At 68.2% G+C, this 41,108-nt stretch carries 40 protein-coding genes, 1 tRNA gene and 1 pseudogene; 25 read left to right on the top strand and 17 right to left on the bottom strand.

Annotated features, from left to right (window positions below):
* Positions 1–94: 94 nt before the first annotated feature.
* The gene (locus LO763_RS26790; RefSeq protein WP_230791106.1) at positions 95–916 is read left to right on the top strand and encodes a TrmH family RNA methyltransferase; all 822 of its coding nucleotides are present in this window, start codon (positions 95–97) and stop codon (positions 914–916) included.
* A gap of 6 nt (positions 917–922) precedes the next feature.
* Here LO763_RS26790 and LO763_RS26785 read toward each other — a convergent pair whose 3' ends face one another.
* Positions 923–1,786, bottom strand: coding sequence for an arylamine N-acetyltransferase family protein (locus LO763_RS26785; protein WP_230791105.1), 864 nt, complete (start codon positions 1,784–1,786; stop codon positions 923–925).
* A 182-nt stretch (positions 1,787–1,968) separates the two neighbouring features.
* Between LO763_RS26785 and LO763_RS26780 the strand changes: the two genes are divergently transcribed.
* The 3 genes from LO763_RS26780 to LO763_RS26770 all read left to right on the top strand — a co-directional run bounded on the left by LO763_RS26780 (position 1,969) and on the right by LO763_RS26770 (position 7,621).
* Positions 1,969–2,796 (top strand): metal-dependent hydrolase, encoded by an 828-nt coding sequence (locus tag LO763_RS26780; RefSeq protein WP_230791104.1) that lies wholly within the window; start codon positions 1,969–1,971, stop codon positions 2,794–2,796.
* 160 nt (positions 2,797–2,956) lie between these two features.
* The gene (mfd, locus tag LO763_RS26775; RefSeq protein WP_230791102.1) at positions 2,957–6,565 is read left to right on the top strand and encodes a transcription-repair coupling factor; all 3,609 of its coding nucleotides are present in this window, start codon (positions 2,957–2,959) and stop codon (positions 6,563–6,565) included.
* A 39-nt stretch (positions 6,566–6,604) separates the two neighbouring features.
* Positions 6,605–7,621 (top strand): hypothetical protein, encoded by a 1,017-nt coding sequence (locus tag LO763_RS26770; protein WP_230791101.1) that lies wholly within the window; start codon positions 6,605–6,607, stop codon positions 7,619–7,621.
* Positions 7,622–7,645: 24 nt separating this feature from the next.
* On the opposite strand, the gene LO763_RS26765 is transcribed toward LO763_RS26770, so the two are convergent.
* Both LO763_RS26765 and LO763_RS26760 read right to left on the bottom strand, forming a co-directional pair.
* The gene (locus LO763_RS26765) at positions 7,646–8,368 is read right to left on the bottom strand and encodes an SDR family NAD(P)-dependent oxidoreductase (RefSeq protein ID WP_230791100.1); all 723 of its coding nucleotides are present in this window, start codon (positions 8,366–8,368) and stop codon (positions 7,646–7,648) included.
* A gap of 1,493 nt (positions 8,369–9,861) precedes the next feature.
* On the bottom strand, positions 9,862–10,635 hold the full coding sequence (locus tag LO763_RS26760) for a class I SAM-dependent methyltransferase (RefSeq protein ID WP_230791099.1): 774 nt from the start codon (positions 10,633–10,635) through the stop codon (positions 9,862–9,864).
* A 90-nt stretch (positions 10,636–10,725) separates the two neighbouring features.
* On the opposite strand from LO763_RS26760, the gene LO763_RS26755 reads away from it, so the two are divergent.
* From LO763_RS26755 to LO763_RS26745, 3 genes are all read left to right on the top strand, one after another.
* Complete coding sequence (locus LO763_RS26755) at positions 10,726–11,163, top strand: hypothetical protein (RefSeq protein ID WP_230791098.1); 438 nt, start codon at positions 10,726–10,728, stop codon at positions 11,161–11,163.
* Between the two features lie 38 nt (positions 11,164–11,201).
* Positions 11,202–11,792, top strand: coding sequence for a hypothetical protein (locus LO763_RS26750; protein ID WP_230791097.1), 591 nt, complete (start codon positions 11,202–11,204; stop codon positions 11,790–11,792).
* Between the two features lie 90 nt (positions 11,793–11,882).
* Positions 11,883–12,224, top strand: coding sequence for a YciI family protein (locus LO763_RS26745; RefSeq protein ID WP_230791096.1), 342 nt, complete (start codon positions 11,883–11,885; stop codon positions 12,222–12,224).
* Here LO763_RS26745 and LO763_RS26740 read toward each other — a convergent pair.
* The gene (locus LO763_RS26740; protein ID WP_230791094.1) at positions 12,206–13,699 is read right to left on the bottom strand and encodes a serine hydrolase domain-containing protein; all 1,494 of its coding nucleotides are present in this window, start codon (positions 13,697–13,699) and stop codon (positions 12,206–12,208) included. The two genes, LO763_RS26745 and LO763_RS26740, sit on opposite strands and share 19 nt — an antisense overlap.
* A 236-nt stretch (positions 13,700–13,935) precedes the next feature.
* Here LO763_RS26740 and LO763_RS26735 point away from each other — a divergent pair, with 236 nt between their 5' ends.
* Positions 13,936–15,180 carry a sensor histidine kinase gene (locus tag LO763_RS26735; RefSeq protein ID WP_230791107.1) on the top strand — a complete coding sequence of 415 codons (1,245 nt, stop codon included), beginning with the start codon at positions 13,936–13,938 and terminating at the stop codon, positions 15,178–15,180.
* A gap of 90 nt (positions 15,181–15,270) precedes the next feature.
* On the opposite strand, the gene LO763_RS26730 is transcribed toward LO763_RS26735, so the two are convergent.
* Both LO763_RS26730 and LO763_RS26725 read right to left on the bottom strand, forming a co-directional pair.
* Positions 15,271–15,453 (bottom strand): DUF397 domain-containing protein, encoded by a 183-nt coding sequence (locus LO763_RS26730; protein ID WP_230791092.1) that lies wholly within the window; start codon positions 15,451–15,453, stop codon positions 15,271–15,273.
* The gene (locus tag LO763_RS26725) at positions 15,450–16,259 is read right to left on the bottom strand and encodes a helix-turn-helix domain-containing protein (RefSeq protein ID WP_230791089.1); all 810 of its coding nucleotides are present in this window, start codon (positions 16,257–16,259) and stop codon (positions 15,450–15,452) included. The genes LO763_RS26730 and LO763_RS26725 overlap by 4 nt, the downstream gene beginning before the upstream one ends.
* Positions 16,260–16,476: 217 nt before the next feature.
* Here LO763_RS26725 and LO763_RS26720 point away from each other — a divergent pair, with 217 nt between their 5' ends.
* Both LO763_RS26720 and LO763_RS26715 read left to right on the top strand, forming a co-directional pair.
* The gene (locus LO763_RS26720; RefSeq protein WP_230791087.1) at positions 16,477–16,797 is read left to right on the top strand and encodes a hypothetical protein; all 321 of its coding nucleotides are present in this window, start codon (positions 16,477–16,479) and stop codon (positions 16,795–16,797) included.
* Complete coding sequence (locus LO763_RS26715) at positions 16,790–17,059, top strand: hypothetical protein (RefSeq protein ID WP_230791086.1); 270 nt, start codon at positions 16,790–16,792, stop codon at positions 17,057–17,059. Before LO763_RS26720 ends, LO763_RS26715 begins: the two co-directional genes overlap by 8 nt.
* A 101-nt stretch (positions 17,060–17,160) precedes the next feature.
* Here LO763_RS26715 and LO763_RS26710 read toward each other — a convergent pair whose 3' ends face one another.
* Positions 17,161–17,727, bottom strand: coding sequence for a TetR/AcrR family transcriptional regulator (locus LO763_RS26710; protein WP_230791085.1), 567 nt, complete (start codon positions 17,725–17,727; stop codon positions 17,161–17,163).
* 100 nt (positions 17,728–17,827) lie between these two features.
* Here LO763_RS26710 and LO763_RS26705 point away from each other — a divergent pair, with 100 nt between their 5' ends.
* The 7 genes from LO763_RS26705 to thpD all read left to right on the top strand — a co-directional run bounded on the left by LO763_RS26705 (position 17,828) and on the right by thpD (position 23,993).
* On the top strand, positions 17,828–18,742 hold the full coding sequence (locus LO763_RS26705; protein ID WP_230791083.1) for an NmrA family NAD(P)-binding protein: 915 nt from the start codon (positions 17,828–17,830) through the stop codon (positions 18,740–18,742).
* Positions 18,743–18,980: 238 nt separating this feature from the next.
* Positions 18,981–19,565 carry a hypothetical protein gene (locus LO763_RS26700; RefSeq protein WP_230791081.1) on the top strand — a complete coding sequence of 195 codons (585 nt, stop codon included), beginning with the start codon at positions 18,981–18,983 and terminating at the stop codon, positions 19,563–19,565.
* Positions 19,562–20,500, top strand: a complete 939-nt coding sequence (locus LO763_RS26695; RefSeq protein ID WP_230791079.1) for a nucleoside triphosphate pyrophosphohydrolase — start codon at positions 19,562–19,564, stop codon at positions 20,498–20,500. Before LO763_RS26700 ends, LO763_RS26695 begins: the two co-directional genes overlap by 4 nt.
* A gap of 73 nt (positions 20,501–20,573) precedes the next feature.
* Entirely contained in the window at positions 20,574–21,227 is a 654-nt protein-coding gene (gene ectA / locus LO763_RS26690) for a diaminobutyrate acetyltransferase (RefSeq protein WP_230791077.1), read from the top strand.
* A gap of 109 nt (positions 21,228–21,336) precedes the next feature.
* Positions 21,337–22,611 (top strand): diaminobutyrate--2-oxoglutarate transaminase, encoded by a 1,275-nt coding sequence (ectB, locus tag LO763_RS26685; RefSeq protein ID WP_230791075.1) that lies wholly within the window; start codon positions 21,337–21,339, stop codon positions 22,609–22,611.
* Entirely contained in the window at positions 22,608–23,024 is a 417-nt protein-coding gene (locus LO763_RS26680; protein WP_230791073.1) for an ectoine synthase, read from the top strand. The genes ectB and LO763_RS26680 overlap by 4 nt, the downstream gene beginning before the upstream one ends.
* Before the next feature lie 78 nt (positions 23,025–23,102).
* The gene (gene thpD, locus LO763_RS26675) at positions 23,103–23,993 is read left to right on the top strand and encodes an ectoine hydroxylase (protein ID WP_230791070.1); all 891 of its coding nucleotides are present in this window, start codon (positions 23,103–23,105) and stop codon (positions 23,991–23,993) included.
* A gap of 85 nt (positions 23,994–24,078) precedes the next feature.
* On the opposite strand, the gene LO763_RS26670 is transcribed toward thpD, so the two are convergent.
* The 4 genes from LO763_RS26670 to LO763_RS26655 all read right to left on the bottom strand — a co-directional run bounded on the left by LO763_RS26670 (position 24,079) and on the right by LO763_RS26655 (position 27,247).
* Positions 24,079–25,674, bottom strand: a complete 1,596-nt coding sequence (locus tag LO763_RS26670; RefSeq protein WP_230791068.1) for a hypothetical protein — start codon at positions 25,672–25,674, stop codon at positions 24,079–24,081.
* Positions 25,675–25,693: 19 nt separating this feature from the next.
* Positions 25,694–26,206 carry a SigE family RNA polymerase sigma factor gene (locus tag LO763_RS26665; RefSeq protein ID WP_230791066.1) on the bottom strand — a complete coding sequence of 171 codons (513 nt, stop codon included), beginning with the start codon at positions 26,204–26,206 and terminating at the stop codon, positions 25,694–25,696.
* A gap of 118 nt (positions 26,207–26,324) precedes the next feature.
* Complete coding sequence (locus LO763_RS26660) at positions 26,325–26,933, bottom strand: hypothetical protein (protein ID WP_230791065.1); 609 nt, start codon at positions 26,931–26,933, stop codon at positions 26,325–26,327.
* Positions 26,930–27,247 (bottom strand): PadR family transcriptional regulator, encoded by a 318-nt coding sequence (locus tag LO763_RS26655; RefSeq protein ID WP_230791064.1) that lies wholly within the window; start codon positions 27,245–27,247, stop codon positions 26,930–26,932. The genes LO763_RS26660 and LO763_RS26655 overlap by 4 nt, the downstream gene beginning before the upstream one ends.
* 68 nt (positions 27,248–27,315) lie before the next feature.
* On the opposite strand from LO763_RS26655, the gene LO763_RS26650 reads away from it, so the two are divergent.
* Positions 27,316–27,924 (top strand): hypothetical protein, encoded by a 609-nt coding sequence (locus LO763_RS26650; RefSeq protein WP_230791063.1) that lies wholly within the window; start codon positions 27,316–27,318, stop codon positions 27,922–27,924.
* Between the two features lie 126 nt (positions 27,925–28,050).
* Positions 28,051–28,125, top strand: a tRNA-Gln gene (locus tag LO763_RS26645).
* A gap of 565 nt (positions 28,126–28,690) precedes the next feature.
* Here LO763_RS26645 and LO763_RS30185 read toward each other — a convergent pair.
* Positions 28,691–29,731, bottom strand: a pseudogene (locus tag LO763_RS30185) (recombinase family protein); the annotation flags it as partial.
* A 541-nt stretch (positions 29,732–30,272) separates the two neighbouring features.
* On the opposite strand from LO763_RS30185, the gene LO763_RS26635 reads away from it, so the two are divergent.
* Positions 30,273–31,007 carry a hypothetical protein gene (locus tag LO763_RS26635; protein ID WP_230791061.1) on the top strand — a complete coding sequence of 245 codons (735 nt, stop codon included), beginning with the start codon at positions 30,273–30,275 and terminating at the stop codon, positions 31,005–31,007.
* 32 nt (positions 31,008–31,039) lie between these two features.
* Here the strand turns inward: LO763_RS26635 and LO763_RS26630 are convergent, their stop codons facing one another.
* The 4 genes from LO763_RS26630 to LO763_RS26615 form a co-directional block, all read right to left on the bottom strand.
* Entirely contained in the window at positions 31,040–31,549 is a 510-nt protein-coding gene (locus LO763_RS26630; protein WP_230791060.1) for a hypothetical protein, read from the bottom strand.
* A 52-nt stretch (positions 31,550–31,601) separates the two neighbouring features.
* A complete protein-coding gene (locus LO763_RS26625; protein WP_230791059.1) occupies positions 31,602–32,075 on the bottom strand; it encodes an NUDIX domain-containing protein in 474 nt (157 codons plus the stop codon).
* On the bottom strand, positions 32,072–32,755 hold the full coding sequence (locus LO763_RS26620; protein ID WP_230791058.1) for a TauD/TfdA family dioxygenase: 684 nt from the start codon (positions 32,753–32,755) through the stop codon (positions 32,072–32,074). Before LO763_RS26620 ends, LO763_RS26625 begins: the two co-directional genes overlap by 4 nt.
* Before the next feature lie 75 nt (positions 32,756–32,830).
* Positions 32,831–33,427, bottom strand: coding sequence for a hypothetical protein (locus tag LO763_RS26615; protein WP_230791055.1), 597 nt, complete (start codon positions 33,425–33,427; stop codon positions 32,831–32,833).
* A gap of 199 nt (positions 33,428–33,626) precedes the next feature.
* Here LO763_RS26615 and LO763_RS26610 point away from each other — a divergent pair, with 199 nt between their 5' ends.
* The 5 genes from LO763_RS26610 to LO763_RS26590 all read left to right on the top strand — a co-directional run bounded on the left by LO763_RS26610 (position 33,627) and on the right by LO763_RS26590 (position 39,328).
* On the top strand, positions 33,627–34,838 hold the full coding sequence (locus LO763_RS26610) for an NsdA family TPR-like regulatory protein (protein WP_230791054.1): 1,212 nt from the start codon (positions 33,627–33,629) through the stop codon (positions 34,836–34,838).
* Between the two features lie 17 nt (positions 34,839–34,855).
* Entirely contained in the window at positions 34,856–35,338 is a 483-nt protein-coding gene (locus tag LO763_RS26605; RefSeq protein ID WP_230791053.1) for an SAM-dependent methyltransferase, read from the top strand.
* Between the two features lie 1,151 nt (positions 35,339–36,489).
* A complete protein-coding gene (locus tag LO763_RS26600; protein WP_230791052.1) occupies positions 36,490–36,822 on the top strand; it encodes a hypothetical protein in 333 nt (110 codons plus the stop codon).
* Between the two features lie 492 nt (positions 36,823–37,314).
* Positions 37,315–38,715, top strand: coding sequence for an AAA family ATPase (locus LO763_RS30180; RefSeq protein WP_230791051.1), 1,401 nt, complete (start codon positions 37,315–37,317; stop codon positions 38,713–38,715).
* Positions 38,708–39,328: a PIN domain-containing protein gene (locus LO763_RS26590; protein ID WP_230791050.1), complete on the top strand. Its 621-nt coding sequence runs from the start codon at positions 38,708–38,710 to the stop codon at positions 39,326–39,328. The genes LO763_RS30180 and LO763_RS26590 overlap by 8 nt, the downstream gene beginning before the upstream one ends.
* A gap of 95 nt (positions 39,329–39,423) precedes the next feature.
* Here LO763_RS26590 and LO763_RS30175 read toward each other — a convergent pair whose 3' ends face one another.
* Entirely contained in the window at positions 39,424–40,044 is a 621-nt protein-coding gene (locus tag LO763_RS30175) for a GntR family transcriptional regulator (RefSeq protein WP_369432096.1), read from the bottom strand.
* Positions 40,045–41,108 lie beyond the last annotated feature (1,064 nt).

Raw genomic sequence — 41,108 nt, 5'->3', positions numbered from 1 at the left:
GCACCTGCACCTGCCACGACGCACTTTCACAAAGCAGCCGCTCCGCGCCCGCATGGTAGGTTCGGCCGGTCCGTTCGACGGAAATGCGGAGGCCATGTCCAGAACCCTGCGGGTCAGTGTCCGGAACGCCCGGTTCCAGCAGTGGGAGACGCTGCTGCGCAACCGGACCAAGCGCCACCGGGCGGGGTCCTTCCTCGTCCAGGGGGTCCGCCCGATCACGATGGCCGTCGAGCACGGCTGGACCGTAGAGGCGCTCCTGTACGACGCCGACCGGCCGCGCCTGTCCGACTGGGCCCGCGGGCTCCTCGACTCGCCGCACATCGAGCAGGCCGCCGTGTCCGCCCCGCTCATGGCCGAGCTCGGCGAGAAGGACGGCGACGCCCCCGAGCTGATCGCCCAGGTCGCCGTCCCGCACCCGCGCCTCGCCGGGATCGAGGCCGGGCCCGGCTGGCTCGGCCTCGTGGTCGACCGCCCGACCAGCCCCGGCAACCTCGGCTCGCTCATCCGCTCCGCCGACGCCTTCGGCGCCGACGCGGTGATCGTGACCGGCCGCAACGCCGCCGACCCCTACGACCCCAAGGCCGTGCGCGCCTCCACCGGCAGCCTCTTCGCCCTGCCCGTCGTGTCCGCGGCCTCCGCGCACGAGGTCGCCGAGTGGGCCGGGCGCCAAGGGGACCGGCCCGCGATCGTGGGCACCGACGAGCGCGGCGAGCGGGCCCTGGCCGACCACGACCTGCGGGGCCCGGTGCTGCTCGTCGTCGGCAACGAGACCGAGGGCATGTCCAAGGCCTGGTTCGATCTCGCCGACGCCGTCGCCCGCATCCCGATGTCCCCCAAGGCGGCCTCCTCGCTGAACGCGGCGAACGCCGGCTCGGTGGCCCTCTACGAGGCCGCCCGCCAGCGCTCGGACGGCTGAGGCGGCTCAGACCGCGTTCGCGGCGGTCGCCCGGTCCTCGGCGAGCTTGCGCTCGTGCTGCTCGACCGCCTTGGCCCACAGGGCCTCCAGCTCGCCCTTGTCGAGCGTGAGTCGGAACGGGCCGCGCAGCAGCTCGGCGAAGGCCGCGGCGTCCTCCACGACGCGCACCGCCTTGCCCTCGGGCAGCTTCGGGTCGAAGACCGTCAGGGTCCGGGCCCGCAGCACCCACATGTCGTTCTCGCGGGGGCCCTGCACCGTCAGGGTCTTCACGAACGGCGAGTCCGGCGCGGTCGACAGCTCCCGGCACCGCTCCGCGAACTCCTCGGGCCGCCGCGCGGCGAGCGTGAAGTCGAAGGTCAGGTTGGTCACGCGCGGGTCGATCGAGCAGCGCCACGCCTCGTCGCCGAGGCTCCAGATCCCGAAGTTGAAGGCGCCCACCCGGTAGCTGCCGTCGCGGATCGGGAGCGGGTCGCGGAAGCCGGTGCCGATCCCGGCGTCGGCCAGGTACTCCTCGCCGTTCGCGAAGCGCACCACCAGCGGCATGTGGTTCCACCAGTTGCCGTCGCCCTCGGTCTCGACGGCGACCCCGCCGAGCACGCGGCGCACGTCGAAGCCCAGGCCCTCCAGGGCGTGCGCGAGCGTGCCGTTCTGCTCGTAGCAGTAGCCGCCGCGCCCGCCCTCGACGAGTTTCGCGTGCAGCGCGTCGGCGCCCAGCTCGATCGGCCTGCCGAGTTGGATGTCCAGGTTCTCGTACGGGATCGCGCCCACGTGCGCGCGGTGGATCCGCCGCAGGGCGTGCAGCGTCGGGCGCCTGGGCGCGGTGATGCCGACGCGCTTGAGGTACGCGGCCACTTGGGCGGAGTCGAACACACCACGACCATAGCGCGAGCGGGACCCCGCCACCGCGGTCGTGATCGGACCGGTACGCGAATGATGTTGCGAGGCTGGCGTTTCGTCACGCCTGGGACCGCGGTGGTGGCACCGGTGTGCGATAGTCTCACCATTCTTTCGACCCCGCCCGCCCACCACCCGCCCTTGAAGGAGTCCCCGCTATGGTCATGGGCCCGACCCACGCCATGTCCGGCGCCGCCCTGTGGCTCGCAGGCTCGGCCGTCGCCGACATCGCGTTCGGCATCGACCAGTCCTCCGCCGAACTCGTCGTCGGCACCATCGTCTGCTCAGGCGCCGCCCTCTACCCCGACATCGACTGCGCAGGCAAGGTGACCGAGAACAAGGGAGGGTCCACTGTGGCCCGTTCCTTCGGCGTCGCCTCCCTCATGGTCGCCGAGGTCGTCGAGCGGCTCTGCTACTGGTTCTACCTCCTCACCAAGTCCAAGAAGGACAAGAAGCGGAAGAACGGCCACCGGACCTTCACCCACACCTTCGTGCACGCCGCGCTCGTCGGCGTCGGCACCGGGTTCCTGGCCGCGCAGTTCGGGAAGCCGGCGGTCATCGCGATCCTGTTCGTGCTCACCGGTCTGGCGGTGCGCGGGCTCCTGGCCGAGACCGTCGCGAAGAAGGGCTGGATGGTCACCACCGCCGTCGCCCTGGCCGCCTCCTACGGCATGTACCGGCTCCTGCCCGACGGCCGCGACTACTGGATCCTCGGCCTGGCCATGGGCGTCGGCTGCTTCATCCACATCCTCGGCGACATGATCACGAAGATGGGCTCCCCGCTGTTCTTCCCCCTCCCCATCAAGGGCCGCCGCTGGAAGGACATCGGCCTGCCCAACAAGATCGCCCTGCGCGCGGGCGGCAAGGAGGAGAACCGCATCCTCCTGCCCGTCCTCACCGTCCTCGTCGTCGTCGGCATGTTCTACAACCTGCCCGAGGTCCAGAGCTTCATCTTCGACCAGGGGGGCCAGGGCGCCGCCCAGTAGCGGGCGCCCGACGATCGCGGGCGGGCCGCGTGCCCGCGCGAGGTAGAATCGACCGGTTGCCGGAACGGGCCCACAGGCCCGTTTCCGGCCTATCGTCGTGCTCGCGCACCGCCGTGCCGTCTCCGAGCCGCGACCGAATCACCGCGCAGGGAGCCCGCGAATGTCCGAAGGCAGCCACCAGACCGCCGCACCGAAACCGAAGCTCGAGAGCCTGCTCGCGGCCGCCGCGAAGGCGCCGAAGCTGGCCCGCCTGGCCGAGCTGGCCGCCGCCTCCGACCGCGCCGTCGACGTCGTCGCCGTGCCCGGCGCCAGGCCGCTGGCCCTCGCCCAGGCCGCCCGGCACGCCGCCGGGCCCGTCCTGGCGATCACCGCGACCTCCCGCGAGGCCGAGGAGCTCGCCGAGTCCCTCGCCTCCTTCGTCGCCGAGGACGAGATCGCGTACTACCCGGCCTGGGAGACCCTCCCGCACGAGCGCCTCTCGCCCCGCTCCGACACCGTCGGCGCCCGGCTCGAGCTGCTCCACCGCCTCCACGCGGGCGACATTCCGCGCGTCATCGTCACCCCCGTCCGCGGCGCGCTCCAGCCCCAGCTCAAGGGCCTCGGCTCGCTCGAACCGGTGCATCTGCGCCGCGGCGACGAGACCGACCTCACCGAGCTCGCCGCCCACCTCGTCGGCCTCGCCTACGAGCGCGTCGACCTGGTCGAGAAGCGCGGGGAGTTCGCGGTCCGCGGCGGCATCCTCGACGTCTTCCCGCCCACCGCCCAGCACCCGCTGCGCCTGGAGTTCTTCGGCGACGAGGTCGACTCGATCCGCGAGTTCTCCGTCGCCGACCAGCGCTCCCTCGACGCGGTCGGGGAGCTGCGCGCCGTCGCCTGCCGCGAGCTGCTCCTCACCGAGGAGGTCCGCGAGCGGGCCGCCGAGCTCGGCGAGGCCTACCCGGGCCTGGCCGAGATGTGCGCCAAGCTCGCCCAGGGCATCCCCGTCGAGGGCATGGAGTCCCTGCTCCCGGCCCTCGCCGGGCCCGGCAGCCTGGAGCTGTTCCAGGAGGTCCTGCCCCGGGACGCCCTGATCGTCGCCATCGAGCCCGAGCGCATCCGCACCCGCGCCCTCGACCTCGTCGCCACCTCGAACGAGTTCCTGGAGGCGTCCTGGGCCGCCGCCGCGGCCGGTGGCCAGGCCCCCGTCGACCTGGGCGCGGGCACCTTCCAAGACCTCGCCGAGGCCCGCACCGCCGCGCTCGCGGCCGGGCAGCGCTGGTGGACGGTCTCGCCGTTCGCCGCCGCCCCCGAGGAGGACCACCTCGCCGCCGAGCTCGCCGCGATCACCGGTGAGCCGCTCACCTACGGCGGCGTGGACGACGACGCCCTCACCGTCGACCTCGGCGTGACCGAGTCCCCCCGCTACCACGGCAACACCGAGCAGCTCGTGGCCGACATGCGCGCCTGGACGCGCGAGGGCCGCGCCGTCGCCGTCGTCTACCCGGCCCTCGGGGGCGCCGAGCGCGCCGCCGAGCAGCTGCGCGCCGAAGGGATCGGCGCGCACCTGGAGGCCGCGCCCGAGGCGTTCCGCCCCGGCGAGGTGGTCGCCTGCACCGGCACGCTCGCGCTGGGCTTCGTCGACGAGGCCTCCGGCGTCGTCGCCGTCACCGCCGCCGACATCGCCGGCGGCAAGGCCCTCGCGGCCCAGCGGCCCCGCAAGGGCAAGGCCGCCAAGCGGCGCGGCGTGGTCAACCCGCTCGAGCTCTCCCCGGGCGACTACGTGGTCCACGACGCGCACGGCGTCGGCAAGTACGTCGAGATGGTCCGCCGCGCGATCGGCGGCGCCGACCGCGAGTACCTCGTCATCGAGTACGCCGCCTCCAAGCGCGGCCAGCCCGGCGACCGCCTCTTCGTGCCCACCGACGCGCTCGACCAGCTCACCCGGTACGTGGGCGGGGAGCAGCCCACGGTGCACAAGCTCGGTGGCACCGACTGGCAGAAGACCAAGCGCCGCGCCCGCAAGGCCGTGCGCGAGATCGCGGCCGAGCTCATCCAGCTCTACGCGGCCCGCCAGGCCGCCGAGGGGCACGCGTTCGCCCCCGACACGCCGTGGCAGCGCGAACTCGAGGACGCCTTCCCGTACATCGAGACGCCCGACCAGCTCTCGGCGATCATCGACACGAAGGCCGACATGGAGGCCCGCGTCCCCATGGACCGCCTCGTGATGGGCGACGTGGGCTACGGCAAGACGGAGGTGGCCGTCCGCGCCGCCTTCAAGGCCGTCCAGGACGGCAAGCAGGTCGCGGTGCTCGTCCCGACGACGCTCCTGGCGAGCCAGCACTACGGCACGTTCGTGGAGCGCATGGGCCAGTTCCCGGTGAAGATCAAGCAGCTCTCGCGGTTCCAGTCCACGCGCGAGGCCGCCGAGATCCAGAAGGGCATCGCCACCGGCGAGGTCGACATCCTCGTCGGCACCCACCGGCTCCTCCAGGCCGAGACCCGCTTCAAGGACCTCGGGCTCATCATCGTGGACGAGGAGCAGCGGTTCGGTGTGGAGCACAAGGAGAAGCTGAAGGCGCTGCGCGCCGCCGTCGACGTCCTCACCATGTCCGCCACGCCGATCCCCAGGACCCTGGAGATGGCGGTGACGGGCATCCGCGAGATGTCCACGATCGCGACGCCGCCCGAGGAGCGCCACCCGGTGCTCACCTATGTGGGCGCCTGGGAGGCCAAGCAGGTCGCCGCGGCGATCCGCCGCGAGCTGCTGCGCGACGGCCAGGCCTTCTACCTGCACAACCGGGTCGAGTCGATCGACCGGGCGGCGACGCGCCTGCGGGAGCTCGTCCCCGAGGCGCGGATCGCGGTGGCCCACGGCAAGATGGGCGAGGGCCAGCTCGAGCAGATCATGCAGGGCTTCTGGGAGGGCGAGTACGACGTGCTCGTCTCGACCACGATCATCGAGTCCGGCATCGACATCCCGAACGCCAACACGCTCATCGTCGAGCGCGCGGACCTCCTCGGCCTCTCGCAGCTGCACCAGATCCGCGGCCGCGTGGGCCGCAGCCGCGACCGGGCGTACGCCTACTTCCTGTACCCGCCGGAGCAGCCGCTCTCCGAGACCGCGCACGAGCGCCTGGCGACGATCGCGCAGCATTCCGAGCTGGGCGCGGGCATGTACGTGGCGATGAAGGACCTCGAGATCCGCGGTGCGGGCAACCTCCTGGGCGCCGAGCAGTCGGGGCACATCGCCGACGTCGGCTTCGACCTGTACCTGCGGATGGTCGGGGAGGCCGTGACCTCGTTCAAGGGCGGCGGGGAGGAGCCCCCGGCGCCGGTGAAGGTCGAGCTGCCGCTGGACGCCAACATCCCCTTCGACTACGTCGAGGTCGAAAGGCTGCGCCTGGAGATGTACCGCAAGATCTCCGAGGTGCACGGCGACGCGGAGCTCGAGGAGGTCCGCGAGGAGATCGAGGACCGGTACGGGCCCGCGCCGGACCAGGTCCAGACCCTGTTCCACCTGGCCCGCTTCCGGCTCCTGGCCCGCCGCCACGGTCTGACGGACATCGCCTTGCAGGGCAAGAACCTCAGGTTCTCCACAGTGGAACTCCCGGATTCGCGGCAGCTGCGGCTGGGCCGCCACTACCCGGACGCCCACTACAAGGCCCAGGCGGGCCTCATCAGCGTCCCGCGCCCCACCACGTCCAAGATCGGCGGCAAGCCGCTGGAGGGCCTCGCGCTGCTCCACTGGTGCGCCGACCTCATCGGCGACGTGATCCCCGAGGCGCCCTAGCGGACGCGGCGAGGTGCACGGGGCGCCTATCCTGGCCCCATGAGCGGCAAGGACGATGCGGGGAGCGGGCCCGGGCCCGGGGGGCGGGACTGGCCGCCGGACTCCTTCGCCACCCGCTGGTTCGCGGGCATGATGGCCGCGGCGCACCACCAGAGCGCGCGCTACGGCCCCGCCCCGACCGCCGAGGAGGCGGAGCGCCGCAGGCGCGACCACTGGTGGGAGCTCGGCCCGGTGTTCTCCACGACCGACCGCGGCGCGGGGATCACCTCGCTCGCCCCCGGCCGGGCGCCGGGGCGGTTCACGCCGCCGCTGCTCGCCGCCCTGGCGGGTACCGCGCTGTTGTGGACCGCGGTGTCGTACCTGGGCCTCGCGGAGCTGCCCGGCATGGACGCGAGCCGGCCGGGGCTGCACGACCGTGCGCGCACCTGGTGGTGGATCGGGCTGATCGTGGTGGCGCTCGCCGCCGCGGGGTCCGCCCGCCTGCGGCTGGTCACGTTGACGCGCGTCCAGTTCGGGCGGCAATCGGTCGCGAGGGGGCTCGCCTTCGCCGCCGGGGCCCTCGGGATCACCGCGGGCGCGGCACTGCACTTGGCGGGGTACGCGTCCACGCTCGCCGACGGCGAGCGGTTCTTCGGGGAGCGCGCGCCCGTCCTGCTCATGCTCGTCACGGCGCCGGTGCTGATCGCGCTCGTCGTCGGCATGGTCCATGCGCCGTCCGCGCTCTGGCGGGCCCGGCGGCGGCAGCGGCTGATCCAGCGCCTGCGCGACACCGGGCGGCGGTTCGACGGCGAGGTCGAGTCCACGCGCTTCCGACGCCGATGGGCCGAGCACAAGCCCCTCTTCGACGTCGTGATCCGCTACGAGCACGCCGGTTCGCGGCGGACCTTCTCGACCGCCATGGCCACCAACGCGGACCGGGTGCCGCTGCCGGGGTTCCCGGTGCGGATCATGGTGGACGAGCGGTCGGCGACACTGGTCGAGCCCGACGTCGACCGGCCCGGCCATGCGTTCGAGACCGGCGGGACCGCCTACGTGAAGCCGTCGGACAGCGGCTGAGCCGAGACCGCCGGACGGGCCCGCTCAGGCCTGCTCGAAGTAGAAGGACTTGATGAAGCAGTCGCGGGGCTGCCCGATCGCGAACCGGACGCAATCGACCACCGACCGCGCCGACAGCGCCTCGGCGGCCCCGCGCGGCCGGTCCCACTCCGGCGACAGCGGGTCCACCTCGTCGAAGTCCGGCGGGTACAGCGAGATGACCCGGACCCCTTGGGGCCGCAGGCGCTTCGAGAGCACCTCGGTGAACCCGGCCTGGGCCGACTTCGCGGCGTAGAACGCCTCGTGCGCCGCGGAGCGGTGGTTCCCGTACTCGCCGCACCCCGACACCAGCGTCACGATGTCAGGCCGCCCGCTGCGCAGCAGCAGGGGCAGCAGCGCCTTGGTGGCCAGCACCGTGCCGGCGGCCCCGGCGGCGATGACGGCGGCCACGTCCTCGTCGGCGGCCTCCAGGAAGCCCCCGGCGTCCAGATAGGGCGCCCCGTTGTTGACCAGCACGTCCACAGTCTCGCTCACTTCGCCGAGCGCCTCGGCGAAGTCCCGGATCGACTCCGGCTCCGCCAGGTCGCACTCGAAGGCGTGGGCCCTCCCGCCGACGTGCCGGACCTCCTGGGCGACCTCCTCGGCGGCCTGGAAGGACCGTGCGCTCAGGAACAGCTCGGCGCCGTCGCGCCCCAGCGAGAGCGCCAGCGAGCGGCCGAGCCCGCGCCCGGCCCCGGTGACGGCGACCCGGTACCCCGAGAACTCCATGAGCGCCTCCCGATCGTGCAGGACCCCAGTCTCCCCGAACCCGGGGAGGGGCCGGGTCCCGGCCCCCGGTCGTGTCGAAGAGCGGATGGAGCGCTTCGGCCCGCGTCAGGTGGTGGCGACCGCGTCGTGCATGCGCCGGTGTCGGCGCTGGAGCCGGTGCCGGTAGGGGGTGGGGTCCGGCTTCAGGCGGCGGCGACGGTGGGGAGGGTGGAGGGCTGGGGTCGGTCGGCGGGCCCGGGGTTGGTGGACGGTCAGGGGCCATAAAGGCGGCGGCGACGAAGGGGTGTGTGGAGGGCTGGGGTTGGTTGGCGGGTTCGGGGGCTGGTGTGGGTCGGGCGGGCGGGGCGCCATTGTGGATCTGGTGGTCGGTGTTGTTGCGGTGCAGGGGCACCGGTGGAAACGTGAGGGTTCTCTACCCGTGTGGGTGTTGCCGGGGTGGGGCTATCGGGGGGATGATTGGGGTACGTACAGGGTTACGGAATCAGTGCAAGCGAACGAGATGTGTTCATTTAATGCAGACTACGACAGCCTCTGGCCGCTCGTACCGCCCACTGGTGTCGGGGCCGCCCTCGCAGCTAGGACGGGGGTTGTTTGTCCCGCGTTCCGGTCCTGCGCTGGTACCACCGTCACCGCGGTCTACGGGCATGTGACGGGAGTGCGGCCTCCTTGAGGAGGTACCGCCGGCCAGCACAGTCGGAGTCCCGCACACACCCCCGGGCGTATCCAGCACACCCACCCGACCACCACCACCGACAGGAAGGACAGGAGGAACCGGAGGAACAAGACCGCCAGGCCCGGCAGGCCCGGCAGGACGATAGATCGTCCGGCACGCCAGGCAGGACCGGCAGGCCATGGCCGCACGGCGGCGGCTACTCGACGGCGATGCGAGACCCGGCCGCGAGATGGTGCCGTCAGGCGAGGCGATCACCATCGCGCTCACGACCGCGTATCCGCGAGGACGCGACCATACCCACCGGGAGGAGGTGAACCCACCATGACCACCACGACCACGACGACGATGCCTTGCGCCGCGACACCGGCGGCACGTACCGCGCACCAGGCCGCCGGGCGGCAGGCCGCTGCGACGAACCCCGCAGCCACCGATCCCACCACCGCTACCGCGGTGACGACCGGCCCCGCCGCCACGCCGTCGCTGCCGCCCGAACCTGACCCGAGCACCCGCCCGGCCTCGGCAACGCATCCGCCTCCGGTCTTCTGCTCTTCCGTCGCCGCCCGCCCGAACCTCGACCCAAAAGGCCTGGCTCCGGCGACATCCTCAAGCTCACCCCTCCACCACACCGTCGCCGCCGCCCGAACCCCACGTGAGCACCGACCCGGCCCCGGCCTCCACAGCTCCGTCGCCGCCCGCCCGAACCCCGGCTACCGACCCGACCGGTCTCGGCGACACGCCCGCATCCGGCTCCCCGATCCTCCATCGCCGGGTGCCCGAACACCGACTGAAGATCGACTCCTCTACCTGAACGACATTGTCCCTAGGCCGTGAGCACTGCCAGGTATTCGTGGCGCTCCCGCAGCAGGGCCGCGTTCCCGGCGTGGTCGGCGCCCAGGTCGAGTGTCTCGCCGCCGACGACGACCGCCGACAGCGCCAGCCCGGTCCCCTCCAGCAGCAGCCGCAGGTCGGCGGGGCTGTAGCAGCGCAGCCGCTGGCTGATCTCCCGCTCGGGGTCGGCCGTGTCCGTCCACGTGTCGACCGCGGTGCACGAGACCGGGTCGAACCGGAGCCGCTGCGACAGCTCGTGGCGGTACCCGCGCTCGGGGTCGGCATGGAGCACGTCGACGTCGCCGTCCCAGGCCGCCCACACGAGCGGGTTGAACACGTCGACCATCGCGGTGCCGCCAGGTGCAAGCCATTCGGCGGCGATCCTGGAGAGCAGCCGCCGCTGGTCGGCGTCGGTACCGACACCGAAGCCGTTCCAGTAGGCGACCACGTCGAACCGGTCCTCGAACGCGGTCTCGTAGAAGTCGCCGCGGACGATCCGCAGCCGCTCGGCGCCCAGACGCTCGGCGTGGGCGGCCGCGTACTCGGCCCGGTCGGTGAGCTCGACGGCGGTGACGGTGTGCCCGGCCTCGGCGAACGCCGCGGCGGTGTTCCCGTATCCGCAGCCCAGTTCAAGCACCCGTTTGGGCTCGGATCCCAAGCGGGCGTGGACGGCCTCGACCCGTCTGCGATCGCGGGCGCCGACGCCCGACTCGGCCTCGCCCCACCACTGCCCTGTGCGCGAATAGAAGTCGCCGACCCAGTCCATCGCCCGAGCGTAGGGACCCGCCGCCGGCCGGGCAATCGCTTTTCGCCCCGGACCGTTGCGCCGGGCCGTGCGAGCACGCAGAATATCGGCATGAGCGCGCCCGCCGAGCAACGTCCGCTGACCGTGCGCGCCCTCATGGTGCTGCTGGTCCTGAGCTGGATCGACTTCATGGCCGTGCTGATCCCCGAGTACTACGCGTGCGGTCCGCACGACGTGGACTGCGAGCGGATGGGGTACCACAGCCCCGCGTTCCTGACGTTCCTGGTCGTCGCCGCCACGCTGCTCCTGCTGTACGCCTTCGCGATCTGGCACCGGCGGGCGTGGGCGTGGTTCCTGGCGCTGATCACGACCGGCGTCCCCGCGATGGTCCTCCTCGCCGAGTTCGACGCGTGGCTCTCGGCCCCGCCGCTGGAGAAGCTCGCGGGCGTCCTCGACCTCGCCTGCACCGGCCTCCTGGTGTCGCGCCCGGTGTGGCGCTGGGCCCGGGTGCGTCCCGGTCCCGGCGAGACCAGCGCAAACGGCCGCTGAGCCGTAGACTGGAGGAACCCTCGTTCCTAGGAGCGCCCATGGACAGGCCTCTCGCTCGCGAACCGGAACCGCTGTACGACAAACCGCACGCCGTCGACCTCGCCCAGGTCCTGATGGTGTTCCAGTACTTCATGCTCATGAGCGTCAGCTTCGGCTTCGGGCCCAGGATCTTCAACTGGGTCAAGGGCCAGACGGCCGACGTGCCGGTGCTCTCGGACATCGAGGGCGCCATCGACATCGGCACCGGCTACCCGATCGCGGTCGTGGCCCCGGTGTTCGTGGTCTACACGATCCCGTACGTCGCGGTGGTCCTCAACCTCGGCCACGGCCGCCGCTGGGCCAGGATCGCCGCCCTCCTCGTGGTCCCGCTGAACACCGTGATCGGCATCGTGGGCGTGGGGCGGACCTACGGCGAGATCCTCGGCCTGGTCAGCGCCGTCCTCTGGCTCACCGTGGCCGTGTGCGTCCTCGGCGGCCTCGCGTCCCCCAAAGCGCGGCGGTGGTTCCGGCAGGGCGGCTGGGCCCCCTGGTACCACCGCTACGAGATGGACCAGGCCGCGAGGCGCCGCCCCATCAGCCCCGGCGGCCGCCGCCGCATCCCCGCGGGCGACGAGGACAGCGCCGACTGAGCGCGGGTGCCGCGCTGTGTCGGACCCCGGCTCCATAATCGAGCCGGGCGCCGCAGTGCGGCGCCGCCGCCCGAGCAGAGGAGTCCGCGAATGACGAAGTACCTGATCTCGTTCCCCGGTGAGGCCATGGTGTTCCCCGAGGAGGAGTTCGCGGCGGTGGTCGAGGACTCGCACGCCGTCATCGAGGAGGCCAAGAAGGCGGGCGTGTACGTCTTCGGCGGCGGGATCGACGAGGCGGTGGCCCCGGTGCTCGTGGCAGGCGACGGCACCGTCACCGAGGGCACCCACCCGGGCCACCAGGTGCCCAACGGCGGGTACACCGTTCTCGAGCTGCCCTCGCGGGAGGCGGCGTTCGAGTGGGCCGCGAAGCTCGCCCGGGCCTGCCGCTGCGCCCAGGAGGTCAGGCAGTTCGGCTACGACCCGGCCAGCTGACGGGGACGACCGCGAAAGCGCGGCCGGCGGTCGCCGTTCTCGGTCTTGACCCGGGGCAGGGCCCGCAACCGCACGGCGGCGGTCAGCGCGCCGGCCACGGTGATGATGCCGAGGCTCGCGGGCAGGGTCGGAGTCAAATGCCATAGGAACGTCCAAGTCACATCCCGGCCGCTGAGGAGCGTCGCGAGGACGGGCAGGAGCGCGAGCGTCGATGCGACCGCCAGCGGGGGCGCTGCGATGAGGCCGATGCGCCAGGGCCGCACCTCGGCTCGGCGGGCGGCCCACGGACGGGCCCGCCGCAGCCTCCAGGCCGTCAGGCCGACGGCGATCGCGGCGCTGGCCGTGAGCACCAGGTCCCAGATGAACGCCAGCGGCATCGCGGAGGCGAACTCGCGCCCTTGGGAGAGGGCGACCAGGCCGTCCATGATCGCCTCGGTCTCGGCCTCCAGGGGCTGGCGGCTGTTGGACAGCACCGCGAAGCCGTAGCCGCTGCCGGGAAGGAGCCTGACCTCGCTGGTGTAGGTGAACGACGATCCGGTGTGGACCACCTGGTCGACGCCCGCGTAGTCGAGCGAGTCCCAACCGAGCCCGTAGGACAGGCCCTGACCGGACGGTTCGTGCATCGCCTGGACGGTCCCGGGTGCGGCGAGCCGTTCGCCGGTCAGGGCCCTGCCGCCGTCGTTCTGCACGATCAGCCAGGACGCCAGGTCCTCGGCGGTGGAGACGATCCCGGCCGAGCCCGCGACGAACCGGTCGGACTCGTCGCGCGCCGTGTTCAGTCCGAACCAGCGGTTGTAGCCGTCCGCCAGTCCGGGGACCGGATCGGTCTCGTTGGACACGGAGGACGTGGCCTCCATCCCCGCGGGTGCGAAGATCTGCTCGCGCAGGTAGTCCTCGAACGACCGCCCGCTGACGACTTCGACGATCCGGGCCGCGACCTGGTAGTTGGGGTTGTGGTAGTGGTGGGCCGACCCGGGGTCGTCGGCGAGCCGCACCTCTCGCAGCGCCGCGACCGCCTCGGCGAGGGAATCGGGCTGCTCGATGCCGCTTTCCGGATGGACCGCGTCCGACAGGCCCGAGGTGTGGTTGAGCAGGTGCCGGACGGTGATGTCGGCGTCGCGCCCGTCCGCGGTCGCGAAATCGGGCAGGTAGGTCGCCACGGGCTCGTCCAAGCCGATCTCGCCGGCGTCGACGAGCTGCATGACCGCGAGGGCGGTGAAGGACTTCGACACCGAGCCGATCCGCATGAGCGTGTCCTCGGTGACCGGGCCGCCCTCGGAGGTGTGCCCGTAGCCGCCGGCATGGGTCACCTCGCCCCCGTGCGTGACGGCGACGGCCACCCCTGTCAGGCCGGTCACGCCCAGATGCGCCGACACCAGGTCCTCGATCGAGGCGGCGTCGATCCGAGGCGGCGCGGCCGCGGCGGGCGCCGCGAACCCGAGGCCGGCCACCGCGATCGCGGCACCGGCGGCCAAGGACCGCATACTCCTCGATCGGCGCGCTCGGACGGAACGCGCGGCGACGCGGAGGGAACGGAACGCGGAAAGCGCCGAAAGGCCCAGGGCAGGGCGAACGTTCAGGGGGCTGCTCACGCGCCAAGGTTCGCTCGCGGTGCGGGCATCGACCTCGGCCGGAGGGCCGAATCCGCGTCCCCGGCATCGGCCGTTCGGCCGAGTGAGCGCCGAGACCGATTACCGTTCGTGGCGTGACCATGAAGTCTGACCGCCGCGCTCGTCTGGGTCTGCTCGGGCGGCGCACGATGCTGATCGGCGGCGGAATCGGGCTCGGTCTCATCCTGCTCGCCGAGTCGCTTTCGGCCGGCGCCGGGCAGCCGCCCGCGATCGCATCGCCGTCCACGTGGCCGCAGGCCGCGACCGCTCTCGCCGCGATCCTGACGTGGACGCTCTATCGACCCGGCCGAAAGCGGTGGGTCGCCGCCGTCGCGGTCCTCTCGCTGACCTTGTCGTTCCTGGAGCTCGCCACGACCTCCAGCGCTCCGCGGCTCGCCGGGGTCTCCGTGCTGGGCTGGACGCTCGAGCCGAGCCGCGGCCTGGGCGCCGCTGAAGGCATCGCGCTGCTCCTGCTGATGGTGTCCGCCGTGCGGCATTGGAACGCGCCGCCCGGACGGTGGGTGGCGGTCGTGCTCGGAGCGGCGATCGTGATGATCGGCCCGCGAGTCCTCGCGTACCCCGACTCCGTCGCGGTCGGCACGGTCATCATCGTGCTGGCGCTGACGAGCGCGATCGGGTTCGGGGCCTACCTGCGCGGCATAGACCGCCTGCGGCGCCGGGCGCTGGAGGAGATGCGGCGCGCCGAGCGGCTGGAGCAGGCGCGCGAGATGCACGACTTCGTGGCGCACCACGTCACCGGCATCGTGGTCCTGGCGCAGGCCGCGCAGGCCACGGGCACCGGCCCCGTGAAACCGTTCGCGGACATCGAACGAGCGGGCCTGTCGGCGCTGACATCGATGCGGCGCATGGTGAGAATGCTCCGCGATGACCAGGCAGGGAGCGACGCCGGCGCCGTCGGCCATTTCTCCTTGTTGGAGGAGGCGGTGCGCCGGTTCGCCCGTGAGGGCACCGACGTCTCGAGCTTCATCTCCCCGGAACTGGTCGACGCCGCGTCCCCCGCGATCGCGGCCACGGTGCACCACGTGGTGCGAGAGGCGTTGACGAACGTGCGCAAGCATGCCCAAGCGGTGCACCAGGTGAGGGTGAGCGTCATGCCTGCGGGGGAGAACGGCTTGGAGGTGTCGGTTCGCGACGACGGCAGACCCGCGAAGGGGCGGCTCGCCGCGTCGGGCGCCGGCATGGGCCTGGTCGGCCTGCGCGAACGCGTCGAGGCGGCCGGCGGTCGGCTGCGGTCCGAACCGAGAACCGAGGGCGGCTGGGAAACCGCCGCATGGCTTCCGCTCGAGCCCGATGAAACGCTCGACGACGACACCGGCCTCGACTGACTGCGGCACAAGCCGGCCGGCTGACGAGGCGGTCTGGAGCCGAGCGAAAACGGCCCCGCCGCAGGCGGGGCCGTCTCAGGTTCGACAGGGCTACCGGTCGGCTCGCTGGAGCAGCGCGGTGAAGTCGGCGGTCTTCAGATCGAAGATCGGGGAGTCATCGCCAAGTTTGCTGTCCCGCACCTGGAAGCCGGTACCGACGGTACGAGCTTCCACGCAGTCGCTGTTCGCGGCCCCATCACTGCGGCTCGACTTGCGCCACCCATCCTGGCTCATCGCTTGAACTCCTTCAGAGACTTGGCCTGTCGGAGCCCTCCCTCGATGATCTGGTGGTACGTGCCTACAGCCTCGCTGTTCTCGTAGAACCGACGCTCGTAGGGGCTCTCCAGATAGATGATGCTGGGCTCCTCGGTGTTCCTGAAGGATAGTACGGAGAACGGCACATTCAGCTTCGGATACGGGCCACCTGAAAAAGGCAGGTACTTGACAGTCACGTTCTCGCGTTCATCGAACTCCAACAGTCGGCTGAACTCATGGTCGCCGCAGCCGTTTCGCAACACAGCCTCAGCCAGTAGGAACCGACATGACAGCGAGGCGTTGAGGCGGGCCTCGAATTCGCTTTGTCTTGCCAGTCGGTCCTCGATGAGACGCCCTATCTCCTGGGCCGACAACTCACTTCGCTCGAACAGCATCCGCATGAAACGTTCGGTTTGGGCCAGACCCGGAAGCAAGGTCGTTTCGAACTTGTCGATTCCGACCGCCAAGCGCTCGAACTCCAGGTAGGCGTCCCACCCCGAGTTCTCGACCGCGTGGCTGGGCTGGGCCCAGATCTCTTCGTCCACGAAGCGCCAGATGCGCTGAAGCTCGAATCTCGTCTGCCGCGGCGCTCCGTAGTACTCGGCGAGGCTGCCGATGACCACGAAGGTCAGTCTCACCTTGACACCCGCTTCCAGTCGCTTGAGCGTCCGAGTGGAACCCACGATCGCCGCCGCCTCCTGATCGGTGACCTTGATTCCCGCGAGTTCTCGTTGCGCCGCAAGCTCACGCCCGACCTGCCTGCGAAGTTCAGATGCCGTCGACATCAAATCAGTATCGCAATCACAACGGATTGTGCAACCCGCAACCATGCGCGATTCCGTATGGCAGTTTGGAAGACCAAACTGCCATATCCTTTTGGCCCAACCTGACTCGCTGGTCCGACTGCCAGCCGTCCTACCTGGTGTTTCATCTTGAGTCGCCCGCTCGTCTCTCCCTACTCTCGACCCGTCACTACCGAACTGGATGGGAGGAGCACGAGAGATGCCACAAGAGCCGAGCGCGCGCCGCGTGCCGATAGACCCCTTGTACCGGGGTCGATTCAACGACGGTCAGCGCCATTTCACCGTCCGCGCTTCGAGTGCCGAAGCGCCGGACTCGTTCCAGGTGTACGCGGGGTCCGACCCGGCGGACATCGTGGTCGTGGTCTCCGGCCTGGTGTCCTGGAACCTCAGGGCCACTTGGGGAGACGGTTGGCGTTCGGCGGGCGATGAGTGGAAGGCGTGGCTCAAGGACCAGGCGTTCATGGTCTTCTACAACGGCCGGCCCCCGGAGGCCGGGAAAGTCCGGGTGTGCAATGGCTGAGCCCCGAGGCGAGCAGAACGTCTACCTCGGCGGGTTCCGGCGCGGCCCGGCCTTCTTCACCGTCTTCCAGGCCTCGGCCGACCCGCGCGTCTACCGCGTCGACTGCCGCGACAGCGGCGGCGGCCCGAACCCGTGCGCCACCTTCGCAGAGGGCATCGACCACTCGCCGCACTGGCACGGCGCATGGAACCGCGACGAGTGGTGCCCCTGGATCGTCGCCGAGGCGCGCAAGGTCGTGGCGAACCCGACCCGACAGACCTGACAGGGGTGCGCCCCGGCCCGTGGACTCCCCGGGAACGGGCCGCGTGAGCGCACCGACAGGGCCGACCGATCCAGGTGGGGATCGGTCGGCCCGCTCTGCGTTCAAGCCTGCGGGCTCAGCCCCGCCACGGCCAGGCGGAACAGCCGGTCGGCCTGCGCGGCGGGATCGGGATCGTGCTCCGTGGCCAGGGCGATGCCGACGATCAGGCCCATCAGGTCCGCGAAAGTGACCCCTTCCGCCACCGCGCCGTCGCGCACCGCCCGTCCGAGCAGCGGGTCCGCCGCCGCCTCCAGCTTCCGCGAGCAGCCGTCCAGAGGGGCCGGGTCGAGCCCGGTGCCCTCGGGCGCCAGCACGGGAGCCAGTCCCCGCGCGGAGGCGGAGTAGGCCACCACCTCGCTCAGCCAGTCCAGCAGGGCGCCGCGGCTGTCGGCCTCGCCCGCCAGGTCGCGGGCCCGGTCGCACAGGGCCTCGATCCGGCTCTGCGACACCGCCTCCAGCAGCGCGCGGCGGGTGGGGAAGTGGCGGCGCACGGTCGCCGAGCCGACCCCCGCGACGCGGGCGATCTGCTCCAGGGACGCGTCGGCGCCGTGGGCGGCGACCTCCTCCTCGGCCACGGCGAGGATGCGGGCGTGGTTGCGCCGTGCGTCGGCGCGCTGGCTGGCGGGCATGGCCGCACCTCCGGTTGCTAAATGGCGGGGCCCGCCGTATTGTAGCGTGAAGCTAAACGGCGGGCCCCGCCGTTTTTGATCGGAGCAACCGAGGAGCAGCATGTCCGTCGATTCCGCCCCCGTCCTCGTCACCGGAGCCACCGGCAGGCAGGGCGGCGCCACCGCCCGGGCCCTGCTCGCGGCGGGCGTCCCCATCCGCGCCCTGGTCCGCGACCCCGCCACCGACCGGGCGAAGGCCGTCGAGGCGCTCGGCGCCGAACTCGTCACCGGCGACCTCCACGACCGCGAGTCGGTGATCAAGGCCGCCGAGGGCGCCCGCGCCGTCTTCTCCGTGCAGATGCCCTCGTTCACCGAGGACGGCGTCGATTTCGACGGGGAGGTCGCCCAGGGCGTCAACCTCGTCGAAGGCGCGAAGGCCGCCGGGGTGCCGCAGTTCGTCCACACGTCCGTCGCCGGCGCCGGGCAGCACACCGCGCACCCGCGCTGGGCCGAAGGCGAGTGGGCGGTGGAGGCGTCGTTCAACGCCAAGACCGCGATCCAGGACCGGGTCCGCGCCGCCGGCTTCCCCCGCTGGACGCTGCTCAAGCCGGGATTCTTCATGGAGAACCTCCTCCCGTCCATGGCGTACCTCTTCCCGCGCGGGATCGAGGGCGGCATCGTCGGCGTCCTGAAACCCGCGACCCGGCTGTCCCTCACCGCGGTGCGCGACATCGGCGCCGCGGCCGCGGCCGCCTTCGCTGAACCCGAGCGGTTCAACGGGGTCGAACTGGAACTGGCCAGCGAGCACCTGTCCATGACCGAGATCGCCGAGGTCCTCTCCCGCGTGCTCGGCACGCGGATCGCCGCGCCGGACATGACCCTCGACGAGGCGCTGGCCGCCGGCATGCCGCCGATGGGGGCCTCCCTGGAGTGGATGAACGCGGCCGGGCAGCCGGCCCGCCCGGAGTTCGCGAGGGCCCTGGGCATTCCGCTCACCGGCTTCGAGGAGTGGGCGCGCGACCATATGCGCCCCTGACCGGCTGCGGGGCCTCTGAACTCTGCGTTCAGCGGCCCCGCGGCGGCCTCGCCGCCTGCGGACCGGCGGGCGATCGGGCTCGGACTCCGGCTCGCCGGAGGCCCGCGGACGCCGGGGGCGTCGCCGAACCCCCGGCGTCCGGCCCTCGGCCCGCTCGCCCGTTCGCGGGTGGGCGGATTGTGGAGGAATCTTCGGTGAGGCTAAGGTCACAGGGGCAGTTGAGCGGAAGGGAAGTTCTGTGCGCACACTCAGACTGGCGGCCGTGGCCTCCATCGGTCTCCTCGCGTTGGGGGCCTGCGGGACCGAGCAGGGCGCGGCCCTGTTCGTCGGGGACGAGCGGATTTCGGAGACCACCGTCGACGGCTACGTCGAAGCGGTGGCGGCGGCCAACGAGCAGCCCGAGATCGACACGATGGACTTCGACCTCTCGTCGAACCGCGAGAGCACCGTGCTGTGCCTCATGTTCGCCGAGCTCGGCCGCCAGATGGACCTGGCCGAGCCGGACACGGCCGGGGCGGCCGAAGGGCTCGAGACCGAGTGCGCCGAAGCCAGCGCCTACCTCAACGAGATCCTCGCGAAGGCCGAACCCCGCGAGCTCACCGACGACGAGCTCGCGCACATGACCCGGCTGGGGAGCCCCTTCGAGCAGATGATGCCCCAGGACCAGGCGACCATGATGGTCTACGCCGGGTTCAGCGACGCCCTGATCGGCTACCTGGAGGAGTACGACGTCCGGGTCAACCCGCGCTACGGCGTCGACGCCTTCCCGGTGCTCGCTGAAGGCGCCGAAGGCCTGTTCGAAGTGGAGATCCCACAGCGTTGAGCACCGTCACCTGGCTCTTGACCTCGCCTCGCATCCCCGCCGGGCTTCTCACCGTCGAGGCCTGGGACGCCCTCCAGGAGGCCGAGGCGGTCGCCGCGTTCGACGAGGGACCGACCGTGGCGGCGATCCGCGACGCCGGGATCGAGGTCGACCTGGTCGACGACGCCGCCGGGTTCCTCGAGGAGGGCGGCGTCTGGGTCGTCGGCGAGGAGGGCGACGAGGAGCTGCGCGAGGCCCTGGCCGAGTACGTCGCGGGCGGCGAGATCGAGCTCGAGGTCGTCTACGGCTCCTGGGACCCGCCGGGCGCCCGCCTGCTCGACCTCGTGGAGGCCGTGGCGCGCCTCCACGCCGAGGACGGCTGCCCCTGGCACCGCGCCCAGACCCACGAGACCCTCGGCCCCTACCTGCTCGAGGAGGCCTACGAGGTCCTCGACGCGATCAGCGACGGCGACGGCGACGAGCTCCGCGAAGAGCTGGGGGACCTGCTCTTCCAGCCGCTCTTGCACGCCTCGCTCGCCGAGGACTTCGACATCGACGACGTCGCCGGGGACCTGGTGGAGAAGATCGTCCGCCGCCACCCGCACGTGTGGGGCGACGCCGACCCCGACGACCTCTACCGGCACTGGAACGAGGCCAAGGCCGCCGAGAAGCCCGAGCGCGACCACCCGGCCGACGGCGTCTCCCGGCGCCTCCCGTCGCTCGCGCTGGCGGCCAAGGTCATCGAGCGCTTCCACGACGCCGGGGAGCCGCTCGACGTGCCCGACCACGGGCTCAAGCTCGAACCGGAGGAGGTCGGCGACTTCCTGCTCGCGGCCGTGGCCGCCGCCAGGGCCGCCGGGGTCGACCCCGAGCTGGCCCTGCGCAGGGCCGTGACCGAGCGCGCCGGTCTGGAGCGCACCGGCCTCCCGGACCGCGGCGAGGGCGCCGACGACTGACTTTCAACGACAACTTCACAATATCGTTCGCACGGCCTTAACAATGGCCGCGATCTTTGCTACCGTCGAGCCCATGCCAACCGGAGACGCAAGTGCCGCCGGCCCGCCCGGGCCGCGCACCCAGGTCCGAGGGACGAGCGACCCCGGCCCGGGGGCGCTCGATCTGAAAACACCGACCCCCGCCGACGGCCCGCTCATGTGGGAGCTGGCGATCGAAGCGGGCGGCCTCGACGTCAACAGCAGGTACGCCTACCTGCTGTGGTGCCGCGACTTCGCGGACGCCAGCGTCGTCGCCCGGTCGGGAGACCGCTTGGCAGGCTTCATCACCGGTTACCGGCGCCCGGACTCGCCCGACACGCTGTTCGTATGGCAGGTCGCGGTGGGGCCGGACTTCCGCCGCCGGGGGCTGGCATCGCGCATGCTCGACCACTTGGCCGAGTCCTCGCGTTCCGAGGGGGTCCGCTTCGTCGAAGCGACCGTGACCCCCGACAACAAAGCGTCGATGCACCTGTTCGGGTCGTTCGCGAAGGCGAACGGCGCGGACCTGACGCGCGACGTGCTGTTCTCCGAGCACGAGCTCGGCTCCGACCACGGACCTGAAGTGCTCCACCGGATCGGGCCGCTCCCAGAGCGCCCCGGCCCCGGAGCCGGTCCGTCATCCGGGCCCACCGAACCGTCCGCGTCCGGCCCCTCCGGGCCGGATGAGCGCGGTCCGGCACCGGACTGAGCCCCGCCCTACCCGGGCACCGACGAGCGCCGGCCCGGGTATGCGCCCGGAGTGCGCCACGCGCTCCGGGAAGCGGAGAACCGCTCATCAGGCCGACCAGAAGAGACTCATGCAGGTTTTCGAACAGGTCGAATCACAAGTCCGTTCATACTGCCGCAACTGGCCCACGGTGTTCACCACCGCGAAGGGCAGCCGCATCAGCGACGAGCAGGGGAGGTCGTACCTCGACTTCTTCGCCGGCGCCGGCTCCCTCAACTACGGCCACAACCATCCGGCGATCAAGGAGGCCCTGCTGGGCTACCTCGCCGAGGACAACGTCGTCCACACGCTCGACACCTACTCCAGCGCCAAGCGCCGCTTCCTGGAGACCTTCCGCGACCTGGTGCTCGCGCCCAGGAACCTCGACTACAAGGTCCAGTTCCCCGGGCCCGCCGGGAACAACGCCGTCGAGGCCGCCCTCAAGCTCGCCCGCAAGTACACCGGCCGCGAGACCATCGTGTCGTTCACGAACGGCTTCCACGGCATGACCCTGGGGGCCCTGGCGGTCACCGGGAACTCGATGAAGCGCGGCGGCGCGGGCGTCCCGCTCAACAACGCCGCGACCATGCCCTACGACAACTACATGGACGGGCGCACGCCGGACTTCCTGTGGCTGCGCAGCCTCCTGGAGGACCCCGGCTCCGGGCTCGACCGGCCCGCCGCGGTCATCGTCGAGACCGTCCAGGGCGAGGGCGGCATCAACGTCGCCAGCGACGAGTGGCTGCGCGGGCTCGAGGCCGTGTGCCGCGAGCACGAGCTGCTGCTCATCGTGGACGACATCCAGATGGGCTGCGGCCGCACGGGACCGTTCTTCTCGTTCGAGCGGGCCGGGATCACCCCCGACATCGTGACGCTCTCCAAGTCCCTGTCCGGCATGGGCCTGCCGTTCGCGCTGACGCTCATGAAACCGCACCTGGACGTGTGGGACCCGGGCGAGCACAACGGCACCTTCCGCGGCTTCGCGCCCGCGTTCGTGACTGCGACCGCCGCGCTGGAGACGTTCTGGCGCACGGACGCCTTCACCGTCGACGTGGACGCCAACGCCGGCTGGCTCGACGGCGAGCTGCACGGCGTCGCCGAGTCCTACCCCGAACTCGGGATCACCACGCGGGGCCGCGGGCTCGCGCGCGGGCTGGTCTTCGAGAAGCCCGAGCACGCCGCCGCGGTGTGCCAGGAGGCCTTCGCGAACGGCCTGCTCATGGAGACCTCCGGCGCCGAGGACGAGGTGGTCAAGTTCCTGCCGCCGCTGACGACGACCCGGCAGGAGTTCGAAGAGGGCGTCTCGATCGTGCGCGAGGCCGTCGCCACGGTCGCGAAGTCCGAGGCCGAGGAGGTGGCCGCATGATCGTCCGCAGGCTCGAAGACCTCATCGGCACCGACGCCGACGTCGAGGGCGGCGACCGCGACCGGGCCCAGGGGACCTGGCGCTCGCGGCGCCTCCTGCTGGCCCGCGACGGCGTCGGGTTCTCCCTCCACGACACCGTGCTGTTCGCCGGGACCTCCACGACCATGCACTACGCCAACCACATCGAGGCCGTCTACGTCATCGAAGGGGCCGCGAAGCTGCGCGACCTGGAGACCGGCGAGGTCCACGCCCTCACCCCGGGCACGATGTACGTCCTCAACGGCAACGAGCGGCACGTGCTCGACGTCGAGAAGGACCTGCGCACCGTCTGCGTGTTCAACCCGCCGGTCACCGGCCGGGAGGTCCACGACGCGGACGGCGTGTACCCGCTGCTGACCGAAGACGACGCCTAGCCGAGACGAGATCCCCGCGACGACACCCGGACGATGAGTGCGCCGCCCGCCTTGCGGCGCAGTGAGGAGCGAACCACCATGTCGCCACTGACCGACCTCTATCCGACCCGGCGCTTCAAGGAGCCGCGCCTGGTCTACCGCACGGACGACCCGGCCGTGTGGGGCGGGCCGAACGACGGGCCGCTGACCGCCGACCAGCTCGGCGGGCACGCGCAGGACGGCTTCACCGCCGTCCCGCAGCTGCTGGAGCCCGACGAGCTCGCCGCCTCCCAGGCCGAGCTCGACCGCATCATGCGCGACCCGTCCCTCGACGGGGACGAGCGCGTGATCCGCGAGCGGACCACCGACGAGGTCCGCTCGGTCTTCGACGTCCACCGGCTCTCGCCGTACTTCGCCGAGCTGATCCGCGACGAGCGGATCGCCGGGGTCGCCCGCCAGATCCTGGGCTCGGACGTCTACGTCCACCAGAGCCGCGTCAACTACAAGCCCGGCTTCGGCGGCGCGCCCTTCGAGTGGCACTCAGACTTCGAGACGTGGCACGCCGAGGACGGGATGCCGCGGATGCGGGCCGTCAGCCTCTCGCTGGCGCTGACCGAGAACTACCACTTCAACGGCTCGCTGATGATCATGCCCGGCTCGCACCAGACGTTCGTCTCGTGCGTGGGCGAGACGCCCGAGGACAACCACAAGGCCTCGCTGGTGAAGCAGGAGATCGGCACGCCCGACCACGGCTCGCTGCGGCTCCTCGCCGACAAGCACGGCATCCACCAGTTCACGGGCCAGGCCGGGTCGGCGATCTGGTTCGACTGCAACTGCATGCACGGCTCGAACGGCAACATCTCGCCGTTCCCGCGCTCGAACCTGTTCATCGTGTTCAACAGCGTCGAGAACGCCATGACGGACCCGTTCGCGGCGGAGAAGCCGCGGCCGGAGTACCTGGGCTCGCGCGACTGGCAGGTCCTGAACTAGGTCTCCTGCCGCCCGGGCAGGCCCGTGCGAACGGGGGAGGGGCGCGGTCCGCAGCGGCGGACCGCGCCCCTCGGCGTCTCCCGGGTCAGTCGCCGGACAGCTCCGGCACGGCCTCCCGGTCGTACTCGGGCGCGGGCATGGCCCTGAGGACGCCGCTGATCAGGTCGGCGTCGATCGGGGCGTCGTCCGTCCACTGGACCCAGGCGCCGACCGCCCAGCCCTCGGGCGAGTAGCGGGTGACGTAGAGCTGGTGCTCGGTGTAGGGCTCCCAGTCCTCGCCCTCGAACTCGGGGGAGTACGTGACCGCGAACTCCTCGAACGCCCAGACGGTGCCGTCGTCATCGGTCGCGGTGGTGCACTCGAAGCCCTCCTTGCACACCGTCAGGTGCGGGTCCCAGTGGCCCGTCTCCGAGTAGCCGGGGATCCACCCGCCCGGCAGGTAGTACCGCAGGTCCAAGCCGACGTCGTCGGTGGTCCCGTCGATCACGGTCGAGATCGGCAGCGTGCCGTGGGACGAGTAGGTCCGCCGCATGTTCGCGCCGCGCTCCATCTGACCCGTCGACACCGCGTTCCCCTCGCCGAGGGACGCCCCGGGGTAGACCTCCAGGAGCGCCGCGCGGGCCGCCTCGAAGGTGGCGTGCGCCTGGTCCTCTGCCTCCTCCGAGTCCGCCCAGGCGTCCTCGTCGTAGGCCCAGCCCGGCGGGACCTCGACCAGGTCGCCGACCGGGGCCAGCCCGGCGGTGTCGAGGTCCATCTCCGGCATCGACAGCGCCGCCTCGGTGAACGCCTCGATGTCGAGCGGGTGGTCCGTGCCCAAGCAGTCGTTCCAGGTGACGCGCAGGCCCGTGCCGTTGGGGTAGACCACCGCGATCTCGGCGGCGCAGCCGTGGTCGGCGACCGTCAGCGTCCGGCCGTCGTCCAACCGCTCGGTGGTGAGCTCGGGGGCCTCGTCGGTGAAGTAGGCGCCGTCGCCGATGAGGTGCTGCGGGAAGACCTGCTGGTTCATCGGGCCCGGCTCGGCGGTCCAGCCGCCCGGCAGGGCCAGCTCGAACTCGAAGATCGTCCGCAGCGACAGGTCGGCCTCCTCGACCTCGGCGCCCTGGTAGCTGCGCAGGTAGGTCTGGCCGTAGTTCCCGGGCTCCTGGTCCGCGCCCAGCGGCATGCCGCCCTGCGAGACCATGCAGGCGTCCACCTCGGCCTGCGTGCCGCCGTCGACCGTGATCCAGGAGCACTCCTCCTCCGCGCCGGGGTTCGCCGGGTCCTCCCACACGCCCGCGCCCGCGAGCAGCTCCCCGAAGGCCTCGGTGGCGGCCTCCTTGACCTCCAGGAGCTCGGAGCCGCTGCGCTGCTCGCCGTCCTCGTTGAGGACCATGCCCCAGTCATCGTCGTACGGGTAGCCGGACATGGCGGGGTCCTCGGCCTCGGTGTCCGCGGGGGGCGGGCTGGTCGCGTCGTCGGCCGGGTCGGTCGTGCCGCCGGGGATCACGCCGGCGGAGAGGGCCAGGACGGCGGCGACGGCGGCGACGCCGGTGGTCGCGGCGCCGCCGAGGACGGCGCGGTGGCGGCGCCGGACGCGGTAGCCGTCCTGGACGATCCGGTCCAGGTCGAACCGGGCGGGCGGCGGCTCGATGTCGGGCACGGCATTGCGGAACACCGCCCCTGGGTCGTCTTGCAGATTCATGTGCGTTCGCTTCCTTCCGCTAGGCCCGCGCCGGGACGATCGGGTCGGTGAGGAGCTCCCTGAGCTTGCGCAGCCCCTTGGCGGACTGGCTCTTCACGGTTCCGGTCGAACAGCTCATGGCCGTCGCGGTCTCGTCGACTGACAGTTGCTCCCAGTACCGGAGGACGAGCGTCGCCCGCTGCCTCGCCGGAAGCCGGTCCAGCGCCGCGACCAGCTCCAGCCGCGCGTCGACCGCGTCCTGGGGGCGGTCGAGGCGCTGCACCGGCAGCTCCGCGCTGGCGCGCTCGCGGCGCACCCAGCTCAGGCGGCGGTGCGAGATGTAGACGTTGGTGACGATCTTGCGGACGTACGCCGGGGCGCCGCCCGGTTCGACGCGCTTCCACGCGGCGAACATCTTCGTCAGCGACTTCTGCACGATGTCGTCGGCCTCGTACCAGTCCCCGCACAGCAGATACGCGTACCGGCGCAGGCTCTCGCGCTGGGCGATGGCGAAGGATCGGAACTCGGCCTCTTGCTGCTCCTTGGTCTGCACTGGGCCTCTTTCAGATGACGGGTAGGGGCGGGACGGCCTCGGGGTGGTGGATGAGGCGGCGCCCGCACGCTATCTACGCCCCCGCTCGCGGCGGGGTTGCCCGGTGCGGGCGGGTTTCTCACCCTGCGGCGCGCCCGGCGCGCAGGGCCCGCACCGCCGAGGCGGCGACCCACACCGAACCCGCGGCCGAGGCGGTGACCAGGGGCAGCCAGACCCCGGGCGCCGCGTCCGGCTCGCCGCCGGGGCTCGATGCCGCGATGAGCGCCGCGCAGCCCAGGGCCACCGCCACGTGCGCGAGGCCGACCGCGCCGCACAGCGAGGCGGCCCGGCGCTCCAGGCGCCGGGCGACGACCAGGGCCGCGACGGTGAACGCGGCCGCGGTCGCGAGGTCGGTGAGCCTGGCGAGCAGGGTGACCGCGAGCCCGGGGTCGCGGTCGCCGCTGAACAGGTCCCACATGATCGTCATGGCGGGCAGGGCGATCAGGAGCGTCCACGCGGTGCGGCGGGCTTGGGCGGCGGTGAGCTCGCGCTGGAACTCCGCGGCGATCAGGCCCGCCTCGCCGAACTCGGCGGCGGCCTCGCCGAGCGCCCGGTCCCGGTCGAGCCCCGCGTCCTCGCGCTCGGCGACGGCCTCGGCGAACCCTTCGCCGAACTCGGCGAGCATGTCGGCGCGCAGCCGCCGGGGGCCGCGCAGGGGCGCGGCCACGGACGCGAGGTAGTCGTTCATGCGTCCAGGACGGCGGTCATCACCTCGCGCAGCGCGAGCCAGTCGGCCCGGCCCTTCGCGAGCGCGGCCAGGCCGTCCTCGGTGATCGCGTAGACGCGGCGGCGCCTGCCGCCGGCCTGGGTCCACTTCCCGGCGGCGTGGCCGTTGCGCTCCAGGCGGCGCAGGGCGGGGTAGACCGTGCCGCTGGGCAGGTCGAGCTGCTCGCCGCTGGTCTCGCGCAGGGCGGCGATGATCGCGTAGCCGTGGGCCTCACCGCGTTTGAGGGTGGCCAGGATGAGGGTGTCGAGCTGGCCGTGAATGCCGTCAGCGTCCATGTCCCCAGCGTACGCCATCATAAGTAGACGGCCTTGCTATGCAGAAGGACTACATGTAGCCTGTCTACATGCTCAGAACACTCGGAACCATCTCACTCGTCATCGGGCCGCTCCTGATGGCGGTCTCGACCTTCCTCTGGGACGGCGAGCGCTACGGCGTCACCGCCGGCGTCGTCATCATGCTCGCCAACATGCTGTGGGTGTACGGCCTGATCGGCGTCTGGGAGCGCGTCGCCGCCGTCAAACCGGTGACCGGCGCCATCGGCATCGTCCTGTCCCTGCTCGGCTGCCTCGGCGGCATCGCCTTCGGCCTCCAGGGCTTCTTCGAGGGCATCTTCGCCGTCTCCGGCCAGGAGTCCCTCGACGCCGCGGCGCTCTACCCGGTCGCCTCGGCGATCGTGCTGTGGGTGCCCGGGCCGCTGATGCCGATCAGCCTGGCCGCGCTCGGCATCGACCTGGCGTGGTCCAGGCTCGCCCCCCTCTGGCTGGGGGCGCTCCTGGTCGCCAGCGCCGCCGCGTTCCCCCTCAGCCGGATCACCCGCACCGAGGCGATCGCCCACCTGGCCGACGCGCTCATCCTCATCGCCTTCATCGCCCTCGCCGTCCGCTACCTGCGAGGCGGCCTCGACGCGGCGCCGAAACCCCGCGAACCCGTGGCAACGCCGCAACCGGCCTGAATCCAGGCGCCCCGCGCCGCCGCGATGCGTTGTTCCGATCACAGGAACCCGTTTGTTGGGGCGCGGGCGCGTCCGGTACAGTTACATCCCGTTGGCGCCTGAAGCTTCAAAGCGCCGGCGCACCATTGGGGTATGGTGTAATTGGCAACACGGCTGATTCTGGTTCAGTTGTTCTTGGTTCGAGTCCAGGTACCCCAGCCAAATTGTTCTTATCCAAACAAGCAGGCCCGCCGAGCGGGCCTTTTGTTTTGCCCGCGCCCGTTCCTTGGGTTGCGGATATGAGCGGTTCGAGCAGCTCCGCGACTTGGTTACCGGCCACCTTCGGCACCCGCTCCCCGTCCTCGACGGTGACGTAGAGCCGTCCGAAGAACCCGAGGTGAACGGCCCGGTGCTGCGCCTCGGGCAGCACCTCCAAGAACCGCCGCGGATCGTCGAGCAGCTCGAGCAGCATGGCGACCGCCCGCCCGGCGGCCTCCATCCCGGCGCTCCCGACCCGCTCCAACCGCTCGGTCACCCGGGCGAGCTGGTCCCGAATCTCGCGGACCTTCTCGTTCAGGCGCGACTGCGGCCAGTCGGGGCTGCCGACCAGTTCCAGGAACTGATCCTGGCGCCGCTCCAAACGCCCACGCTCAGCCGCCAACTGCGTCCGAATCTCACCATCGACACGCCACCGATCCGCAAATGCCCGCTCCAACCGTGTCCGAAGCTCATCAGCAAGCGCCGACGAAATCCGGAGCCTGCCGTAGTGCGCCCGAACCTCCGCCTCCATCATCGCGACGGGGACCCGCTCGCTCCGACAGGTCTTGTTCGCCCGGCCGCTGCACACGAAGTACGAGTACTTGATCCCGCGGCCGTTCGTCACCGTGTCGAGGTAGAACCGGGTCCGACACCGGCCGCACCAGAGCACGCCCTTCAACGGGTGGTCGTACACCCGCTTCCGAATGCCGCCGTTCTTGAACCGCAGCACCTCCTGCACGCGGTCGAACAGCTCCTGACTCACCAGCGGCTCATGCCGCCCCTGATGCTCCGCACCCTTGTAGGCGACCCGACCGAGGTAGTAGCGGTTCTGAAGGATCGTCCCGACCGTGTACATCGGGATCTCCCGCCCGGCCGGGCACCGCTTGCTCGGCCGGGTCCGGAACCCCGCATCGGTCACCGCCCGCTGCACCTCCCTGAGCGAGTACGTCCCGCTCGCGTACAGCTCGAACATCATCCGGATGAACGGAGCGCGCTCCTCGTCCACGACCACGGTCCGAATCTCACGGCCCTCCACCTTCTCTCCAGCATTCCGGTACCCGATGGGCGCCTGATACGGCGTCCCGCCGTTGGCGGCCTTGGCGCCCATCTTGTAAGCGACGTCCGCACCCGAAGCCCGCGACTGGTACTCGTTGACCCCGTCCAGGATCGCGGCCACCAGATCGCCGACGTAGCTGTCTTCGGTGTAGTCCATGATCGAGACGAGTTGCACTCCGAGCTTCTTCAACTCCCGCCGCGTCAGTGCCGCGTCCGCAGTGTCCCGGTGCATCCGCGACCGCGCGTAGACGATGATCGCGCCGACGTCCTTCTCGTTCCGGATGCGCGCCATCATCTCCAGGAACTTCGGCCGCCCGTCCACGGTCATCCCCGACTTCCCCGGCTCGACGTACTCGTCGACGACCTCCATCCCCAACTCCTCGGCCCGGCGCTGGCATGCCTTCCGCTGCGCTGGAATCGAGTTCCCCTCGGGGTCGTAATCCGTGTCCACCTGCCCTCGTGAGGACACCCGCAGATAGAGCACGGCGCGCTTCGCTCTGACGTCCTGACTCATGATCGATCGGCCTTCCGACTGGATGATTCGGTCCGACCCGCTGAATCCGCCTGCCCGGCCTCGGCGCTTCCGTCAGACTTCAGCACGGCATCGATCAAACTCTCGACGATCAGCCGCACGTCAACGTCCTCCCGGAGCACCCCGGTCACCCGCACGCGCACCTCTCTGCCACCCACGAGGCTCACCGCCCCGCCACAACAAAACAGCAGGTCAACGCCAAGGTAGACCTGCTTCGCTGCAACGTCGAGCGACCCGAATTATCCAACTCCGGAGCAAGACGGCGCATCCCGCGAACGGGAAGGACTCCGGGAACGACACCAGAACACGTGCCGACTGCGATGAACAAGAAAACGATCAAGCGAGATGTCTCGCCGCATACGACCGATTCGACCTGGACTTACCAATTCTACCATTCAACTGAATAGCGATTCCAGATCAAATGACATCCTTGTCAACGCCAGTGGTTCAGGCTGACGCGAGGTGCCGGTCGCTGCATAATCGCTGTAAGCGGCCGTATCCCGCCGAAGGCTATAGTCGCGAAGTGCTCTTGTCAGAACCCCTCACTGCGGCGATCGACCGTCTGTACACCGTGTTCGGCCGTATACCCCGACCAGTGGTGATCGAGGCATGCTCGCACTGCTTTGACGAGCGCGAGATGAACGCGCTGCTGAAGCCGGTGCCGTTGCGCGACCTGTCCGCTGAGGCGCTGCTTCCTTACACCGGCAGCGTGCTGTCCACCGTCGGTGAAGTCGCCGACTTCCAATACTTTCTGCCCCGGATGTTCGAGATCGTCTGCACTGACGACACCTGGCCTGATCTCGCATACCTGGCCGGTCGGCTTGCCGTCGCCGGATGGACGAACTGGGATGCTGAAGAACAGGCGGCTCTGCGCGACCTCTTGCACGCCTACTGGAGGCAGACCCTGGCATCCCTGTCAAGCCCCTGGGACGCCGACAACGTGCTGGAAGCCATTGGCAACGCCGAACTCGACCTCGGACCCTACTTGGACGAGTGGGCAAGTGCCCTGCGCGATCCCCCCGCAGCCGCCCAACTGCGGGGCCTGATGCAGTACTCGACGCGCCCCCTCAACCACGACTTCCACCGATCGAACACGACCCTCGATAAACAGCACGACCAGTTCGTCAGATGGCTCCACGGCAGCGAACTGCGGGCCGCTCTCAACGACGCTTTCGCCACCGCGGAGACCCAGGAGGCCCGGCAGACGCTGACCGACATCGACGAACTGCTGGAGATATTCGCCCCGGACCAGGCATGAGTCCCAGCTGCCCGAACCCCTCACACTGGCCCTCAGCTCCCTGGACCGACCAGCGCTGATGCGACTGTTTCGAAGTAGCTCTCCGCGTCCTCCCGCGTCTTGAAGCAGTACCAACCGTCCTCCTCGGCGCCGTAGTCGATGGCGAAGACCCATTCGTTGAGGAGCCAGAGGTTATCGAAGACCTTGAGTCCGACGTCGGGGCGCTCCTCGAAGTCCAGGTAGTCCGAGTCGAACATCAGATTGGTGACCCGCCTTGCCGCCGTGAGGAAATCGAGATCGCCTGCCTGAAACGCCCGCGCGACCTCACCGGCTTTCCGGAACACCGCTTCCGGGAGTGGCGAGAGCTCGACCGAGAGCTCCTCGACGACGGTCGGCACGAGTTCACGGAACTCGTACTCCGAACCCGTCGACAGGCCGGCCAGCTCCGCCAGCGCTTGGGAGTCGATGTCTCGGACCAGCGCATGGGCGGCGACCATGGACAGGTCGAGGGTGTCGTCGAGTCCGTAGAGATAGTCCTCGATCGCGCGGCGCAGCGTCTCCATGGTCTGATGATCGCCGGTGAGTCCGCTGATGGCCACTGATTTCAGGTGGGGATCAGCCCGTGCGGGAGATCGCCGCGATGAGCCAGCGGGAGACAGGTGCTGGTTTCAGCTGCCGCACGTCGCTGATCCAGCGCGCCTCGGCCAGCTCGGGCGACAAGAGGATCTGTTCGTCCGCAGCGACCGCGCGCAAGATCGTCAAGGTGTCTCGTTTGCCTTCCAATGCCGTTGCAACCGTATGTAGAACGGTGAACGCGTCTGGGGGAAGCGAGAGGGAGAGCTCCTCTGCGATCTCCCTGCATATGGCCTGCTCTGGCGTTTCAACCGCTGGCCGGTAGCCGCCTCCGGGCAGGCCCCAGCGGCTCGGATCGCTGTAGGAATGCCGGACGACGAGAAACCTCCCTGAGCCATCCGGATGCAGCAGCAGCGCCTTCACCCCGAACGTCTCCGGTTTGCGAATCCGCCACCACAGCCGCATGCCCGGCGCGATCACTCGAAGAACCGGCGCGGGCAGGCGGATGTGTCTCATCGGGTGATTATGACGGTCTTGAAGTGCGGGTCATCGTATCGGTAGCGGACCATCCGGCGCGTGCCGGTGAACGGCTCACGCGAATGGATCATCGCCCGGTTGTCGACGACGAGCAGATCCCCGGGCCGCCAGCGATGCACCACCGCGACCGCCGCGGAGAGCGCAGCCTCGACCTCGGCGTACATGCTCGCCTCCGAGATCGAAGGCGGCAGTGGCCCGTGAACGGCATTGGTCGCCAGCGCAGATCGGAAGCGAAGAACAGCCCCATGTTGCGGGTCGTGGACGACCAGGGGATGCGTAGCGGCCGTCGGTCGCCATTCGGTCGTGTAGGTGATGCGAACCTGAGCCAGCTCGGGCCAGGATTCCAACAACGCCCGGGCGGCAATGCGGCCATCGTAGAGACATGTCGCCCCGCCACTGGCCGACGCCTCTAGACATCCGAGAGCGAAGTACCGCAGTGGCTCAGGATCGTCCAACTGCTCCGTATGACGAGGCAGCCATGCGGCAGAACCGGGCGACTCCAACAACCGGACCCCCATCCAGCCGACGTCGACGTGCGCGCCGAATCGAGCGGCGGCCGCGGTCATGGATTCCTGATCTGGTTCGGCGCGGATGAGGCCGTACCCGCGAACGTCAAGGTCCATGACAAGTTCATCGAGATCGATTGCAGCAGACAGCACAGCAGCCTCCAAGAGCATGAGAAATGAGAGGGTGCGGAGCCACCGCCCACCCGGTGGCTCCGCGGGGGAGAAGGGTCAGAGCGCGCCGCGTTCGACGGCACGAAGAAGGATCGCCTCAACCTCGACGCGCCAGCGGCGCCGCCGTGCTTCCGGTGCCGCCTTCCAGCCGGGACGGGTCACCATCCCGCAGATCCGCCCGCCTTCATGAAGCAGGCCGGCGATTGGGGTCAGCTCATTCATCGCACTGACGAGGCAGAGCACCACGTGCTCGGCGGCCGTGACGGGCTCGACCGCGAACCGGAACCCGTCGACCTCGAACGTGCCGACCACACCCGCAGGGAGCGGCTCAGGCTCGCGAGGCTCCGGACGCTCTGCGTGCCAGGCCGCGACAAGCGCGGCGATCTGGCCTCGCTGCTGCGACTTCCAGGCGTCGGTCTGCTCCCGCCACGGCTCCTCCCACCGCACCTCGCGAACGACCCCGCCCGCGTGAACCGCGTACCCGATCTTCACGGGCGTCCCCTGATAGTCCAGCCACACGGACGCGTATCCCGTGCCCCGCCGCGCCATGACCGTCAGCTTGTTGCCCCGGCCGGTCATCCACGATCCGAGGATCTCGGAGGCCGACCGGTTGCCCTTCTCGCCGTTGACTCGTAGTCTCTGAGTCGTCACCATTTCTCCCTTTGGTGGATCTGGTGAGGCGGCCCGCCTGAAGTGTGGAAGCCGAAGGCGGGCCGCATAACACTGGCTTGCACACCGCCTGAGCAGCCAGGGCCCGTGTGTAAGCGGTGGATGACTCTCGGGAGCCATGCTTGTAGCATCATCTACAGCGAAGCCGACAGGAGGACTCAAACCGTCTACAAGGTGTCTACAGATGACCCCAGGCCAGCAACTCAGAACGGCACGAACCGCCGTTGACCTCAGCCTCGGCGACATGGCCCGCCGCCTGCCCTGGAGCAAAGCGGCCCTAGGCTTTTACGAGACCGACCAACGCCCGGTACCGAACGAGGTGATCACGGCCTACCGTGAAGTGGTCGCCCAAGAGCGGCATCGGCTCGCAGAGGAGGACGTCATTCGCCGCAGAGCACTGCTTTCCCTCGGTGTCAGCTCGATCCCCGGCTTTCTTGCAGTCGACAGCGGGCCTACCGCTGCGCCACAGCGAATAGGCGCAGGCGACGTTTCAGCAGTCAAGGACATGATCGCGCTCTTCTCCCGTGTCGATCAACGCCGAGGCGGGGGACACGCGCGGAACGCGCTCGCCCAGTACCTCAAGACTGACGTGTCCGACGCTCTCGCCGGAACCTTCCGCAACGAGGCTGTTCGTCAGCAGCTCTTCTCTGCCGCGGGTGAGGCTTCGTACCTTGTTGGTTGGATGGCATTCGACGATGGTCGCCATCAAGAGGCCCAGCAAGCCTTCGCCCTGGCGGTTGAACTCTCCTCAGAAGCCAGAGACGCACCGCTCAGCGGACACGTCCTGCGAGCGATGGCGCATCAGGCGAACGACCTCGGACAGACCACCAACGCTGTCAACTTCTCCGCAGCCTCCATCACTGGCCCATCCATCGAGCTAGCCACGCCGCGAGAGCGAGCGCTCCTCAGAGTCGTGAGAGCTCGAACGTTGGTTTCGACCGGCGAGCACCGCACTGCTGCTCAAGTTCTCCTCCAAGCTGAGGATGATCTCGCTTCAGCCGATCCGGGAATCGAAGAACCAGACCGCGTCTTCTTCTTCGGGGAGGCCTCCCTCGCCCACGAAACCGCCTGCGCGTTGCGCGACATGGGTGACCTTGACGGGGCCGCTCGGGAGTTCGAGCGAAGCGTGGAGGCGCGCAGAGCCGAGACTTTCGCCAGGACGCACGCCGTCACACTCGGATACCTCGCTGAGGTGCTTGCCCAGCGAGGCGAACTTGAATCCGCCTGCGATGCATGGTCGCGAGCGCTGGACGCAATGAACGGCATCCGATCCGGCCGCACCCGAAGCGTCGTCAAGACGCTGATCACGACACTCGACTCCCATCGAGGCGCCGATGTCGAAGCCGCTGTTGAGCTCCGGGCCAGGGCTGAGGACCTCCTCCTCGCCTCCGGATAACGAATCCAGGGAGAGCCATGTCAGAGGAAATCACCGTACGTCCGATCGGCCACGTCATCGGAGGGCGGAAGGAACCGACCGACGACTACTGGGGTGGCACGCAGGCGATCATCCGGATCGACGACCCCAACTTCACCGCAGAATCAGTGCAGGGCCTTGACGAGTTCTCCCACCTCGAAGTCGTCTTCCACTTCCACCTCACAGACAAGACCGACCTGCACTTCGGCGCCCGCGCGGCCCGCGACAACCCTGAATGGCCCAAAGTCGGCGTCTTCGGCCACCGCAACATGCGACGCACCAACTGGCTCGGCGTAAGCCGCTGCAAACTCCTCAAAGTCGACGGCCTCGACCTACACGTCGAGGACCTCGACGCTATCGACGGAACCCCAGCCCTCGATATCAAACCCTGGTTCCAAGAAATGGGCCCTCGGGGCGACCTCCACCAACCCACCTGGGTAGGAGAAATGCTCACCGACTATTTTGCGCCCAAGCAAGACTAGACCGAGGGGAGAACTCAGCTATCTGATGCTCGTGGAAATCAACAAGTTGAGCCCCACGAACACCAGATGCTCAATGACACACACAGTCAAGGGCCTGCATCGGACTAACCGTTTACCCCATGTTCGTGCAGTGCAGACAGCGTCGACGGCCCGCAGTGCCGTTGCGCCTGTTCTTAGGTGGGATCTGCTGCCCTGCCGGGCAGTTGTCCTGGTCGTGATAGACGTCTGGATCTGTCGGATCGATTGAGTGGTATGCCGAAACCTTCATTGGTTGCTCCCATCTCTGAGATTGATCATCGTACGACGAGACTTTCAGGGGTAGTACAGCCATTCGATTGCTTCGACTTGACTGCTTGTATTGATTTATAACATTCAATTCAATCCGAAAAATTCGACCAAAAGTGACGTAAGGCGAATATGTTTCCATCCGCCATGGTCTTCACAAGGAGCAAGAATTGCGAATCGGTGTCACCGGGCATATGGATCTCACTACTTTGACAGCGGATCTTGTACGAACGGCCATCAGAGAAGCGATAGGCGCTTTCCAAGGCGGTGATTTGACCGGTTTCAGTTGCCTCGCAACAGGATCAGACTCGATCTTTGCTCAGGTGATCATTGATGTCGGCGGAAGTTTGATGGTGGTCGTGCCCTCTATGACTACCGGGACAGGAAGGTTGGCCCGGAGGACCAACCTACCTATGACCACTTGCTTCTCCAGGCGGATGAGGTCGCCGCCCTGCCATACCAAACCGGAGGACGAGAAGCATATGCGGCGGCAAACAACTACATCCTCAGCTTGATTGACCATCTCTTCGCAGTCTGGGATGGTCAACTGCCAGCAGCCAAAGGCGGAACGGCCGATGCTGTAGGGCAGGCTCGGGCTCTAGGAATCCCCGTAACGATAATCTGGCCCGCTGGTGCGGAACGGATTCAATGACGGGTCCGGACCTTAAAACGACAGTACGCCGGGTGACGGCAGCGGCGAATCTCCCTCCCAAATCGGGGTGTTTCCACGCTGACTTGCGCTTCCGTCCGGGCATCATAGGTCGTTGTCGGTCACACCCGGTCACCCTGGAGCGCCCCCAGCGCGCCCCAGAAAGACCCGTCAAGAGGGGAGCGCACGTCTCTGGGCGTGTGGCTACGCTCGTTCCATGCCGCCTGACTACCCCCTGCTGCGAGAGGTCTTCCCCGACCTTGTCACCGAGCTGCGCGACCTCCTCGAACTTCAGGGGGAAACCGCCCTGGCGAGTGCGACCGAAGACCTCCGGCTCGTGGAGCGGTGCACCTGCAAGGACAGGAGCTGCCAGAGCATCCGGACCGTGTACCGGCCCAAAAGCGGCTCGTACGGGCCCGGCCATCGCAACGTGGTCCTGCGCCCGGCGAAAGGCATGCTGATCCTCGACGTCGTGGACGGGCAGATCATGTACGTCGAGATCCTCGACCGCCCGCGAATGCGTCGCCGCCGGCCACGGTCTAGGAAGTAACGCTCGGTGGATCGGACCTGCCACCTGTCCGCAGTTGACGCTTGCGGCGGCAAGTAGCGCGCTTCGATCCTGCGGTGGTGCCGCCGACCGCCACGGTCTCGACTCCAGGCGATCCGGACGCCGTTCATGCCGGTCGCGACGCCTACGGAACCGGAGTCTCGCGCAAGAGGGACCGACCCTGGTTCTCTCGAGGTACGCGACGCTCCCCGCAATCCGCTGACGCTGCCCTGGCGCCCCTGAGACAACCGTGCTCAACGCAGATGCTGCGATCGATTGCGGCAACCTAAGTTTCAGAAGGGAAAGGATCGAATGGAAGGTTGAAATATCATAAATCGAGAGGAGCGCTCAAGTGCGGTGAGTAAGGTTATCTAAATCGAGAAGTGCGGGAAGGGCGAGAGTCATCGGCGATGACGCTAGACATGTATGGCCGACTTCATATAAGGTACTGTTCTGCAAGTAAGAAATCTCCAGCGGCGTAACCGTTCACGACGCGTGGCGTTCTTCCGGAAGTTTTATTTGGTGAAAGTAATAAAGACCTTAGGGGAAAAAGTGTCAATTGATAGAATTACAATTCAAGGATATAAAGCGCTAAAGGAAGCGCAAACAATAAATATTAGGAGATTGACCGTCAATGCGGGTGTAAACAGCTCGGGAAAATCTAGTATGATGCAGCCTCTTTTGCTCTTGAAGCAAACACTTGAGGCGCCGTATGATCCAGGTCCATTGTTGCTTGACGGCCCAAATGTAAATGTGACTGAAATTGAAAAGGTGCTATCTAAAGGTCAGGCCCAAAGTACTAGGGTTTCGAGTTTTAGTATCGGTGTAGGTTCGGGACCGCAGTCGATTCAAGTCAAGTTTGGGAAAGATAAGAAAGGAGATATCAAGGTTCAAGAATTCGAACTCAAGAATGAGGGTGAGGTGAATTTTGAGTATAAACTCAAAGAAAGTCTTACCCAGAGGCAGATTACAGAGATCCTACCGAAGGCTTGGATGAAACGAGTGGACAGCCTGGGCAAACATCTCGATTCGGGCCTTAAATTGGAAGTTGTCAGAGATCGTTGGGCGCTAAATATTGGAGGGCGAGTGGGTGGGAGAGACGGTCGCATTGTATTGCGAAATCTCTTCTCGATAATGGTTGAGGATTTCAATCCTGATCGGATTGAAAGTGACATATCGCGTATTATCCATCTTCCTGCACTTAGGGGTAATCCCGAACGCACATATCGTACGGCCGCAGTAGAAGGATCCTATCCAGGGCAGTTCCATGATTATGCAGCAGGAATTATCTCTGCCTGGCAGAACCGAGGCGAAAGTGAAAAGACAGAGCGCCTAAAGAAGGGCCTCGAGAAGCTAGGCTTGAGCTGGAAGGTTGAAGCGAAACGAGTGGATGACACTCGTGTAGAACTTGTTGTGGGACGTTTGCTGAAAGCACGTCAAGGTGGAGCAAACGACGTAGTAAATATTGCTGACGTGGGTTTCGGCGTATCGCAAACACTACCTGTTGTAGTAGCGCTCATTGCTGCGCGTCCAGGCCAACTAGTTTATCTAGAACAGCCTGAGATTCATCTTCACCCCAAGGCTCAATATGAGTTCGGTGAGATCATCATCGACGCTGTTCTTCGTGGGGTGAAAGTCGTCGTGGAGACTCATAGCGATCTACTAATTAGAGCTATTCAAACGAAAGTTGCTGAAGGAGTTCTAAGGCCGGAGGACGTGGGACTCAATTGGTTTAAGCGAAATCCTGAAACTGGATTTACTGATGTAGAAACCGCCGAGCTTGAGTCCGATGGTTCATTTGGGGACTGGCCAGAAGACCTTGACCAGGTATATATGATGGCTGAGTCAAAATATCTAGAAGCCGCAGTCTCTCGGATTGGTCGGCGACATGAGTAATATGTCCAGGAGAATTGTTGTTGATACCTGTGTTATGGCTGCTGCGGGCGTTGCCAAACTTCAAGAACATCCCCGCTCTCAAAATTGCCGAGAATTTCTTTTCGCCCTTCGAGATCTGGGACATCGGGTCGTAATGAGTGCGGAGCTGGCGACGGAATGGCGGAACCACAAAAATCGCCTGGGTTTGTCCTGGCTAAGCATTATGCACAAGCGGCGGCAGATTGTTTGGGTGAATGAAAATGAAGTACTGCATGAGAAGATATTTCATCTAATCCATGAAATGTGTGACTCTGAGGATATTTCCGTTAGAGGACGTGAAGCAATAGAAAAGGACATTCTACTAATTGTTGCGGCCCGAGAGACTGATCGCATAATTGTATCGCTAGATCGAGTGATGCTTGGCCTTCTTGGAAAAGTGGCACCAAAGGCGCCTGAAGTCTACTCGCTTTTCTGGATCGATCCCGATCCTAAGAGTGAAGCAAGCTATAGTGCCGAAGATGTAATTTCCTGGATGAAGAGAGGCGCGCTTATTGGGGAACAGGTTTGCATTGGAGAATCATCATCCAAGCAAGGGTTAACTTGTGGCGATTTTGACGCTGGTTTGCGCATGTAACGTTGGAAGATGATAGACCACGATTGCGGAGGCAGTAGCCCGTCGTTAATGATGATGCGGTAGGCGATGTCGGTGCCGAGGAGGAGGACCGATGGTTAGCGCTGTGGCGCTGATGAGTTGGCCTGTTGCCTTGCGGAGTACCCGAGGAGCTTGCCGATGTAGACGTAGCTGATGCCGTAGGAGGCTGCAGCGGCGAGGCAGGCGAGTCCTCCCCAGTTTGCTATTTCGGTGTGGTTCCATGGGGAGAAGATGATAGGACGCCTGCGAAGCCGATGGTGAGGCTCCAGGCCTTTTCGCGTGCAGAGGACCCGTTGCGGTGGGCGAGGACGGCTATGAAAATGGTCCAGAGCGGAGGGCTGGCGTTGATGACGCCGGCCGTCGCCAAAGGAGACGGTCTGTTCCCGATGCCGAAGAATAGGCAGGGGAGGGCGCTGCCGAAGAAGCCGGCGACGGTGAAGTGCCCCAGGTCTTGCGATCGCGGGCAGGCGCAGGCCGGTCTCTACGCGCAGGCGGTTGGAGTACCGCTCAGCGCCGAGGCACAGGAGCCTGCGCTGTTTGCGGACGGACGGGCGCGCGCGGTTGCGGCTCTCGATGAGCCCTTCGGACTCTAGGATCTTGACCGCTTCGGCGGCGGTGTTGCGGGCGACGCCGTACCTCACGGCTAGCTCCCGCTGCGAGGGCAGTGGACAGCCTTGCGTGAGGGCCCCGCTGAGGATGTCGTCGTTGCCTAGTTTTGTTCGGTCCTACTCGGCCGAGATCAAACTTCTGGTGCGATTCCCAAGCGATCTAGGTTACCGAGACCATCGCTCCGGAGTGATTTGGTTGCCTGCTGATGTACGTGGTTGAGACAGGGACAGGTTTCGAGCATTCCAGCTACTGCGCAGTGCCAGATGCCTGCGAAGCGGAGTGCTTTTGCGACGTCCTTGAGCGAGTTGATGCCGGTAAGGCGTTGTATGAGCTTCTCGGTCAAGGTTCGGATCGGGCTGGCTGTGGCTGGGCCGCAGCGCGCTTCGACTTGGTCGAGGAGAGGGCCTGGTTCGAGACGGGCGGCTTGATCTAGGTAGCGGGCGACCTTGGCGAGGTCTTCGCAGTCCTTCAGACCGCGAAGCTGGCGGGCTTTGGGCGATCCGAGCAGTTTGATGAGTACTTGCCCCTCCTGGCGTTGCCAGTTTCGGTCTCGGTATCGGCGTAGTTCATCTTCGTCGGGTCGCTCGGTTGGAGTCGTGTTGGAGCGCAGTCTGGAGGCCGGGTACTGGCCGATGCTGTGGTCTTTGCACGGGTAATAGCGGGGGCGACGGCAGGGTTGTCCGTCCTTCTTCGTGGGGACTCCGCATTCTGGCGCAGACATGGAATCCAATGTCCCACGGCTCGGACAGTGACGGTACAGAACTGTCGCTAACCGGACAACCGTGTGTCCGGTGGATGAGTCGTTCTGTCGGAGCCGATGTGGTCGGTTCAGTAGTCAACGGGCTGAGCTCAGGGTGCGGTGGGCCGGACAGCCGGCATGGGCTGAGCCGCTGAAAAATTCTCTTGCTGGGACTATGTATTCGGGGTTCTTGACTGTGCTTGGCTATCGTGCCTGAGCTGCGAAAATGTTGGGTTGAGCTATGCGGCTTATCGGTGGGGGTCGTGCGAGGGGTTGGACGGGGGCCGACCTTGTGGGGTCGACCCCCTGGGGGTCAGGCGGGCTTGTTCGGACTTCTGATCTCCTCGGCTATGGCTGGAAGTTCGGCGAGACTGTAGGTGCCTGTCCAGCCGAGTACATGCCAGCGTCGGTCAT

Origin of the sequence: Glycomyces amatae (genome assembly GCF_020991375.1) — a bacterium.
Classification (GTDB): Bacteria; Actinomycetota; Actinomycetes; order Mycobacteriales; family Micromonosporaceae; genus Glycomyces; species Glycomyces amatae.
The sequence above is the reverse complement of the archived record's forward strand: the minus strand, read 5'-3'. Positions and strand labels throughout refer to the sequence as shown.

Excerpts from the sequence above, each read along its gene's own strand:
- LO763_RS26770 (WP_230791101.1), top strand. The coding sequence starts at position 6,605 with ATGAGCGGCAAGGACGATGCGGGGAGCGGGCCCGGGCCCGGGGGGCGG.
- LO763_RS26705 (WP_230791083.1), top strand. The coding sequence starts at position 17,828 with ATGTCCGTCGATTCCGCCCCCGTCCTCGTCACCGGAGCCACCGGCAGG.
- LO763_RS26660 (WP_230791065.1), bottom strand. The coding sequence starts at position 26,933 with ATGAACGACTACCTCGCGTCCGTGGCCGCGCCCCTGCGCGGCCCCCGG.
- LO763_RS26590 (WP_230791050.1), top strand. The coding sequence starts at position 38,708 with ATGAGTAATATGTCCAGGAGAATTGTTGTTGATACCTGTGTTATGGCT.
- LO763_RS26725 (WP_230791089.1), bottom strand. The coding sequence starts at position 16,259 with ATGTCGACGGCATCTGAACTTCGCAGGCAGGTCGGGCGTGAGCTTGCG.
- LO763_RS26745 (WP_230791096.1), top strand. The coding sequence starts at position 11,883 with ATGACGAAGTACCTGATCTCGTTCCCCGGTGAGGCCATGGTGTTCCCC.
- LO763_RS26780 (WP_230791104.1), top strand. The coding sequence starts at position 1,969 with ATGGTCATGGGCCCGACCCACGCCATGTCCGGCGCCGCCCTGTGGCTC.
- LO763_RS26755 (WP_230791098.1), top strand. The coding sequence starts at position 10,726 with ATGAGCGCGCCCGCCGAGCAACGTCCGCTGACCGTGCGCGCCCTCATG.
- LO763_RS26715 (WP_230791086.1), top strand. The coding sequence starts at position 16,790 with ATGGCTGAGCCCCGAGGCGAGCAGAACGTCTACCTCGGCGGGTTCCGG.
- LO763_RS26650 (WP_230791063.1), top strand. The coding sequence starts at position 27,316 with ATGCTCAGAACACTCGGAACCATCTCACTCGTCATCGGGCCGCTCCTG.
- LO763_RS26655 (WP_230791064.1), bottom strand. The coding sequence starts at position 27,247 with ATGGACGCTGACGGCATTCACGGCCAGCTCGACACCCTCATCCTGGCC.
- LO763_RS26730 (WP_230791092.1), bottom strand. The coding sequence starts at position 15,453 with ATGAGCCAGGATGGGTGGCGCAAGTCGAGCCGCAGTGATGGGGCCGCG.
- LO763_RS26670 (WP_230791068.1), bottom strand. The coding sequence starts at position 25,674 with ATGAATCTGCAAGACGACCCAGGGGCGGTGTTCCGCAATGCCGTGCCC.
- LO763_RS26615 (WP_230791055.1), bottom strand. The coding sequence starts at position 33,427 with ATGGTGACGACTCAGAGACTACGAGTCAACGGCGAGAAGGGCAACCGG.
- LO763_RS26760 (WP_230791099.1), bottom strand. The coding sequence starts at position 10,635 with ATGGACTGGGTCGGCGACTTCTATTCGCGCACAGGGCAGTGGTGGGGC.
- LO763_RS26710 (WP_230791085.1), bottom strand. The coding sequence starts at position 17,727 with ATGCCCGCCAGCCAGCGCGCCGACGCACGGCGCAACCACGCCCGCATC.
- LO763_RS26750 (WP_230791097.1), top strand. The coding sequence starts at position 11,202 with ATGGACAGGCCTCTCGCTCGCGAACCGGAACCGCTGTACGACAAACCG.
- LO763_RS26625 (WP_230791059.1), bottom strand. The coding sequence starts at position 32,075 with ATGAGACACATCCGCCTGCCCGCGCCGGTTCTTCGAGTGATCGCGCCG.
- LO763_RS26680 (WP_230791073.1), top strand. The coding sequence starts at position 22,608 with ATGATCGTCCGCAGGCTCGAAGACCTCATCGGCACCGACGCCGACGTC.
- thpD (WP_230791070.1), top strand. The coding sequence starts at position 23,103 with ATGTCGCCACTGACCGACCTCTATCCGACCCGGCGCTTCAAGGAGCCG.
- LO763_RS26600 (WP_230791052.1), top strand. The coding sequence starts at position 36,490 with ATGCCGCCTGACTACCCCCTGCTGCGAGAGGTCTTCCCCGACCTTGTC.
- ectB (WP_230791075.1), top strand. The coding sequence starts at position 21,337 with ATGCAGGTTTTCGAACAGGTCGAATCACAAGTCCGTTCATACTGCCGC.
- LO763_RS26605 (WP_230791053.1), top strand. The coding sequence starts at position 34,856 with ATGTCAGAGGAAATCACCGTACGTCCGATCGGCCACGTCATCGGAGGG.
- LO763_RS26720 (WP_230791087.1), top strand. The coding sequence starts at position 16,477 with ATGCCACAAGAGCCGAGCGCGCGCCGCGTGCCGATAGACCCCTTGTAC.
- LO763_RS26630 (WP_230791060.1), bottom strand. The coding sequence starts at position 31,549 with ATGGAGACGCTGCGCCGCGCGATCGAGGACTATCTCTACGGACTCGAC.
- LO763_RS26790 (WP_230791106.1), top strand. The coding sequence starts at position 95 with ATGTCCAGAACCCTGCGGGTCAGTGTCCGGAACGCCCGGTTCCAGCAG.
- LO763_RS26765 (WP_230791100.1), bottom strand. The coding sequence starts at position 8,368 with ATGGAGTTCTCGGGGTACCGGGTCGCCGTCACCGGGGCCGGGCGCGGG.
- ectA (WP_230791077.1), top strand. The coding sequence starts at position 20,574 with ATGCCAACCGGAGACGCAAGTGCCGCCGGCCCGCCCGGGCCGCGCACC.
- mfd (WP_230791102.1), top strand. The coding sequence starts at position 2,957 with ATGTCCGAAGGCAGCCACCAGACCGCCGCACCGAAACCGAAGCTCGAG.
- LO763_RS26735 (WP_230791107.1), top strand. The coding sequence starts at position 13,936 with ATGAAGTCTGACCGCCGCGCTCGTCTGGGTCTGCTCGGGCGGCGCACG.
- LO763_RS26610 (WP_230791054.1), top strand. The coding sequence starts at position 33,627 with ATGACCCCAGGCCAGCAACTCAGAACGGCACGAACCGCCGTTGACCTC.